We start from the raw sequence: 53,448 nt of genomic DNA on the forward strand, positions 1-53,448 counted from the left end.
CCAGGACACCATCATCACCGTAAGGTAGCGGCGCGGCAGCCGGAAGGACGCCGTCAACAGCGAGCCAAGAGCGGCGCCGACCCCCATCACGGCCAGCAGGAAGCCGAACATGCGGGAATCGCCGTCCAGCTGGTCCCGGACCACGAACGGCAGCAGCACCTCGATGGGCCCGATCAGGAACAGTACCGAGATGCACGCCCACAACAGGGTCCACAGCAGCCATGGGGTGCCGAGGGTGTAGATCACTCCCTCGCGAAGGTCGTGGAAGAAGGATTGCCTCGGCACCTCAACGCCGTCCGCTCCGGCGGCCGGGGCGGCCAGTGCGTGCTGGCCCAGGAAGTTCAGGACGATGAACGCCAGGAGGTGGCACGCCGCCACCGCCGTGACCGCGTGCGACGGCGAGAGGGCAGCCACCACCATGCCCGCCACGGCCGGACCGGCCGCCTGCTGGAGGACGGGGCGCATGGACCCTTCCATTCCGTTTGCTGCAAGCAGGTCCTGGGCGGGAAGGATGCGCGGCAGGATTGCGGAGTAGGCAGGAAAGAAGAACGCCGCGCCGACGCCAAGGACAAAGGACCCCGCTGCGATGTGCCACAGCTGCAGCAGGCCTGTCATGGCCAATCCGCTGACGGCCGCTATCACCGCGAGGTTGGCCCCCTCCACGGCGATGATCAGCCGGCGCTGGGGGATCCTGTCCGCGGCGATGCCGCCGGCCAGGACGAACGCCACCAGGCCCACGCTGCCGGCGGCGGCCACCAGGGACAGTTCCAGCGGACCGCCGCCCAAATGGATCACCTGGTAGACCATGGCCACGGCCCACATGCCGGAACCGAAAATTGAGATGGCAAGCGCTGCGATCAGGACCCTGTACTCGCGGTGGGCAAAGGGCCGCAGGGCCTTGGGGGTGGGCATAGGCTAAGTCTAGGCTTTGGGCTCACTCCGGAGGAGCCCGGGCACCGGCCCCGGATGGACGCGGGCAGGTACGCGGCCCCTCCCGCGGTGGCCTAATGTTAAGCAACCTTAGTATTAGGAATTCCGGTACAGGCGTACCGCCGAGACAAGCAGAGGTGACCATGGCCAGGCGCAGCAATCCCGCAGTACGGATAGCACAGGAAACCGCCCACAACGCGGTGTTCGACGCAGACGGGAAGCCCAAACCCGGGGTCCACAACATGCTCCTGAAAGCGGTGGAGATCCAGCGCCCGCTGGTGGTGGCCTACATCCGCCGGCTGCAGAAGAAACACCCCCGGGCCACGGCAGCCCAGCTGGCCGACATCCTGGAACGCGACTACCTCCGCGCGGTCACCGGCGGCGGTGCGCTGGTAGGTGCTACCGCCGTCGTGCCCGGCGTGGGCACCGTGGCATCCCTCGGACTGTCTGCCGCCGCGACGGTCGGGTTCCTGGAAGCAACAGCCCTCTACTCCACCTCGCTGGCGGAGCTGCACGGGATCCGGCTCACCAACCCGGAGAAGGCCAGCACCATGGTCATGGCCATCATGCTGGGCGAGGAAGGGACAGCCCTCATCGGGACGCTCAGCGGCCAGGCTGCCGGGAGGGAAATGAACGCCAACAACGCCTGGGGCAACGTCCTGTCCAAGTCGATGGTGCCGGGCTTCGGCAGCATCCGGAGCAGGATCCAGAAGGCCTTCCTCAAGAACCTCCTCAAGCGGCAAGGATCCGCCCTGTTCGGCCGGGCACTGCCGTTCGGGATCGGGGCCGTGGTGGGCGGAGCCGGTAACCTCGTGATGGGCCGTGCGGTGGTGGCCAACGCCAAGGAGGCGTTTGGACCCATGCCGGACACCATCCCCGGAGAGCTCACGGCTGCCGCGGCGGCCCAGGACACCCCGACGCTGGAAGGCAACACTCTTGGATCTCAACGCTGACCTTGGCGAATCATTCGGCTCCTGGCGGATGGGGGACGACCCCGCGATGTTCCGGCTGGTCACCAGCGCCAATGTGGCATGCGGCTTCCACGCCGGGGACCCCGTCACCATGCTGGACAGCTGCCGCGCCGCCTATGAACTCGATGTGACCGTCGGCGCCCATGTGGGGTACCGGGACCTGGCCGGCTTCGGCCGCCGCTCGCTGGACATGAGCTTCGACGAGCTCTTCGGCGACGTGCTGTACCAGTTGGGGGCGCTCGACGGCGTTGCCCACGCCGTGGGTGCCTCCGTGGACTACGTGAAGCCGCACGGCGCCCTGTACAACCGGCTGGTCCACGATGCCGAACAGGCTTCGGCCGTGGTGGCGGCAGTAAACGCCTACGATCCCGGCCTGCCCATCCTGGGGCTGCCGGACTCCGAGCTCCTGAAGCAGGCCAGGGACGCCGGGCACCCGGTGTTCGTCGAGGCCTTCGTGGACCGCGCCTACCGGGCGGACGGCACGCTGCTTCCGCGCTCGGAGGAGGGCGCCGTGCTGCACGATGTCGACGCGATTGTTGAGCGGGCCGTGCGGCTGGCTGCCAAGGGCGAGGTGGTGGCTGTGGACGGAACAGTGGTGCAGGTCGGGCCCGATTCCCTCTGCATCCACGGCGACACCCCGGGTGCCGTGGAGATGGCTGCTGCCGTCCGGGCAGGGCTGGAAGCCGCCGGCATTGACCTGGAGTCCTTCGCGTAGCAGTTTCCTGCCGGCCGGTGGTCAGCCGAAGATCAGGTGCGCCACCGTAAAGATCGCAAGCCCGGCCAGCGCACCCACCACGGTGCCGTTGATCCGGATGAACTGCAGGTCCTTGCCCACCTGGAGCTCAATCTTCTGCGACGTTTCCTCGGCATCCCAGCGGGCCACGGTGTCCGTGATGACCCCGGCAATATCCGACCGGTAGGTCCGCACCAGGTAGCCGGCTGCGTCGCCGATCCACGCGTTGACCTTGCCGGCCAGCTCGGGATCGCTGACCAGCCGGGAGCCGAAGTCCCGCACGGCCGCCTTGAACTTCACTGTCAGTTCGCTGTCGGGATCGTCCACTGCACCAAGCAGCGCGTTCTTGACGGTGCCCCACGTGCGGGAAGCCAGTTCACGCACCTCGGGATCGCCGAGGACCTGCGCCTTGATGTCCTCGGCGCGGGCGATCATCACAGGATCATGCTGCAGGTCCTGGGCAAGGTCGTTCAGGTATTTGTCGATGGACTGCCGGACCTGGTGGTTGGGGTCGGCCTGCACGGCCCGGACGAACTTGAGGATCTCCACATAGACCTTGTCGCCCACCAGGCCGTCCACAAACTGCGGCACCCAGGTGGGGGAGCGGTCGGACACAAGGTGGGTGACCGTTTCGTGGTTGTCATCCACCCAGTCGGCGGCGCGGTCCACCAGCAGGTCCACCAGCTTGTGGTGGTGCCCGTCGTGGAAAATCCGCTCGGCCATCTTGCCCACGGGGGGTCCCCACGGCGGAGTCAGGAGGTGCTTACGCACCATTCCCTCGATGACCGCCTGGACGTCGTCGTCATTCAGTACTTTGAACAGGCCGCGGATGACGGCGGCGCCTTCCTTGGCCACCCGCTCGGAACCGGCAGGCGTGGCAAGCCACTCACCCGCCCGGCGGGCGATATTGACGCTGGCAAGTTTGTCCTGGACCACCTGCTCCGAGAGGAAGTTGGTCTCAACGAACTCGCCCAGCGAGGCGCCGATCTGGTCCTTCCGGCGCGGAATGATGGCGGTATGCGGGATCTTGATGCCCATGGGGTACTTGAACAGTGCCGTGACAGCGAACCAGTCAGCCAGCGCGCCCACCATGCCGCCCTCGGCAGCCGCGCGGACGTACTGGAGCCACGGGTATTCCTTCTGCAGCGCGAACGCGAAGACGAAGATCACCGCCATCACCAGCAGCAGCCCCAGCGCCACCATCTTCATTTTCCGCAGCGCTGCCGCCTTTTCGGCGTCGCCCGCGCTCAGTTGGTGGCCGACGGCGGCCCGCGCCTCCGCCTGGCCCCTTGCGGGCAGCGGTGCGGACGGGGTGGGCCCGCCGGGTGCTTCGCGGGTAGTTGGCTCAGAGTTCACCTGCATGTGCCAAGCCTAGTCCCGCAGCACGGGGCCGGTCGGCTACCGTGTCTGCATGACTACTGACGAGTCAGCGCCGCAACGGCCGTTGGTCTTTGCCCACCGCGGCTCCAGCGCCGCGTTCGCCGAACACACCCGGGCCGCCTACCTGCAGGCCCTGGCCGACGGCGCCGACGGCGTGGAGTGCGACGTCCACCTCACGCGGGACCAGCACGTTGTCCTCCTGCATGACGCCAACCTGGACCGGACCTCGGACGGAACAGGGCCCGTAGCCGAGCGCACGCTGCGGGAGCTGCGGCACCTGGACGTGTCATCGTGGAAGGGCGTCCGCATCCCGGAGGCATACGGTGCCCGGTCAGAGCAGCTGCTGACCCTGCCGGAACTCCTGGCGATCCTCCGCGGTGCCGGCCGGCCGGTGAAACTGGCCATCGAGCTCAAGCACCCCAGCCCGTACCAGCTCAAGCTGGAGGACCGGGTCCTTGAGGTGCTGCGGAGCGAGGGGTGGGACCCTAAAAGTTCTGCCGTGGACAACGTGGCGGTGACCTTCATGAGTTTCAGCCCGGACTCCGTCCGGCACCTGCTCGAATCAGTTCCGCCTGAATACATCTGCCAGTTGGTGGACGACGTGGACATCCGGGCGATCCGAGGCGGACTGGGGTTCGGGATGATCACCGGCGGCGCAATTGCCAACCTGATGAGGGCAACCCAGGCCGAAGCCGAGCGGATCCTGGACAACGGCCAGGTGGGCCTCGCCGGGCCAGGCATCGACTATGTGCGCCGGCATCCCGCTGCCGTCCAGCGCTGGCTCGCCGGTGGCCGGCGCTTCCGCGTGTGGACCGTGGATTCCGAGCAGGACGTTGCACTGTGTGCGGGATTGGGGATCCAGGAGATCACCACCAATGTCCCGGCCCGGGTCCTGGGCCAGCTGCAGGTCGCCTCGCCGCAGGGAAGGTAGGGGCGCATGGGCGGGATCCCGGACGGCGTGCCCGCGCTGTTCCGCTGCCTTGAGCCGCTTTTCCGCCGGCAGGACGCCTCCGGCGGGCTCCGGCCTGCGCCCTGGTCCGGCCCCCGCCGCTGGTGGACCGGGCCCCTGGACGTTGAAGGCCTCAGCCTGGGTGCGGTGGGTGCTGCCGCGGCGGCCCTGAACCTCCTGGCGGGTGCGCCGGACAGGTTCGCCACCACATCAGCCCTGACAGCCGCAGCCTTCGACTCTTCCGGGCATCTGCGCATCTCCGGGCATCCCATCCAGGGGTTCGCCCCGCTGTCCGGCTTCCGGCGCACCCTTGACGGGTGGATCCGGCTCCACGCCAACTATCCGCATCACGCAGAGCGGCTGATGGAGGCGCTGGGTGCCACCACCGCCGGCGGTGTGGCCGCTGCGCTCCGCAGAATGGAGTCCCTGGAGGCCGAAGCGGCCATCCAGTCCAGCGGCGGGGTGGCGGCGGCCGTCAGGACCCGGGAGGCATGGCTTGGCTCCGCGATGGGCCGCTCGGCGGGCAGGGGTCCGTGGATTGACCTGACGCTTCCCGGCGGCAAGGCCAAAGGAACACGGCAGCCCGTGCTCCAGCCCCTTGACGATCCGCGCAGGCCGCTCCTGGGCGTCCGCGTGCTGGACCTGACCCGTGTCATTGCGGGCCCGGTGTCCACCCGCCTGCTGGGCGTGCTGGGGGCGGACGTGCTGCGGATCGACCCGCCGCAGCTTCCGGAAATCACCGGCCAGTTCGTGGACACCGGGTTCTGCAAGAGGAGCGCCGTGGCGGACCTCGCCCTTCCGGGGAACCTGCACCGCCTGCACCACCTGCTGCACACGGCCGACGTTGTGGTGGCAGGCTACCGCGCCGGCTCCCTCACCCGCTTCGGGCTGGAGCCGGAGGCCCTCCTGGACGCCAGGCCGGAACTTGTGGTGGCCACCCTTGACAGCTGGGGCAGGGAAGGGCCGTGGAGCGGCATGCGCGGGTTCGACAGCATTGTCCAGGCGGCCACCGGGATCGCGGACCTGTACGGGTTGGAGGATGGCGACGGCGGCTGGCGGCCGGGTGCGCTTCCCGTCCAGGCGCTGGACCACGCCACCGGGTACGGCCTGGCTGCCGGTGCCATCGCGCTGCTCGCGCACCGCCAGCAAACCGGCCTGGGCGGGTGGGCACGGATGTCCCTGGCCCGGACCGCCGGGGAGCTCCTGGGCCTGCCCGCCCCGCCCGGCCAAGCTGGCAGCCCGGCAAGCCAGCCTCCCACGCCTGACCTGCGGACACAGGCCAGCACGTACGGCGAGCTTCAGTACGCCAGGCCGCCGCTGCTGCTCGACGGACAACCCCTCGACTATGGCCGCCCTCCCGTACCCTATGGAAGCTCGGAGCTGGCGTGGGCCTGACGGTTACAGGAGCCCGCTGCGCCTGTGGTTGAGTGGAGCCATGCCTTTTCCCCGCTCCGGCCGGGCCGCCCAGACCCTCTCCGCTGCAGCCATGAGCGCCCTGCTCCTGGCCAGCGCCATGAAGCACTTCCGCGACCCCGCCTTCTACCGCCAGGTGGTCCCGGGCTACCTCTGCCGTGACGACGACGCCCCCCAAGGTGCCGCGCCTTCACGTCCGCTTGCCCTCCTCTCCCGGGAGGAATGGATAGCCCTGAGCGGGCTGGTGGAGCTGGCAGCCGCCGTCGGAATCCTTGTCCCGGCAACGCGGAAGGTGGCCGCCACCGGCACCGCCGTGATGTTCACCGCGTTCCTGGCCGGACACGTCGACGCGCTCCAGCGGGCGTACGGGCCCAAGGGGACCCGCGCCCAGCGGAAGGTGCATACCGTCCGCCTTCCGCTCCAGGCACCGCTGATTGCGTGGGCGTGGAGCCTGCGCCGGCCGGCCGGGGGAGCGCGTCCGTGAGCCTGCTGGCATCCCCGGCGATACGGATGGGAATCTCCATCAGCATCGCCACCGGTTTGTACGGTGTGTCCTTCGGGGCACTCTCAGTGACGTCCGGGCTCAACTTCTGGCAGACGATGGCACTGAGCCTGCTCCTGTTCAGCGGCGGCTCGCAGTTCGCGTTCATTGGCGTGGTGGGCGGCGGCGGGTCCGGCATCGCGGCCATGAGCGCTGCCACCCTGCTGGGCATGCGGAACGGGATCTACGGCATGCAGCTCAACGCGCTCCTGCACCCCACCGGCTGGCGCAGGTACGTCGCAGCCCAGCTCACCATTGACGAGTCCACGGCAACCAGCTCCGGCCAGACGGACCCTGCCGAACAGCGTCGGGGGTTCTGGGCGGCGGGCATCGGCATCTACGTGCTCTGGAACCTCTTCACCGCCATCGGAGCGCTCGCCGGAAGCGGCCTGGGCGATCCCAAGCAGTGGGGGCTTGACGGCGCAGCCGTGGCTGCGTTCCTGGGGCTGCTCTGGCCGCGGCTCAAGGGGCGCGAGCCGGTTGCCATCGCTGCCGTGTGCGCCGTGGCCACCGTCATCGCCGTGCCGTTCGTCCCCGCCGGCGTGCCGATCCTGGTGGCGGCCGTGGTGGCCGCGGTCATCGGATGGTTCAGCCATGGCCGGAGTGACGAAGGCCTCGAGCCGGACGTGGACCCCTTCCGGGAGCGCCACCACCACGGCGGACATGCCAGCCAGAGGATCACCGAATGAGTCTCTGGATCTGGCTGCTGATTGCCTGCGCCCTGGCCTACGCATGGAAGCTGGTCGGCTACTTCGTTCCGGCCCGGTTGCTGGAAGATCCGCGCATGTCACGGGTGGCGGGCACCATGACCATCGGACTGCTCGCCTCCCTGACGGTTGTGAACACCGTTGCCACAGGCCAGTCGCTCGCTGCTGATGCCAGGCTGGGGGCGCTGGTGGCTGCCGCGGCAGCCCTGGCCCTGCGCGCGCCGTTCCTGGTGGTGGTCCTCGCCGGCGCCGGGACGGCGGCGCTGCTGAGGGCCCTGGGCTGGAACTGACCGGCAGGAACTGACTGGCTGGAACTGACCGGCTGGAACTGACTGGCTGGAACTGACGGCGGCACCTGGAATGGGAACACGCACCCTCTTTTTGTGATGCCTGTCACACGAAGAGCCCTTTTCCGGTTGTACTATAAAAGCGGCTATGCAGTTGGCCTTGGAAATTCTCGCGAATGGCACCCATGGAAAATCAGCTGCATCCAGCCGGGGAAAGACCCGGACGTCTGCACCACAAACACATCAGGCGCCGCGCGGGACTGCCGGCCAAGCGCTTCTTCACCCGGTTTGCCGGCATGGCTGACGTCCCGGCCGAGGACCTGGAGTTCCTTTCGCAAAGTCTGGACGCAGCGTTTGACGTGGACACGGCGTCCAACATTCCGGCCCTGCGGGCCTTGGTGCGCCATGAGCTTCGCAGCAGGGGAGAACCGGGCGGCCAGTAGCAAACCGCATCCCGGAACGGATATGTGGTGGACTGGCACCAGGGCCGCAAACCCACTGCGGCGGCCACAAGGGAGGAACCGCGATGAACGATCGGTCACGTCCGGAGCAGCCGGGGAAGCCCCGGCAAGGGTACCTTGACCCCGGTGGTTCGGAATCCACCCGGGAACTGCGGGATACAGCCCGGCGCCGCCGCGATGCGGAGGAAAAGCTGCAGCAGCACCTCAACGAGGCCAAAGACCACGTCCCCAATGAGCGCCACGACCAATCGGAGCAGCATCAGCAGGAGCACCACGAGTCCGACGGCGACGCCGGACAGGGCTCGTCCCGCTAGTAGTGGTGGGCGGCGGCGCTGGGGGAAAAGGTGGGGCCGCGGGCGGGTGCAGAGGTCCGGCGATCCGGAACCTGGGGAGCCGAAACCTGGGGATTCAGGGTCTGCGGGCCAGGAGTGTTGCAGCCTGCCGGCTAGGCCACGCCGTGCGCTGCGCCATCCGGCGAACTGGCCCGCCTGCAGCTCTCTTCAACAGCCATCTCGTACCACGCTTCCGCCCCGAACTCGGGTTCAGGTGTGTCCAGGTTCTGGTACAGGGCGTCCAGCAGGTTTGCGAGTTCTTCCGCCGTCAGGGAGGGAAGGACTTCCTCGGGCCCGCGGGGATCGTTAAGGTACTTGTTCAGCTTTGAACTGTTCATCGTGCCACTGCCAGGATGCGCCGGAACTGAGGGGATTGCTTCATGGGTCACTCCATCCCTAAGTTGGGAGGCTGGCTGCGTAACCCCTCCTGAAGTGTATTGCACGTGCAGGACGCCCACAATGGTGCCATCCGCGCGCCAAACACAAACGCCGGGGCCAGTGGTCCCGAACCTCCGGCCGCGCTTCGTGCGCGCAGCTTTACGGCAGTGTCAGCCCAGGTGCGGGCCCGTTCCAGGTGTGGACGGGACCGGCACATGGGCAGGCAGGGGGCGGGCGGGCCGCACCGTCCGGATGGCGTCCTCAACCAGGGCCAGCGGGCGCCGCCAGGCGTCAGAGCCGGGCTCCATGGTGTCCACCACGCCGATCAGCATCGCAAGCAGCCGGAACATGTCCGTCATGGAGATGTCTGCCCGGAGGCTTCCCTGGCCCTGCCCGCGCACCAGCAGCACGCTGATGGAGTCCATGAGTGAGCCGGTAATGCCGGTCAGGAGCTCCCGCCGCCCCGCCACGGCGCCCAGCAGGTTGGCGTCAGCGCTGGCCGCGTCCATGAGTGCCTCCAGGACACGCAACAACCCGGCGGCCGCGTCGATGTCCGCCAGGGCACCGTCCACCACCGGATCCACAGTGAGGCGCAGCTGCCGGTTTAGGGCGGCCAGGACCAGTTCTTCCTTGTCCGCGAAATTGCGGAAGAGGGTGGCAGGGCCAACCCCTGCTGTTGCCGCGATGGTCTGCAGCGGCACTTCCGGTCCGAAGTCGCGGAAGCATTGCCGGGCCGCCGTGATGATTTTGTCCACGTTCCGTGCTGCGTCGGCACGGAGGGGCTTACGGGCGACTGCGAGGCTCATGCGAAAAGGTTAGCAACGGAGCTTTCGGCGATCACCGTTACTGCAGGGTAGGCGGTTATGTGACGCCCAGGGGCACCTTCCCGCCCTGCCGGCGCGGGCCCGCCGTGGCACACTGGCTTCATGTTGCTAGCGTTTTCTGTCGCCCCCTCGGGCGCCCCCAGCGAAGGTTCAAGGCCCACAGATGCGTCAGTGCACGACGCCGTTGCCGCCGCCGTCAAAATCGTCCGCGAGTCCGGCCTGCCCAACACGACGGACTCGATGTTCACCACCATCGAAGGTGAATGGGACGAGGTCTTTGACGTGGTCAAGCGGGCCACGGAAGCGGTGGGACGGTACGGCAGCCGCGTCTCCCTCGTGATCAAGGCTGACATCCGGCCGGGGTACACAGGGGAACTGACCGCGAAAGTGGACCGCCTGGAAGAAGCGCTCGCAGACGGTTCCTGACCCGCGCAGCCCTGGCCCGCCGTCGGCCGTTACCGGACCCCAACTCCGGGAGCCGCAGCTCTATGGACCCCAAGGCTGCCCCGTGCCAAACTGTGGCAATGTTCGAGCACCAGCCCCGGCCGGAGTGGATTGCGGCTGAAGAGTTCCTGTCCCGCGTCGTGGTCCATCCCGATCCGGCGCTGCAGCAGGCCATCAGTTCCGCCGCGGAGGCGGGGATGCCTGCCATCGAAGTGGCGCCCAATGCGGGCAAGCTCCTAAAGCTCCTGGTGCAGCTGACGGGAGCCCGGCGCGTGCTCGAAATTGGCACGCTCGCCGGCTTCAGCACCATCTGGATGGGCCGGGGCCTTCCCTCGGACGGCACCCTTGTCACCTGCGAATTCCTGCCCAAGCACGCGGAAGTTGCGTGGGCCAACATCGATGCCGCCGGCCTCGGGGAGAAAGTGGAGATCCGGCTGGGGCCCGCGCTGGAGACCCTGGCGGCACTTGAGGAGGAGGGCCGGGCGCCCTTCGACTTCATCTTCATTGACGCAGACAAGGAGAACAACAGCCGCTACCTGGACTGGGCCGTCCGGCTGGGGAGGCCCGGGGCTACTGTGGTGCTGGACAATGCCGTCTGGGAAGGAGCCATCCTTGATCCCGCAATGGATCCCGTCAACGCGCCGGGAATCATCGGTGCACTCGAGCTCCTGGGGAAGCATCCACGGCTGGACGCTACCGTCATCCAGACCGTCGGCTCAAAAGGCTGGGACGGTTTCGCGCTTGGACGTATCCGCTAGCGCCGGTGCCGGGAATCTTTCCTGCCCCACAAACTGCTAAGTATGCTTAGAACCAGAATCCGGCTGGCAGCTAGCCGGACCAACAGTTAGCAGTGGAGGAAAACGATGAAAGCCTCACCCACCCTTGCCGGCAACCTACAGACGGTGCTTACGGACCTCATCGAGCTGCACCTGCAGGGAAAACAGGCGCACTGGAACCTCGTGGGCACCAATTTCCGTGACCTGCACCTGCAGCTCGACGAGATCATTGCCGCCGCACGGCTCTTCGCTGACCAGGCCGCCGAGAGGATGCGGGCGCTGCATGCCCTTCCGGACGGCCGCAGCAGCACAGTCTCAGCCGGCACCCGGCTGGACGGGTTTCCCGAAGGCCTGACCTCCACGAAACAGACAGTAAAACTCATCACGGCCCGGCTTGAGCGGACAGTCCAGACCATGCGGGATGTCCACGATGAAGTGGATGAGGAAGACCCCACCAGCGCGGACCTGCTCCACGCCGCCATCGAGCGCCTGGAACAGCTGGCCTGGATGGTCAATGCCGAAACCATGGCACCCACCGCCTCCGTCACCGAGCCGGCCGGCGCATAGGCGCCGCCGTCACGATGCCGGAACTTTCCGAGGAACACAGCCAAAAATCCGCCGGGAACGCGGTGCCCGGCCCCAGCGCAGCGGTCCGGCTGTCCGCCGGCAGGGAAGGCCCAGACGGCCTGGATCCCCTGTTCCAGGCCGTCTCTGCCAGCGCCGGTGATGTACCGGCTTTACTTGAGCTGGCCCAGGAGGCCGGAAAACAGTGGCCGAAGCCCGGTGAAGGCAGTACCGGGCTTCTCTGGGAGCTCCTGGCCACTGTGGCCGCCATCGACGTTGCAGCTGCACGCGTCTTTGAGCCGCACCTGGACGCGTTGGCGATCCTGGCCCAGGCAGGGCATGATCCCGCCCGTGCCAGCGGGGCCTGGGGTGTTTTTGCGGCCGAAGGTCCAGGGATGCGGCTCTCGGCGGAACGGAACGGATCCGGGGTGGTTCTGACCGGCTCCAAGCCGTGGTGTTCCCTCGCCCCGCTGCTTGACCACGCGGTGGTCACGGCCCATACGGACGACGGCGGCCGCGCGGCTTTTGCAGTGGACCTGCGCCATGCGGGCGTCGCGTGCGAGGAGCCGGAGTGGGTGGCCAGGGGACTGCAGGAGATCCCAAGCGGGACTGTCCGGTTCAGAAGTGTCCCCGCCGAGCCGCTGCAGGGAACCAACTGGTACTTCAGCCGGCCTGGCTTTGCCTGGGGCGGCATGGGGGTGGCCGCCTGCTGGCTCGGGGGAGCCGTGGGCATCGCCCGCGACTACCGGGACTCCCTCAGCGCGGGACGTCTTTCCGGGCGGGAGCCGGACCAGGTTGCACTTGCCGCACTGGGCGAGCTGGACCGGACCCTGACCTCCGCGCTGGCCTGCCTCGCGGGAACAGCGGAAGGCATAGACCGGTCAGGACAGAGGCCGGCTCAACAGGTGTCCTCTCAGCAGGGGACCGCCGGGGAGCTCTCGCCGTGGAGCAATGCGCTGCGGGTACGCGGAACCTGTGCCGCCGCCGTCGAACGCGTTTTGTCCGTAGTGGGCAGCAACCGGGGGCCGGGACCGCTGGCCTTCGACCGGAAGTACGCAAAGCGGATGGCTGACCTGGCACTGTACGTCCGCCAGCACCACGGCATGCGTGACGACGCCCAGCTGGGCACCTTGACCTTGAAAGGTGACGCGCCGTGGTGACCTTCCTGCACACCGACGAGGGGACTGACGAGGCCGCCTGGTCTGCCCGGGGCCTTCCTGTCATTCCCGAGCTCCCGCTCGCTCCGGAGGAGCTTGCCGCAATGCGGTTCCTGGTCCTCGCCGCCCACCCGGACGACGAAACACTCGGAGCGGGCGGCCTGCTGGCACGGCTTCACGGCCTAGGTGCAGAGGTGGAGGTGCTGCTGTGCACGGCAGGCGAGGCCTCGCACCCCGGATCGGAAACCGTCTCCCGGGAAGAACTGACGGCCCGGCGCCTCGCTGAATTCGCGGCTGCCCTGGCATCCATGGGGCTCACGGACCGCTGGCGGTACCTTGGCCTGCCGGACAGCGGCCTGGCGGAGCGCACGGCGGACATCACCCGTGTGGTCAGGGAAGCCGCCGCAGGGCTCGCCGGCCCTGCAGGCCGGCTCGCCATTGTTGCGCCGTACCGCGCCGACGGGCACGCCGACCATGATGCCCTGGGATCAGTGGCCGCTGCTGTTGCCGCCGGGAACGGCTACGCCCTGCTGGAGTACCCCATCTGGTACTGGCACTGGGCCACGCCCGGGAACCCCGAGTGGCAGTCCTGGGTGAGGCTGCCGCTGGAGCCGGAGGAACAGTCCATCAAGGAACGGGCCATGCAGGAGCATGCCAGCCAGACCACGCCGCTTTCTCCGCATCCCGGTGACGAAGTCCTCCTGAGCGAGTCCTTCCTGCGGCACTTCTCCCGCCCCTTTGAAACCTTCGCCTGGACACCTCCGCAGGAGTTCATGCCCGGAAAACCAGGTGGCCCCGGAACCGTGCCGCACACCAGCAAGGAAGCCCAGGGAATTTTTGACGGCATCCACAACCGGGAACCCGATCCCTGGAAGTACGCCACCAGCTGGTACGAGCGCCGGAAACGGGCGCTGACGGTCGCAGCCTTGCCCTCCGAACAGTATTCCTCGGCGCTGGAGATCGGCTGCTCCATCGGCACGCTGACGGCCGAACTTGCCCCGCGGTGCGCGAACCTGCTGGCCGTGGACGCCAGCGGTGCGGCGCTGGCGCAGGCAGCAGAACGCCTTGCTCCTTTCCCGGGCGTATCAGCCAGGCAACTGACCATGCCCGCCGAGTGGCCTGGCGGGAGCTACGACCTGGTGGTGGTGTCCGAGGTTGGGTACTACCTCACCGCCAGTGAGCTCGAAGCCCTGATCGAAAGGATCAGGCATTCGATGCTCCCGGGCGGCACCCTGCTGCTGTGCCACTGGCGCCACCCCATTTCCGGCTGGGAGCTGGACGGCGAAACAGTCCACACCCGGGTGCGGGACGGGCTGAAGTGGCCCACTGCCGGCCTCTACCGGGAGCGCGACTTCCTGCTCGAAACCCTCACAGTGCCCATGGCGGCGGTGCCTGCGCCTTGACTGCCGTTGACCGGGTGGCCGTGGTGATTCCGGTGCACAACGAGGAGGACCACCTGGGCCGCGCCCTCGCCGGCGTTGAGGCCGCTGCATCCGCGCTCCGGCAGGTCCATCCCCACATTGACCTCCGGGTTCTGGTGGTCCTTGATTCCTGCACGGACGGGTCTGCCGCCATAGCCTCCGCGTACGCCGCCCGGAACAGCTGCTTCTCTGTCCTGGCGGTTGCCTTTCGCAGCGTGGGCAGGAGCAGGCGGGCGGGAATCTGGCAAATGCTCGGTGCGGCCGCAGATACAAGCCCTGGCGCCGTGGCCGGGTTATGGCTGGCCAATACCGACGCCGACTCGGTGGTTCCGGAGAACTGGCTTGTGGGGCAAATCAGGTTGGCTGCAGCGGGAGCCGACGCCGTGTTGGGGTCCGTGGACGTGGATCCTGCCGGGATGGCGCCGGAACTGCTCAGCCGCTGGCAGTCTATGCACTCCTTCGGGGAAGACCACCCGCACGTGTTCGGAGCGAACCTGGGTGTCCGCGGTTCGGCGTACCTTGCGGCGGGCGGGTTCCCGCGGCATCTCTCGCATGAGGACCGGGTGCTGGCAGGGCGGCTGCGGGAGCACGGGTTTGATGTCAGGGCCACCGACACCATCCGGGTGCGGACATCCGGCCGGACGCAGGCCCGTGCCCCAAAAGGCTTCGGCGCCTATCTGCGGACGCTGGGCAGGGACATTGCGCTGGCACCGGAGGCTTAACGCCAGCCCCGGACACCGTGGCTAAGCGGGAGCGTGGCTTAACGGGAAAGGGGGTTGCTGCGTTAACGCAGCAACCCCCTTTCAGCAGGACTACTCCTTACGGAAGGCGTCCTTGACCTTCTCGCCGGCCTGCTTCAAGTCAGCCTTGGCCTGGTCCATCTGGCCTTCGGTCCGCAGGCTTTCGTCATCAGTTGCCTTGCCGGTTGCTTCCTTGGCCTTGCCGGCCATTTTCTCGGCGGCGTTGTCGATCTTGTCGTCCAAACCCATGGCACTTCTCCCTTCGGCTTGTGGCCTGCGGCAATACGCGGGCCATGCTCCCATGCTAGCCAGCCAGCGGTTGCTTCAACAGATGGCTGGCTGCGGCAGGGGAGCGTTTGCAGGAGGGAAAGACCGGTGGGACAGCGTCAGACTAGGTCAGGAGCGCTTGCGACGATGTAGTCGGCTGCTGCCGGGCCGGTCATGGACAGGTTGTTGCTGTCCGGGTTGATGCCGTGGGTATCCAGCGCCGCCCACAGGGCTTCCGGCGGCTGCAGCGGGGCCTTATGGAGGAGGCACCAGCTGGTGTAAAGGCCATATAGCTCATCGCGACCGAGGCCCAGCCCCGGCTCCCTGTCCGCGACAACTGCCTCGGCAAGAAAATCTTCAAAATGTGTAGCAGGCATGTTCGCTCATTCGGGCTCGACCTTGACGCCGCCGTATCTGCTTCAGCGGCCCTGCCGGGCCCCGGAGGGCTCAACAGAGTAATCACGAAGGTATGGCAGGTCGGCTCGCTTTGTCCAGTTAGGCTGCCCAGCCTGGACAGGAAATTCACCCCGGACATGCAAAACACCTCGCGGGGACTTCGACGGCGGGTGAATCGCGCCAGCGGAGCCAGCTGTTTCAGCTGGATCGAGGGGGCCGACGGCGACTGGGGGGACTGGCCTCGGTCTCAGAAGAGGCCATCTCACCGCCGGCCCCGCCTGCTCCCGGGCACCTTGTTAAACCCGGGAAACCTCAACAGGACCTTCAAGACAATTTTCTCCCATCTTGAAGGTCCTGCCTAGTCCCCGCGGAAACGCGCTAGCGGGCGTCGTTGCCGCCCCGTTCTTCATTTCCGCCAAGGGCGCGGTCCCGTACCTTATCCCGTACCCGGTCCCGGTGCGGCTCCCGGGGCTCCTCGGAGTCGCCGCTCCCGTCCTGGCGACGGCCCTCGTCCGAAGAGTCATCCTGGCCGTTTTCGGCGCTGTACTTCTCACGGAGCTCCCGCCCGTGCCGGATGTCCTCTTCCTCCTGCTTCTGCAGCTTTTCGCTCTTCTTGGTGTCCCTCGGGGGCAGCTGGATGGTTTCCTCTGCCTTGATGCCCGCCTGGAGCTGCCGGCCGCGTTCCATCTCGGCGTCGAACTCCGCACCGAAGAGCAGGGACATGTTGAGGATCCAGAGCCACAGCAGCATCACGATCACGCCGCCCAGGGCCCCGTAGGTCTTGTTGTAGTTGCCGAAGTTACCTACATAGAAGCCGAAGCCCAGTGACGCAAGCAGGAAAACAAACAGCGCGATACCGGACCCCAGGCTCATCCACTTGAACTTGGGCTGCTTGACGTTGGGGGTGGCGTAGTAGAGGACGGCGATGATCACGATGATCAGCCCCACCATCACAGGCCATTTGGCGATGTCCCAGATGGTCAGGAATACGCCGCTGAGGCCAATCAGCCCGCCGACCGCTTCTGCCACCGGCCCGCTCAGGACCAGCATGCCGGCCAGGATGGCCACGATGACAACGGCAAGGAGGGTAACCACCAGCATGGTGCCCCGCAGCTTCACAAATGGCCGGCCCTCGTCCACCTCATAAATCCGGTTCATGGCACGGCCGAACGCCCCGACGTAACCCGACGCGGACCACAGGGCGGTGGCAAGGCCAAGAACCAGGGTGAATCCTGCCGCTGGGGCATTTGCCAGGTCCGCCACCACTCCGCCTACCGTGTCAACAGTCTCGGCCGGGACAAATCCGCTGACAATTTGCAGGAGCGCGTCTGTGGTTTTCTGCGGATCACCAAACAGCCCGACCAGGGACACAAGGGCCAGGATGGCCGGGAACAAGGACAACACCGCGTAGTAGGTCAGTGCGGCAGCCAGGTCCTGGCATTGGTCCTTGTTGAACTCCCGGAGGGTTTTGGTGGCGATGTACTTCCAGTTCGGCTTCACCAGGTCCTTGGGACTGTCCGGCTTCCTGGAATCATCGGGGGCCGGGGCCTGGCCTGCTTTGGCCGTGCTGCTCTCGGATGCATCATGAGTGGCCATGGGGTGTCCTCTCGGTAAGGGGCGAAAAACGGACAGGCCGGCTCCGCGGTTGGCGGGGCCGGCCTGTCGGGTAGTGCTGGTGCCTTGCTTGTGCCGCGGTGTGCTGGATGCCGCCTAGGTGTTCTTGACGTGGCCTGCGGCGTCGGTGGCGTGGTCTTTGACGTCGGTGGCTGCGTGTTGGCCTTCGGCTTTGACGTTCTGGGCGGCGTCGGTGGCGGTGGCCTTGACGTTTTCCATGGCTTCCTGGGCTGGTTCCTTGAGGTCCTGGACCATGTCCTTGGCCGCGTCGGTGACCTGGGTGGCCAGGGGCTGGGCTGCGGTTTTGAGCTGGTCCGCGGCTTCGCGTTCTTTTTGGCTGGCCGGGATCAGGGAGGAGATCAGCATGCCGGCGCCGAAGGCGATCAGGCCCGCGGCCAGGGGGTTGCCCTGGGTTTTGGCTTTGACCTGGTCCGGTGCGTTGGAGATCGCTGTTCCGGCGTCACTGAGCTTCGCGGCGGCGGTGTCCTTGGCCCCGTGCAGGGTGTCACCGGTGGAGTGCAGGGCGTTGCCGGTGTGCCCGGCTCCGCTGTGCATGGTGTCCTGGACACGGGTGGTGGTGTGGTCTGCTGCGCCCATGATTTTCTCCTTGACCCCGCTGACCGCGTCCTTCACTTTGTCGGTCTGGCGGTGGACGATGTTTGAGGGGGTGACTTTGTCCGCCACGGCGTCGACGTTGGTGCCCAGGCGTGCGCGGGTGGCTTCTATGTCTGAACGGATTGCGTCCGGGTTATCGCTCATCGGTTTACCTCACCTGGTTTTAGGGTTGGGGGTATTTCGGACAGGGTTTCGCCGGTCTGGGGCAGGCCCTTGATCTGTTTGAGTTCCTTGCGGCCGATCGAGGCCAGGACCGCGGCGATGATGCCCCAGATCACGGCGACGATCAGCGCGGCCCAGCCCAGCGGCATCAGGGCGCCCAGGGCGAACATCAGGCCCAGGGACAGGAAGAGCAGGACGAAGTGTCCTGCCACGCCTGCCCCGGCGAGCATGCCCGAGCCCTTGCCGGCCTTCGTGGCCGACTGCTTCAGCTCAGCCTTGGCCAGCTCGACTTCCTGGCGCATGAGCGTGGACAGGTCACGGGTCACATCCCCAAGCAGCTCACCGAGTGAGGCACTATCAGCCCTCTGGTGCGCCTCACTCGGAGCGGGTTCCGGAATAGAACTACTCATCACAGCCCGCCAGACTGGCCATCCCTGGAACGGTCCCGGGTGAGGGGATCGCCTGCCATGGGATCGTCGGCCAGGTCGCGGTCGCCCAGCGGATCACTGGCGATCCGGTTACCGGACCACGGTTCTTCCACCAGCTGCGGGCTGTCAAGGGGACTGGCGGGACGCGTGGGGTCGGCGTAGCTGCTCCCTGGCGCGCCGCCGTCGTACCCTGCCGTTGTGGTGGCCGGCCCGGGAAGCTGCACCGGGGGCGGAGGAACCGTGCCGCCTGCCGGCACATAGGACTCTGTGTACCGGTCGCCGTACGGCGTTCCGGAGTACAGGCCCGCGGTGCTTGTGGTGCCGCTGGCGGATGAAGATTCCGGTGCCCCGGCCGTGAGGCCGCGGGTGAGCCTGCCTGCCAGGACGCCTGCACCCGCTGCAAGCAGGAGGAAGGTGCCGGGATTGTTGCGGGCATACCGCTGTACTTCGCCGAGAAGGTCGCCAGGCTGCCTGTTCTCCAGCCAGGACGCCATTGAAGAGGTGCGCTCTGCAGCCTGCCGGACCAGGTCGCTGGCCATGCCCTGCTGGTCCGGGGCGGTGGCCATGCTGTGCAGCTGGCTGGAGATATTGCGCATGCCCTCGGCGGCCTTCTGCTGCTGCGTTCCGGCCTGGCTGGTCAGGCCCGACTTCGCCTGGTGCAGGAGATCCTGCGCGCTGGACTTCGCCTCGGACGCCACATGCGCGGCTTCTTCCTTGGCGGTCTGCGCAACGTTCTGGGCAGAGCCCTTCGCCGTGCGGGCAACGTCAGCTGCTTCTTCCTTCGCCGCATCCTTGCGGGACGTCCCGGAGCTGTCGCCGGGCTGGACCGCGCCGTATTGGGGAGTGGCGGCTGACGGGAATGTGGCGGCGGACCGCTCACCCGGAATTCCTGTAGAGGCCGGCGGAGCCGTCGTGGCGGGATCCTCGGGCCATTGGTTCTCTGTCATCTTCGCTCTCTCTTTCCAAGAAGGCCGGTTGTTGATCAAGAACCAGCAGTACTGGCCGTAAAATAATAAGCATGATTACTAATAAAAGGTAAGTACCCTTGCTAAGCGAGTTATAAACGGTTCCAGCAGAGTCAGCCGGAAAGGCGCAGGCCGGTCCGGTCACATCAAGTGGAAAGTGGTGGGTGGTATGGAAACAGCTCCATGGGTTTGGGTGGTAGTCGGCGTCATTGTGGTGGTGCTGGTTGTGCTGCTGTTGCTGGCGGGCGGACGGCGCAGGAAGGCTGTCCAGCAGAAGCGTGATGACGAACAGCGGGCCAAGGCAGCGGAAATCCGCCGCGAGGCCGAGATGAAGGATCTTGACGCCCGGGAGCGCGAAGCGAAAGCTACGCGTGCCAGGGCTGATGCGGAGCAGGCCCAGGTGGATGCGGCCAGGTTGCGCCAGCAGGCAGACCAGCAGGCCATGGAGGCCAAGGCGCTCCGCGACGATGTGAACGAACGGGCGCGGAAGGCGGACGAGCTGGACCCTGACGTCAACGGCGACCGCCGCGGCGAGGTCCACCCCGACCGCCGCGGCGAGGTCCACCCGGACCGCCGCGACCGCGGCAACCGCGAGCGCGCTGGCCACGAAGGTGTGGGAGGCGGCGCTGCTGAGGCAGGCCGCGGCACTGTTGGCCGTGATGATACCCGCGACCGTGGAGGTGTCGCCCAGGCTGGAGACCGCGGCGTTGCCGGCCACGACGGCGTTCGCGACGATTCCGGGCACACTGGCCTTCGCGACGATGCGGCGCACAATGGCGCCCCGGGAGATCCTGCGCACGACGGCGTCCGGGACGATGCGGCGCGGCGGGACCGTACGGCGCGTGGGGACATCGCCGATGAGGGGATCAACCCTGCAGACGGCAGCCGCCGTGACCGGAAGGATCCGCACTCGGGCATCTAGTCCACGGGCGGTGCCGGTTTCCTTGGCTTGAGCACGGGGGAGGGGGTTACTCCTTCCCCCGTTCCCATGCCCTGGAGGACGGCCCGGACGGCGTCGGTAGCTGGTATCGCCGGCTCCCAGCAGAGGATTCGGCGGGCCCGGCCAGTGTCCATGATGGGAGCGCCGGCTGCCATGTCCACCCATCCGGAGTCGGTGGGCTGGAGCCGCAGCCGCCACGTCAGGCCTACGATCCTGTGAAGCAGCCCCATGGGAATGGGCAGGATCCTCCTGGCGCCCACAATGCGGGCGATTTCCTGCGGCGTCAGGACCGGCTCTGCCGCAATATTGAAGGCCCCCGAAGCCCGCTGGTCGATAACGCGCCAGTAGGCATCCGCCACATCATCGGCGTGCACCGCCTGGAAAACCAGGCCGTCCGGGGCGGGAAGCAGCGGAATCCGGAGCTTCCCCGGCAGCAGCCGTGGAATGGCCGGCCCCAGGAAATACCGTCCAATCTCGCTTCCAGCATCGGACTGGAAAATCAGGCCTGGCCGGAGCCTTGCCACCGAGATTCCGGGTTCCGCCGCCATGAACGCGTCCAGGGCTTCTTCCTGCTCCGCCTTGTGCCGGCTGTAGTGGGAGCCCGCCATGCCGTGGACCGGCCATGATTCGTCACGTCTTTGATCTTTGGATGCCTTGCTGTAGGCGCCGACCGACGAGGCGCAGACTACCTGTTTCACTCCTGCCCTGGCCGCTGCCGCCAGCACGTTCCTGGTGCCGGTCACATTGGTGCGGTACAGCTGTTCCAGGTCCCGGTTGGGTTGGATCTGCCAGGCCAGGTGAACCACGGAATCCACGCCTTCCAAGGCGGCGTCAAGCAGAGGCCGGTCGCTCTCCAGGCCCACGTCCAGGGTGTGCCACTCAACGCCGGAATAGGGTTCCCGGCCCGTGTCAGGGCGGCGCCTGCTGATCCCCGTCAGCTTGAAGCTTCCGGGCTTTGCGGCCAGCTCGGCCTGCAACCTGCGGAGGAGTGCTGTTCCGGCATTTCCGCTGGCACCGGTGATGGCGATGTGCATGGCAAGGACTCCTTGGCTGGGCTTCCCGGTACGGCTGACACACCGAGCCTATATCCGGGCAGCATTGTTTTATAAGCAACCTTATGATTTCCTACTTCTAAGTCTTGCCGCAGGCTTTCGGACCCCTACCCGAGGGAACCAACGACAATGCCCGAAAACTTTCCCGCGCTTGCCGTGGATACGATGCCCGTCCACCAGACCCCGTCAGAAATACCGGGAAACAGCCCTTCCGGTACCAAAGCGGGACGGCTGCGCCAAACCTTCGAAAACGATCTGGTCCTGGGCTACCTGGACCTGGCCGAGGCCCTCGCCGCCCGGTTTGAAGCCCGCGGACGCGAACGCGCGGACCTGAACCAGGTTGCCTACCTTGGACTGGTGAAGGCCGCCCGCGGCTTCGACCAGTCCAAGGGCGAGAGCTTTCCCGCCTACGCAGCCCCCACCATCACAGGGGAGCTGAAGCGGTATCTTCGTGACCGCACATGGGTGGTCCGCCCCCCACGGCACATCCAGGACCTGCGCACCCGGATGTTCCGGACGGAACCGGAACTCACCCAGTCGCTGGGCAGGAGTCCCAGCGTTGCCGAGCTGGCCGGGGCCCTCGGTGAAGATCCTGCCGCCGTGCAGGAGGCCATCTCGGCCTCGAGCAGCATGCACCCCGACTCCCTGGATGCTGTCAGCCCGCACTCCGACGCGCCGTCCATTGGCGAGGTGCTGGCATGCCCCGAGACGCCGCTTGAACGCTTGGAAGAGCTGGCCTGCCTGCGTGATGCCATCCAGGACCTGGACCCTGCAGACCGGGAACTCCTGTACCGCCGCTACTTCTGCGAGGAAACCCAGGTGCAGCTGGGAAAGCGGCTGGGCATGTCCCAAATGCAGGTCTCGCGCCGGCTTGCCCGCGTGCTGGTGGCTCTCCAGCGCAGGCTGGAAGACAGTGCCATCCCGGGAGCGGGGGACGAGACGCAAGCGAACACTGCCCGGGGAAATGCAGGCCATGGGGCCCGCATGGCACCGATGCCCGGCGCGTCCTTGCATACCGCCCATGGACTGGGCAATCCTGCCACGTCCGGCAGGAGCGCTGCCCGCAGGGGCACTGCACGGGCGGGGACAAGGTAGCCGCCAGGCTCGCTGGAATCCTGGGTCGCCGCTCCCGGATCCAGTGCGCGTGCATCCCGCAGCCCGCACCCATGGCACGGGAAATCCGCCGCTCCCGAACCGGGCGAACCGACACCTCCACAAGACCGCAGGAAGACCGCCAACAGGCAGGGATAGGCCTATCTTGCCTGTTCAGCGCCGTGGACGAACAACCCACTGAAAGCCGGGAAAATCATTTAGCCCTGTTTAGGAGCAGCAGCAGAGGGGAACAGGGAACACATGGGAAGCACCGAAACATCCAGGCTCAGGGCTGTCCTGTTCGACCGGGACGGGACCCTGGTGGTCGATGTGCCGTACAACGGGGACCCGGACCTTGTCCGGCCGATGCCCGGCGCCAAAGCGGTCCTCGATGCCCTGCGCTCTGATGGAATCGCCACCGGCGTGGTCAGCAACCAGTCGGGCATCGCACGGGGCATGATCACTGCCGACGACGTCGCCAGGGTAAATGCCAGGGTTGAGGAACTGCTTGGCCCCTTTGACGTGTGGGAAGTCTGTCCCCATGCGGAGCAGGACGGCTGCCTGTGCCGAAAGCCCGCACCGGGGATGGTCCACAGCGCCTGCCGGAAGCTCGGTGTCACGGAGTCCGAGGCGGCACTGATCGGCGACATCGGCGCCGATGTCAGGGCTGCGGAGGCAGCGGGCGCTACCGGCGTCCTGGTCCCCACCCCTGTCACGCTTGCGGCGGAAGTGGCTGACGCCCCGCTGGTGGCGCAGGACCTGGCCGGCGCCGTGCGCCTGCTGCAGGAGCGGCGGTAATGGGCCGCGTCCTGGTGGCGCGCCTGGACAGCATGGGCGATGTCCTCCTGGCCGGGCCCGCTGTCCGGGCCGTGGCGAACGGCCGGACGCCGGACGGCAGCGGTGCCAACCACGTGGTGATGCTGTGCGGCAGGCAAGGCGAGGCTGCCGCGGGCCTGCTGCCCGGGGTAGCGGAGGTCTACAGCTGGGACAGCCCCTGGATCATGAATCCCGCACCGAAAATGACCGGCCCGCACGCTGACAGGCTCATCGAATACGTCCGGAACTCCAGGATTACCGAAGCCGTCATCCTGACCTCATTCCACCAGTCCCCGCTGCCGCTGGCACTGCTGCTCCGGTTGGCCGGCGTCGAACGGATCACCGGGGCGTCCACTGATTACGCCGGGTCCCTGCTGGATGTCCGGCTCAAGCCGGGGGAAGACTTCCCGGAAGACCAGCCCGAGGCGGAACGGGCGCTGGGCATCGCGGAGGCGGCAGGGTTCCGGCTGCCCGCGGGCGACGACGGCAAGCTCCGGGTGGCATCCATCCCCGACGTCCGCGACCTGGTGGGGCAGGAACCCTACGTGGTGGTGCACCCCGGCGCGGCCGTGCCCGCAAGGGCCTGGCCCCCGCTGCACCACGCGGCCGCCGTCGAACTCCTCCAGGGTGCGGGGCACCGGGTGGTGGTTACCGGCGGACCGAATGAAACCTCCCTCACCGCAACCGTTGCCGGACCCTCGGCACTGGACCTTGGCGGGCGCACTGACCTGCACACGATGGCTGGCGTCATGGCAGGAGCCGGTGCAGTCATCACCGGCAACACCGGTCCCGCGCACCTCGCGGCCGCTGTCGGCACTCCCGTTGCCTGCCTGTTTTCCCCCGTGGTCCCGGCCATCCGCTGGGCACCCTACGGGGTTCCGCTGGAACTCCTCGGGGACCAGAACGCTCCCTGCCGGATGACCCGCGCCCGCGTCTGCCCGGTTCCGGGACACCCCTGCCTGGACTCCGTTTCGCCCGAGGAAGTGGTGGCGGCAGTGGAACGCCTGATGGGCGGAGTGAGCTCCTTCAGGACCCACGTCAGCACCCGTAGAAAGGCCCGCAACAGATGAGAATCCTGCTCTGGCATGTCCACGGTTCCTGGACGGACGCCTTCGTGCGCGGACGTCATGAATACCTGCTCCCTCTCCTGCCCGCCGGTGGGCCCTGGGGCCTTGGCCGTGCCGGCAGGGACTGGCCCGCATCGGTGCGGGAGGTGGACCTGGCGGCGCTGGACGCGGACGCCGTCGACGCCGTCGTGCTGCAACGCCCGGAAGAAGTTGCTGAAGTCGAGCGCGTGCTGGGCCGCCGGCCCGGGATTGACCTGCCGGCGGTGTACGTGGAGCACAACACCCCGAAGGGCGATTTCCCCTTCACACGGCACCCGCTCGCGGACCAGTCAGCCATCCCCCTGGTGCACGTCACCCACTTCAACCGGCTCGCCTGGGACAACGGGTCTGCGGTTTCGGTGGTGATCGAGCATGGAATACCGGATCCCGGGCAGCTCTATACGGGCGAACTGGCGGAGCTGGGCGTGGTCATCAATGAACCTGTCCGCCGCGGGCGTGTGACGGGAACTGACCTGTTGCCGGCCTTCGCCTCCGTGGCGCCGCTGCAGGTCTTCGGCATGAAGACGGACGGCCTGGCTGCCGCCACAGGCATTGACTCCTCCCGGGTGACGTCCCGCGGCGACCTCAAGACCCAGGAACTGCACCGCGAACTGGCACGGTGCCGCGTCTACGTGCACCCGATGCGCTGGACCTCACTGGGCCTGTCCCTCCTGGAAGCCATGCACCTGGGGATGCCGGTGGTTGCCCTGGCAAGCACCGAAGCACCGCGGGCCGTGCCGCCGGAAGCGGGTGCCGTGTCCGCTGACATCGACGAGCTGGTCCGCTGTGCGCGGCGGCTGGTGGACAATCCGGAGGAAGCACGACGACGGGGAGCCGCCGCGCGTGAAGCGGCACTGGAACGGTACGGGCTGGGGAAGTTCCAGGACCGCTGGGATGAGCTGCTTGGGGACTTGGCCGGCCGGCCCAGGCGCATACAGACCGCCGGCAACACCGGCCTGGACGAGCGGATCCTTGTTCCGGCGCGAGAGAGGAAGACCCCATGAGAATCTCGATGATTTCAGAACACGCCAGTCCTTTGGCGGCCTTGGGCGGGGTGGACGCCGGCGGACAAAACGTGCACGTTGCGGCATTGTCGGAGGCCCTGGCCAAACGTGGCCACCACGTCACCGTCTACACCCGCAGGGACGCAACGGAGCTTCCGGCCAGGGTGCGGGTGGGACGGCGCCTGGACGTGGTCCATGTGGATGCAGGGCCGGCCCGCCACGTTCCGAAGGACGAGCTCCTGCCCTTCATGGGTGAGCTCGCCGACGGCGTGGCCAGGGATTGGAGTCAGCGGCCGCCGGACGTGGTGCACGGCCACTTCTGGATGTCAGGCCTGGCCGCCCTGGACGCGGCCCGGCGCCCCGAGTCCGGGTACCGGGTGCCTGTCATCCAGACCTTCCACGCGCTGGGGACCGTCAAGCGCAGGCACCAGGGCGCCGAGGACACCAGCCCGGGGGAACGCCGCTGGCTCGAACCGGGTGTGGGCAGGTCCGCGGACAGGATTATCGCCACCTGCTCGGACGAGGTTTTCGAGCTCAAGGCCATGGGCATCGACACCGGCAAGATTTCCATTGCCCCCTGCGGCGTGGACCTGGATTTCTTCTCGGCTGACGGTCCCATGGCGGCAAGGACGGCGAGGCACCGGATCCTCTCGGTGGGCCGCCTGGTGCCGCGCAAGGGGGTGGATCTGGTGATCCGGGCACTGCCTTACCTGCGCGAGGCAGGGTTCGACGGCGTCGAGCTGCTGATCGTGGGCGGCGGCGGGGATTCCGGGGTCCTTGACGCGGATCCGGAGGTGCGCCGCCTGCTGGGCCTTGCCGCCGAACTCGGGGTGGCGGATCAGGTGCGGCTGCAAGGACAGGTCTCCCGCAGCGAGATGCCCGGAATCTTCCGCAGCGCTGACGCCGTGGTGTGCGCCCCTTGGTACGAGCCCTTTGGCATTGTCCCGCTGGAAGCCATGGCCTGCGGCGTCCCAGTGGTGGCTGCCGCCGTCGGTGGTCTCCGCGACACAGTGGTGGACCACGGAACCGGGCTGCACGTGCCGCCCCGCGACCCGGAAGCCATCGCCTCCGCCCTGGCCATGCTGCTCGATAATCCTGCACTGCGGACGGAGCTTGGCAACGCGGGCAAGGTGCGCGCCCGCACCCGGTACTCCTGGGACCGGGTGGCCGCCGAAACCGAAAAGGCCTACCAGCTCGCTGTGGCAGGAGCTCCTGCCGGCGTTTCCCCGATGGAAGGAGCGGCGCTGTGACTCCGGAATGGTCCCTTCGTGACGCCGGGCTGGGTACCCTGGCCGCCCCTGCGGCCCTGCCGCCCGTCCTGCCCGGTTCCGGGTTTGTGGACCCGGCAACCGCAGATATCGTCCAGACCCACCTGGACAACGTAGTGCCGGCGCTGGATTCGCTGCGGCGCCAGTCCGGACGCCTGGCCGCCTGGGGAGTGGAGCTTGCGCAGCGCCTGCTGCGCGGGCAGCGCCTCCTGGCCGCAGGGAACGGCGGTTCAGCTGCGGAGGCACAGCATCTCACCGCCGAGCTGGTGGGCAGGTTCGACGGCGAGCGCGTCCCGTTCTCTGCCATCTCGCTGCACGCCGAGTCCTCGGCCGTCACAGCTATCGCCAACGACTATGGGTACGACGACGTCTTTGCGCGCCAGGTGCGTGCGCACGGCCGCTCCGGTGACGTGCTGATGCTGCTTTCCACCAGCGGGAAGAGCCCCAACCTGCTGCGCGCAGCGGAGGTGGCCGCCCGGCTCAACATCACCACTTGGGCGCTCACCGGCGCCGGCCCCAACCCCTTGTCCGAGGCCTGTGACGAGGCAGTGATGATCGATGCCCTTAACGCCAATGCGCAGGAGGGGCACCTGATCGCCCTGCATGCCATGTGCCGCGCGTTTGACCTGGAGGTGGGACGCCGCGGCGTTCCCGACGCCGGCCTGCCGGGGCGGGGAGGCCGGGCATGAGGATCGTCGTGGTGGGGGACGTGATGCTGGACGTGGACCTGTCCGGGGAAGCCACCCGGCTCAGCCCCGACGCGCCTGTTCCGGTGGTGGACGTCTCCGGGGTCAAACGGCGCGCAGGCGGTGCCGGCCTGGTGGCGCGGATGCTGGCGGAGGACGGCTGGCCCGTCACCCTGGTGACTGTCCTGGGCGATGACGACGCCGGCCGGCAGCTTGAAGCGCACCTCGCCGGGGTACGGCTTGTGTCCGGCCCCAGCGGCCATCCCTCTCCGGTCAAGACCCGGGTCAGGGCGGGATCGCACCCGGTGGTGCGCTTTGACCAAGGCTGCGGCAAGGCGCCTGTTCCGGAAGCCAGCCCGGCCATGCTCCGTGCGGTTGAGCAGGCAGGCGTGATCATCGTGGCCGACTACGGCAGGGGCCTGGCGGAGAATCCGCAGCTCAGGGACCTCCTGGCCCGGCTGGCTGACAGCGTGCCTATCATCTGGGACCCGCACCCTTCCGGGCCGGACCCGGTCCCGGGTGTGGCCGTGGTGACGCCCAACCTCGCCGAGGCCAGCAAGGCGGCGGGGGCCTACGCCAACCTCCAGGACGCTGGGACGCAGGACCCGGCAGCCCGGGCCGGCCGGATCCTGATGGAGCAGTGGCAGAGCCGCGCCGTCCTGGTCACCAAGGGCGAGCAGGGAGCAGTCCTGCTGCAACAGGGCAGCGACTCTGCCCAGGCAGTGCCGGCGCCACGGGTGGAAGCGGGTGATCCCTGCGGTGCAGGTGACAGGCTTGCGGCCAGCCTGGCAGTCCACCTCTTGGCAGGCCGCGAGCTTGGGGAGGCAGCCAGGCTGGCAGTCCATGACGCCGCGGATTTCCTGGCCAGCGGGGGAGTGTCCGCGCTGCCGGACCCGGCCGGCCCCACTGCAGCCGCCCCGAAGCCGCGGAACCAGGCAGCCGGCAGGCTCCGCACCAGCGAACCGCTGCTGCTGGCCCGCGCGGTGCGGGACAACGGCGGGACAGTCGTGGCCACAGGTGGCTGCTTCGACCTGCTGCACGCCGGCCACGTCCGGTCCCTCGCCGCTGCACGCGAACTGGGCGATTGCCTGATCGTCTGCCTCAACTCGGATGACTCTGTCCGCCGGCTCAAGGGGCCGGAGCGTCCCATCATCAGCCAGCAGGACAGGGCAGAACTGCTGCTGGCCATGGAGTGCGTGGACGCGGTGATGGTCTTCGATGAGGACACCCCGGAAGCGGCCCTGGAGCGCCTTCGCCCGGACATCTGGGTCAAGGGCGGGGACTACAAGGGTGCCCGCCTGCCGGAGGCCGACCTCGTGGAGAAATGGGGAGGCCGCTGCCTTACCGTCCCCTACCATCCTGCCCGTTCCACCACCGGGCTGGCCGATGCCCTTGCCAAGGTGAGCTGACCGCGGCCCTGCCGCACGTCTTTGTATTCCCACTGATTTGTATTCCCACTGAAAGGAACACCATGACTGCAGAAGTGAATGTGCCTGGAACCAACACCCCCGGCCGCGTGCTCGTCACGGGAGGTGCCTCCGGACTGGGGGCCGCCGTCGTTGACGCCGTCCTTAAGGCAGGCGGCACCCCGGTGGTGCTGGACCGCGACATCAGCAATGTCTCCGCTGTGAAGGCCTTCGAAGTGGACGTCGCGGACCGCGCGGCAGTGGAGGCTGCCGTCAAGGAAGCTGCCGAATCACTGGGCGGCCTGGAGGCCGTGGTCACCGCCGCGGGCATTGACCGCTGCGGGAAACTGGCGGACGTCGAAGCCACTGAATGGGAAAAGGTGATCGGGGTAAACCTCATGGGCACCGTCTCGGTGGTCCGGGCAGCCCTGCCCTACCTCAAGGCCAGCCACGGCCGGGTAGTGACTGTCGCTTCCACCCTGGGCAAGCGGGCCGTAGCCGATGCCACCGCCTACTGCGCCTCCAAGTTCGGCGTGGTGGGATTCAGCCACGCGCTCGCAGCGGAAACCGGCGGTGAAATCGGCGTGACCACCATGATCCCCGGCGGCATGAAGACCCGGTTCTTCGACGACCGCACGGAGCAGTACAAGCCGCAGGACGATTCCCGCCTGAACGATCCCGCCAACACGGCCCAGGCAATCCTCTTTGCCCTGTCACAGCCCACCGGATGCGAGGTCCGCGAAATGCTGATCTGCCACGAGGAAGAGGGCTCCTGGCCCTAAACAGCACAGGCCACCAGACCGGAAAACCGACGGGAGGAACACCATGCCCACCACTGCCACTGAAACACCCACAGACACCGAAGCCGCAGACCGCGCCGGGATCACCATCCGCAACCCTCGTAACGGTGAGGTCCTCTGGACCGTGCCCGAAGCCCAGCCCGATGCAGTGACCCGCGCCGTTGAGGTTGCCCGGAGGGCCGCGGCGGACTGGGCTTCCACGGCCCCGGCAGAGCGTGGAGCCGCACTCCGCAACGCCGCGCGGGCGCTCGATGCTTCCGCCGGCGAACTGGCCGGATTGAACGCCAGCGAAACGGGACGGCCGGTGGAAGAGTCGCTCGCGGGGATCGCGGCCGGGGTTTCCACCTTGGAGCAGTATGCCGAGCTTGGCCCTGTCCATCGCGGCCTCAGCCTGCGCGGCAATCAGCTGGCCTCGGACTACACGGTGGTGGAACCGCGCGGAGTCGCTGCGCTTCTTACCCCGTGGAACGATCCCGTGGCGGTGGCCTGCGGGCTGATCGGCGCGGCACTGGTTACCGGCAACACGGTGGTCCACAAGCCCAGCGAGCGCTGCCCGCGCCTGGGTGAGGCGTTGGGGGAGGTGCTGTCCGCGGCCTTCCCGGCCGGCGTGTTCCAGACGGTCACCGGCGGGGCGGGCGTGGGTGCACTCCTTGCCCAATCCGGGGCGGACGTCATCGCCCACGTCGGATCCAGTGCGGCCGGCGCCACTATTGCGCGGGCCGGCGCCATGACCGGAGCGCATGTCATCCGGGAGAACGGTGGCAATGATCCCCTGCTGGTGGACCGGGACGTCGATCCCGTCTGGGCAGCCGGGCAGGCCGCCATGGGCGCCTTCAGCAACAGCGGCCAGATCTGCGTGGCGGTTGAACGGATCTATGTCCATGAAGCCATCGCCGGGGAGTTTTGCGCTGCGCTTGAGGCGGAGGCAGCACTCCGGAACGGCAACGGCACGGTGGCCCCGCTGGTGGACGAGCGCATGCGCGATGCCGTCCACGCCCACGTCACGGACGCTCTGGAAAAGGGAGCACACGCGCTCGAGGGCGGTTCACTCCCGGACGGGCCGGGCGCGTTCTACCCCGCAACGGTCCTGACCGGATGCACGGACAGCATGGAAGTCATGACGGAGGAGACCTTCGGGCCGGTGGCCCCGGTCCAGGTGGTGAAAACGTTCGACGACGGCCTGCGGCTGGCATGCAGCGGCAAGTACGGCCTCGCCGCCACAGTGCTGTCCGGCAACATCGCCCACATCCAGCAGGCAGTGGCCGCCCTCCCGGTGGGCACCGTGAAAATCAACGAGGTGTTCGGCGGTGCCCCCGGCGGTGCTGCCCAGCCGCGTGGCATCAGCGGCGCCGGCTTCGGGTACGGCCCCGAACTGCTGGATGAGTTCAGCCGGGTCAAAGTGGTGCACATTGCGGCGCCGCCCGAAGCGGCCCCACAGAAGGACCGGCCATGAGCCCGACCTCAGATGCCGTGGACCTTTCGCAGCAGCGCGCCCTCGCGGAGTGGCTGCCGGGGCGTCTGGCCGCCGAACAGCCGGCCATCCTGGTGCTGGGCGACGTCATGCTGGACGGCTGGTGGAGCGGCAGCATTGAGCGGCTGTGCCGAGAGGCCCCCGCACCGGTGGTGGACGTGCAGAACCGCGAGTCTGTGCCGGGCGGGGCCGCGAACACCGCCATGAACCTGGCCGCCCTGGGGGCCCGGGTCTCCGTTGCGGGCATCATTGGAACCGACGACGCCGGCATGGACCTCCGCAACCAGCTGGTGGCGGCCGGGATCGACGTCACCTACCTGCTGGACCACCCGGACATGGTCACCACCACCAAGATCCGCATCAGCAGCGGCGGCCAGGTGATGCTCCGCATCGATGACTCAGCCAGGTCCGTGCCCGCCGAAGCGCTGGCCGAGCTTGCGGCGTCGGTGCGCTCCGCCGTCGAACACCAGCAGGCGGTGATGGTGTGCGACTACGGCACCGGCGTCCTGGCTGACCCTGTCCGCCGGGGCCTGGTGGACGCCCTTGCGGGCAGGGACCGCGGGGAGCCCGGCGTCCGGCCCCTGCTGGTGGTCGACTCCCACGATCCCCGCCCGTGGGCGCCGCTCCGCCCGGACCTGGTAACCCCCAACGCGCAGGAAACGGCGCGGATGCTGGACCTCCGGCTCCCGGAAGGACAGGAGAGGGTGGCGGAGGTAAGCCGGCACGCGGATGCGCTGCTGGAGGCAACGGGTGCGGGGGCCGTGGTGGTTACCCTGGACCGTGACGGCACCGTGCTGCTGAGGCCCGACGGCGTGACGCACCGGACGTGGGCACGCCCGGCTGCCGAAAAACAGGCATCGGGAGCCGGTGACACCTTCGTGGCCGCACTGACCCTGGCCAGATCGGCAGGCCTGCCCCTCACGGCAAGCCTGGACCTGGCGCAGGCAGCCGCCGACGTCGTGGTGCACCAGCCGGGCACATCGGTCTGCAGCACGGCTCAGCTCAGCCGCTACCTGAAGGCGTTCGCGGACACCGCGCTGGAGGCCGGCGAGCTCGAACGGCAGCTGGAGCTGCACCGCGCGCAGGACCAGCGCATCGTCCTGACCAACGGCTGCTTCGACGTCCTGCACAGCGGCCACACCCGCTACCTGAACCAGGCCAAGCAGCTGGGGGACATCCTGGTGGTGGCGCTCAACAGTGACGAATCCGTGCGGCGGCTCAAGGGCGCGGGACGCCCCATCAATGCGGTGGCGGACCGGGCCGCCGTGGTGGCGGCGCTGAGCTGCGTGGACTACGTGACGGTTTTTGATACGCCCACCGCGGCGCCGTTGATCCGGCAGCTGCGTCCCGAGGTCTACGCCAAGGGCGGGGACTACACCCCGGAGATGCTGGCCGAGACGCCGGCCGTGGAGGAATACGGCGGCCGCGTTGCCATCCTGGACTACGTGGCGGACCGTTCCACCACCGCCGTGGTGAACAAGATCCGCGACGGCGAGGGGGCCGTGCAGACCAACTAGGGTTGAGAGCTGGACTGGTTGGTTTTGAGTGAAGCGGGGCACGGGTAATGGCGAAACGCGGGAAGCCGGGAGGCCGCGGCAGCCGTCCCACGGCGGGTGTGGTGGAGGTTCCCAGGGGAACCCGGCCGGACGGCCCGGTGGAGGGCGTCTACTACATCGACACCGGAGACTGCGAGCTGATCGCCGACCAGGACAACTCCACCGGCTGGCTCCTGAAAATCAACGGCGTCATGAGCTCCCACATCGACCTCGCCGACCCGCTGTTCCTGGACTTTGAATACATGCGGTGGATGGCAGCGCTCATCGAGTCGCGCTGGCCGCCGTCGGGGGCGTCATCCGGACCCAAGCTTCGCGGCCTGCACCTTGGCGGTGGAGCCTGCTCGCTGGCGCGGTACTTCCACGCCGCCTACCCGGACGCGCGGCAGGTGGTGGTGGAGCTGGACGGCAAGCTGGCCGAGTACGTCCGCGGCTGGTTCGACCTGCCCAAGGCGCCCCTGCTGCGGCTCCGCGTGGGGGAGGCCCGCGACGTGACCGAGACCCTGACGGCGGACACCCGGGACTTCATCATCCGGGACGTGTTTGCCGGGGCTGTCACCCCGCGTCCCCTGACCACCGCGGAATTTACCCGGCACGTCAAGCGCGTCCTGGCGCCTGGCGGAGTCTACGTGGTGAACTCGGGTGACGCGCCGGACCTCAAGAACGCCCGGGAGGATGCCGCCACCATTGCGGCGTCCTTCAAACACACCGTGATCATCGCAGACCCCGCCATGCTCAAGGGCCGCCGCTACGGAAACATGGTGATGGCAGGCAGCGATACCCCGTTCGGTGACGACCCCAAGCTCCACCGGCGGCTCCTGGGTGGTGCAGTCCCTGCACACCTGTGGGACGACGCCCAGGTCCGGGCATTCGCGGCAGGGGCACCTGTGCGGCACGACCCGCCCGCAACTCCATCGATTGCTCCGTAACTGCCGTTTCCACCCCCGAAAACGACAGTTACGGAGCAGCCGGCGAGGTTTTTCCACGGCCCAGCAGCCATTCCCGGTGTTCGGCCATCTGTTCGCGCAGTGCCTGCACCACCGCGGCCACGGCCGGGCGCCGCAGCGAATCCGGCCGGAGCACCATCCAGTAGGGCAGCAGTTCTGCGATCTCGGCCGGCAGCAGGCGGACCAGGTCAGGGTGGAGGTCGCCCATGAAGCAGGGCAGGAAACCAATCCCAGCGCCGGCGCGCGTTGCCTCCACGTGGACAAAAACATTGGTGGAGGTGAGGCCGTCCCGCATGGCCGGCACCAGCCGGCGGGGCGCGTCCAGGTCATCCACCTGCAGCATCGAATCCACGAAATAAACCAGCGGGTGGTCATTGAGCTCTGCCACCGTGGCCGGCGTACCGTGCTCGGCCAGGTATGCGCGCGAGGCGTACATCCCCAGCATGTATTCACCCAGCCGCATGGCCTCGGCCCGGTGCACCTGCGGTTCGCCCACCACCACCTCGATGTCCAGGCCGGACCTCTGCTGCAGCGCCCGCCGTGTCATGGTCACCACCTCAACGCTCAGCCCGGGATGGTCGCGCCGCAGCCTCGCCACCGCGGGTGCGGCGATATAGGCGCTGAAGCCATCGGTTGCGGTCATGCGTACGACGCCGGTAATCGGGTCAGGTGCCCGTCCGGCGGGCCCCAGGGCGCCCACCACCGCTTCGACCTGCTCAGCGGCCTGGACCGCCTGCGCTCCGAGGACGGTCAGCTCCCATCCTCCGGGGGCACGGGCCAGGACCCTTCCGCCGAGTGCCTTCTCCAGGGAAGCGATCCGGCGGGAAACGGTGGTGTGGTTCAGGCCCAGTGCCTGCGCGGCGGCCGTGAACCTGGCGGTGCGGGACACCGCAAGGAGTACCAGCAGGTCATCCGGATTGACGTTCATATCTGCAATTCTGCACACAGCACGTGCTGCATTGGCTATTGAAGGCGCATGTCCGTGCAGTAAGACTCAGTGGAGCCATTAGTGCTGGAGGTCACAGCACGTGTCGCCGTGGACACGGAGGAGAAACCCATGAGCGCTGAACAGCGCCCGGCAGATAGCACTGCCGGACCTGCCCCGTTAGACGCTGCGCTGCGTGACCGGCCGGAAATTCTGTTAGAAAGCCCGAGGGGACTGCCATGGAAAACACTTTGAACGGCCGCAAGGCACTGATTACCGGGGGAGCGGGCGGGATCGGCGCTGCCAGCGCGCGGGCCCTCGCCGCCCGGGGTGCCAAGGTGGTGATCGCGGACGTCGACGCCGCCGCGGCGGAAGCACTTGCGGATGAAGTGGGAGGCACCACCTGGGCCGTTGACCTGCTGGACGTGGACTCGCTCGCAACCCTGAGTCTTGACTGCGACATCCTGGTGAACAATGCCGGGATCCAGCGCATCAGTCCCATCGAGGACTTCGAGCCGGCCGATTTCCGTCGCCTGGTTACCCTGATGCTGGAGGCGCCGTTCCTGTTGATCCGGGCGGCGCTGCCGCACATGTATGCGAACAATTTCGGCCGGATCATCAATCTCTCCTCGGTGCACGGGATCCGGGCTTCTCCCTTCAAGAGCGCCTACGTCTCCGCCAAGCACGGCCTGGAGGGGCTGAGCAAGGTGACGGCGCTTGAGGGCGGGGAGCACGGCGTTACCTCCAACTGCATCAACCCCGGATATGTGCGCACCCCGCTGGTGGAGTCGCAGATCGCGGACCAGGCCAAGGTGCACGGGATCCCGGAGTCGGAGGTCCTGGCCAAAGTCATGCTGACCGAGTCTGCCGTCAAAAGGTTGGTGGAGCCGGAAGAAGTGGCCTCACTGGTTGCCTGGCTCGCGTCGGACCACGCGGGCATGGTGACAGGCGCCAGCTACACCATGGATGGCGGCTGGTCGGCACGCTAGCCGCCTGGCACAGGAGTTTTCGTCCAGATATGCCCGCTTCCGCGGGCGTCCACCCCTGCATATCTGGACAAAAACTCAATCCAGCTGCTTGATTTGCCGGTGGTCGTAGAAGAACACGCCGTGGGCGGTATCCACCCCCACGGATGTTCCCTGCTGGAAAACCACCACTCCCTCTCGGCGGCCCTTGAACGGGTCATCCGCCACCACGGCGTCACCGATGTTGTAGGGTGACCGCGGGGCGAAGGGCTTCAGCATGCGGTTCCATGTTTGGGCTGCAACGCTGGTCAAGCTGATGGGCCGGCCCATGCTCGACGGGTCCCGGACAACGGCTTTGGCCATATGTACCAACTCCTCGGAAGCGGCGCAGGCCGCCCACTTATGGTGCAGGTTAACCGGAACGCTCCCAGCAGAGGGCGGCCCTCCCATTCCGGCTGGCACCTTATGTCAAAGCTAGGCGCTATTCACACCAGTCACACCAGTAACAGGTACTCGCTTTTGGCAAGGCCGGTACTTGCCTGTGACAGTGAGACTCAACGCTGGCCGTTGACGATGTCCTCCGCGTTCTCGAAGGCCCACGCAACCAGCGGAACCAGGAGGGCGCTCAGCCCGTACCCGCGCTCGGTGAGGCTGTAATCCACCCGGGGCGGAATCACCGCCTGCGCGTCCCGGCGCACCAGGCCGTCCCGCTCCAGGGTCTTGAGGGTCTGTGCCAGCATCTTTTCGCTGATGCCCTCGGCCCGGCGCCGCAGGTCGCTCCACCGCTGCTCGCCCTCGGAAAGCGCAAGCAGGATCAGCACTCCCCATTTACTGGTGACGTGGTCCAGCACGGTCCGGCTGGGGCACCCGGCCGGGAAGACGCCGTCGGCAAGGTCGACCGGAAGCGGTGCTGCCTGGGGAGGACGGTCAGAGGCACTAACTTTCATGTTAGTACCTTACCTAAAAGTGCGTACTCTCTTTGGGGAAGTAATGAAAAGTCCTGGTGGTTGTGCTTCATGACAGACACCCTACGGAAGGAATTTTCATGAGCATCGTCATCACCGGAGCAACCGGCCAGCTGGGCCGCCACGTCGTCGAGGCCCTGCTGGAGCGCAGCGTCCCGGCCGGGGAGATTGTGGCCGCGGGGCGTTCAGTGGAAAAGCTGGCCGGCTTTGCCGCGCGCGGCGTTCAGGTCAAGGCAATGGACTATGCGGATGCGTCCTCCGTGGCCTCGGCACTGAAAGGCGCCCGGAAAGTGCTGCTCATCTCCGGCAGCGAGGTTGGCCAGCGCGTGGAGCAGCACCGCACCGTGATCGAAGCCGCGAAGGCCGAAGGCGTGGAGCTGTTGGCCTACACCAGCATCGCCAACGCCGACAGCACGGGGATGAAGCTGGCGGCCGAGCACCAGGCCACCGAGGCCATCCTGCGGGACTCAGGGGTTCCCTTCGTTCTGCTGCGGAACGGCTGGTACCTGGAGAACTACACCGACCAGCTGCCGGGAACCCTGGCGCAGGGTGCCCTGGCCGGGAGCGCCGGCGACGGCAAGGTCAGCGGCGCCGCGCGTGCGGACTACGCCCACGCCGCCGCTGCAGTGCTCGTGGCTGGGGGCCAGGCGGGCAAGGTGTATGAACTGGGCGGTGACGAACCCTTCAGCATGGCGGACCTCGCAGCCCAAATCAGCGCGGCCACCGGAAAAACCATCACCTACAACGACCTGCCTGCAGATGACTACGCAAACCTGCTGGCCGGGGTGGGGGTCCCGGAGGCCTTCGCGGAGATCCTGGCCGACTCGGACCTGGGCATCGCCCGCGGGGACCTGCTGGTAAGCAGCGGAGACCTGCGCAGGCTGCTTGGACGGCCTGCCACCTCGCTGGCTGAGGCTGTGCAGGCGGCCGCTGCCGCCGTATAGCGGCGGAGCTTCTGCGTTTGGCACTGGGCGGAGGCCTCCGGCCGGCAGCCGGCAACTGCTGCCGGCCGGAGGCGCAGGGGAACCGCAGAATCCGCCGCGGGTTCTGATGACCATGGGCGGCGGTGGGGCCGGCGCACAAAAGGTGGTCCCGCCGTCGGCCGCCCCCTTGACGCGGTGCTGGCTTTTCCCTAGGTTGGGGGCCTGCTGCCAGCGCGCCGGACGGTGCGGGACAGGCTGCCGGGGAATGCGTTCCGGTACCTGCGGCGGCCCAAAGGAGATCAAGCATGAAAGCTATCGTGCAGGACGTCTATGGGACCGCGGACGTACTTGAGCTGCGGGATATTGCCCGGCCTGCAGCGGGCAAGGGGGAGGTCCTGGTCAGCGTGCGGGCCGCCGGGGTGGAGCAGGGCGTGTGGCACCTGATGACCGGGCTGCCCTACTTGATCCGGCTTTTTGGCTTTGGCCTGAAGAAGCCCAAAGTGCCCGTGCGGGGCCGGGAAGTGGCCGGCGTTGTGGAGGCGGTTGGAGCCGGCGTGACCCGCCTCAAGGCTGGGGACGAGGTCTTTGGCACGTCGGAGGGGTCCTTTGCCGAGTACGTGTGTGCCAGGGAGGGCAGGCTTGCCGCGAAACCCCGGAACCTCTCATTCGAAGAAGCGGCAGTGGCGCCCATCTCCGGCGTCACGGCCCTGCAGGCGGTAAGGGACGCCGGGCATGTTACGGTCGGCCAGAAGGTGCTGGTCATTGGGGCCGGCGGGGGAGTGGGGTCCTTCGCGGTGCAAATAGCCAAGGCCTTTGGTGCGGACGTGACGGGGGTGTGCAGCACGGGCAAAGTTGAACTGGTCCGGTCCCTCGGCGCTGACGCAGTGGTGGATTACACGCGGGAGGACTTTGCTGCTGGCGGGGTGCGGTACGACGTCATCCTGGACACCGCCGGCAACCGTCCGCTCTCCGTCCTCAAACGTGCGCTCGGCCCGCGGGGCACGCTGGTGCTCGTCGGAGGCGAGCGCGGTGGAAAGCTGACCGGTGGCTTCGAAAGGTCACTCGCGGCACCCTTGTTCTCGCTTTTCTCCCGGCAGGAATTCAAGGGCCTGGTGTCGAAGGAGACGCACCTTGACCTTGAAGCCCTGGCATCCCTCGTTGAAGCCGGGAGCGTTAAGCCAGTTGTGGACAAGGTCTTCACGCTTGCGGAAGCACCGGCCGCCATCACCTATCTCCGGGAGGGCCGCAGCCTCGGGAAAGTAGTGGTCAGGATCTGATCCTGGCTTTTGCCCTGCAGCAGCAGGGTTTGTTGTTTATCCATGGCGGGGACTCCACCTAAGCGTTCACAGTCGCCGCCCCTGCGGTGTCTGGCATCCCAGACACCAGGCATGGTCTGATGGCACACAGGGGCCCTTTCAGCGCGCAAGGTTAAGTACGGGATACCGGACAGGGCTGCGAGGCCGCGCAAGAAGCGATGGAGGAAACATGCTGTTGGACACTGAGGCCGGTCCTGGAACCAGCGGCGCACCACAGGCGGCATCGAAGGCGACGTCCAAAGTCCCCGCTGCCGAGAACACCCTGCGCATCCTCAAACTGCTGGCGTCGCGGCGTGGCCCGATGGCGGCGTCGCAAATCGCCTCCACCCTGGGCCTGCCGCGTTCCAGCGTCTACCACCTGCTGGGCGTCATGGAAGCAAACGGGTTTGTCCTCCACCTCCATGAGGAGCAGCGGTACGGGCTGGGCATCAGCGCGTTCGAGCTCAGCTCCGCCTACTCCCGGCAGGAACCGCTGTCCCGCCTGGGCCGGCCGTTGCTTGCCTCCCTCGTGGATGCGCTGGGCGAGAGCGCGCACCTTGCCGTGCTGCATGGGCGGGACGTCCTCTACATCGTGGAAGAGCGGGCCAAGAACCGGCCGTCCCTGGTGACCGAGGTCGGCGTCCGGCTACCCAGCCACCTCACCGCGAGCGGCCGCGCCATCCTCGCAGCCCTTCCCAAGTCCCAGGTCCGCGCGCTCTATCCGAACGCTGCTGCCTTCACCGCCCGGCACGAGGTGGAAGGGGCAATCATGAAGTACTCGGCGCTGTCCTCCCACCTGGACCAGGTGAGGCAGCGCGGCTACGCCACCGAACACGGCGAGGTCACGCCGGGCTTTGGCTCGATCGCCGCCGCCGTGACGGACCACCTGGGATGGCCGACGGCGGCCGTCGCCGTCACGTTCCTCGAGGACAAGGTGCCGGCAGGGCAGTGGCCGGCGCTTGCTGCGCGCGTGCAGAAGGCCGCCGATGAGCTCTCGGTCCGGCTCCACGGCCGGCCCGCCAAGTAGTCCCGTCCCCACCCGGATTGCGCCATCACCGGGAGCTCGCAAACCTTCGCCTTTGGGACGGTCGGGGACGGGGCAAGGGCGGCAGGGGAGCGTCCGGTATCCCGGACAGCACCCGCGTGCACGCCCTGTTTCTGCCGCTGCGGACAGGCTTTAGTAGATACAGAACTTCCAGTACACCCCTACCTGAAGGAGCCCCCATGGCACCCGCCGATTTCACCACCGGTGCCCGCCCGGTCAAAGCAGCCCGCGGCACCGAGCTCACCGCCAAGTCCTGGCAGACCGAGGCGCCGCTGCGCATGCTGATGAACAACCTGGACCCCGAGGTCGCGGAGCGCCCGGATGACCTGGTGGTCTATGGCGGCACGGGCCGCGCCGTTCGCTCCTGGGCTGCTTTTGACGCGATCACCCGGACGCTGGAAACCATGGAAAAGGACGAGACCCTCCTGGTGCAGTCCGGCAAGCCGGTGGGCGTGTTCCGCACCAACGAGTGGGCGCCGCGGGTGCTGCTGGCCAACTCCAACCTGGTGGGCGACTGGGCCACCTGGCCCGAGTTCCGCCGGCTCGAGGCCGAGGGCCTGATGATGTACGGCCAGATGACCGCCGGGTCCTGGATCTACATCGGCACCCAGGGCATCCTGCAGGGCACCTTCGAGACCTTCGCCGCGATCGCCCGCAAGCTCACCGGGGACGAGAACGGCACCCTCGCCGGCACCCTGACCCTCACCGGCGGCTGCGGCGGCATGGGCGGCGCCCAGCCGCTCGCCGTCACCCTGAACGACGGCGCGTGCCTGATTGTCGACGTCGACGAGACCCGCCTGCGCCGCCGCGCCGGCAAGCGCTACCTGGACGAGGTGGAAACGGACTTAGACGCCGCCCTCGCCAAGGTCCTCAAGGCCAAGGAGGAGCGGCGCGGCTGGTCCGTGGGCTATGTGGGCAACGCAGCCGAGGTGTTCCCCGAGATCCTGCGCCGCCACCGGGCCGGCGAACTGACGGTGGACATCGTCACGGACCAGACCTCCGCGCACGATCCGCTGTCCTACCTGCCCGAGGGCATCTCGGTGGAGGAATGGCACCGCGAAGCCGAGGCAGACCCGGAAGGCTTCACCAAGAAGGCCCAGGCGTCCATGGCCCGGCACGTTCAGGCCATGGTGGAATTCCAGGACGCCGGGGCAGAGGTCTTCGACTACGGCAACTCCATCCGCGACGAGGCACGCAAGGGCGGCTACACCCGGGCCTTCGCGTTCCCCGGCTTCGTCCCGGCCTACATCCGCCCCCTGTTCTGCGAGGGACTGGGCCCGTTCCGCTGGGTGGCCCTCTCCGGAGACCCCGAGGACATCCGCGTCACCGACGCGGCCATCAAGGAACTGTTCCCGGAGAACAAGCACCTGCACCGCTGGATTGACGCCGCCCAGGAGCGGGTGGAGTTCGAAGGCCTCCCGGCCCGGATCTGCTGGCTGGGCTACGGCGAACGCGCCAAGGCCGGGCTGCTGTTCAACCAGCTCGTCAAGGAAGGCAAGGTCAAGGCGCCCATCGTGATCGGCCGCGACCACCTGGACTCCGGCTCCGTCGCCTCCCCGTACCGCGAAACCGAGGCCATGGCCGACGGCTCCGACGCAATCGCCGACTGGCCCATGCTGAACGCCCTGCTGAACACCGCCTCCGGTGCCACCTGGGTGTCGCTGCACCACGGCGGAGGCGTGGGCATCGGCCGCTCCATCCACGCCGGCCAGGTCTCCGTCGCCGACGGCACCGACCTCGCCGCCGAGAAACTCGAGCGCCTCCTGACCAACGACCCCGGCATGGGCGTCATCCGGCACGCCGACGCCGGCTACGGCCGCGCCCTCGAGGTCGCCAAAGAGCGCGGCGTCCGCATTCCCATGAACGAGTCTTCAGGGACCAACTAGTCCATCGGTTGCTCCGTACCTGTCGTTTAGAGCCTCGAAAACGACAGTTACGGAGCAGTCGATCCCCACACACCACAAAAAGTAGGAATCATGACATTGACAACCCACGAACCGCTGACCGTCACCCTCGGCACCAGCGGGGTCACGCCCGAGGATGTTGTCGCCGTCGCGCGCCACAACGCGAAGGTGGCCATCTCCGCTGAAGCCCTGCAAACCGTTGCCAAGGTCCGGGCCCATATTGACGATCTCGCCGCCAGCGACGTCCCGGCATACGGAATCTCCACCGGCTTCGGCGCCCTTGCTAACCGCCACATTCCCAACGAGCTGCGCACCCAGCTGCAAAAGAGCCTGATCCGCAGCCACGCCGCCGGCATGGGGCCGGCCGTGGAACGCGAAGTGGTGCGCGGCATCATGTTCCTCCGCGCCAAGACCCTGGCCTCCGGCCGCACCGGCGTCCGCCCCGTGGTCCTGCAGACCATGGTGGACGTCCTCAACGCCGGCATCACGCCGGTGGTCCGCGAGTTCGGGTCGCTGGGCTGCTCCGGCGACCTTGCGCCCCTGTCGCACTGCGCCCTGGTGCTGATGGGTGAAGGCGAGGCGGAAGGGCCCGACGGCGCCAGGTACGGCGGGCGGGGAGAACGGCCTGTTGCTGAACTGCTTGCAGCGCACGGCATCGAGCCGGTCACCCTTGCGGAGAAGGAAGGCCTGGCCCTGGTCAACGGCACAGAGGGGATGCTGGGCATGCTGCTCATGGCCATCGCAGACCTTCGGCAACTGCTGACGACGGCGGACATCACCGCGGCGATGAGCGTCGAGGCGCTGCTGGGCACCGACCAGGTGTTCCTCCCGGAGCTGCACGCCGCACTGCGCCCCCATCCGGGGCAGGCCGCCAGCGCTGACAACATGCTGCGCGTACTCTCCGGTTCGCCGATCGTGGCCTCCCACAAAGTAGGCGATTCCCGCGTGCAGGACGCCTATTCGCTCCGCTGCGCCCCGCAGGTCACCGGTGCGGTCAGGGACACGCTGGACCACGCGGACCTGGTGGCGTCCCGCGAACTGGCAGCGGCTATCGACAACCCGGTGGTGCTGCCCGACGGCCGGGTCAGCTCGAACGGCAACTTCCACGGCGCCCCTGTGGCGTACGTCCTGGACTTCCTGGCCATCGCCGTCGCGGACCTCAGCTCCATTGCTGAGCGGCGGACGGACAGGATGCTGGACCCGGCGCGGTCCCACGGACTTCCCGCATTCCTCGCAGCGGACCCCGGCGTCGATTCCGGGCTCATGATCGCCCAGTACACCCAGGCCGGGCTGGTCTCGGACAACAAGCGGCTCGCGGTCCCCGCATCGGTGGACTCCATCCCGAGTTCGGCCATGCAGGAAGACCACGTCTCCATGGGCTGGCACGCTGCCCGCAAGCTCCGCAAGGCCGTGGAGAACCTGCGGCGCGTCCTGGCGATCGAGCTGGTGACGTCTGCGCGGGCCCTGGACATCCGCAGCCAGCTCTCCGGCGGTGTGCTGACTCCGGGGCTGGCGGGCGCCGCCGTCGTCCGTGCACTGCGGACCGTGGTGGACGGGCCCGGGACGGACCGCTTCCTGTCCCCGGAGCTTGAAGCCGCGGACAGGCTGGTGGCAGCAGGGGAGGTCCGCCGCGCAGTCGAATCAGCGGTGGGCCCCTTGGCTTGACCGGCGAAGAATCTTCAGCGCATCAGCACAAAGCGTCCGCCTGGTGAAATTTCCAGCGACACAGACATCAGGCGGACCCGGAGTGTAGTAGAACTGAAGGTGTAGTGAAAGTCACATCAAAGAGGCTGTGGCGCGGAACATATACAAAGGGGTAGAAGTTCACATGAAAGCACGTGGGGCAGTCCTGTCGAGGCGCAATGCCCATTCCGCCGTTATTTCCGACTGGAGGGGACTCCAGGCCGGGGAACGCGTCGAGATCATCAAGCAGGCGCATGTGGTGGCCACCGGGGAGGTGGAAGAAGTGTCGCAGAGCGGAAACGTTCTGTGGCTCGTGCCGGCTGGTCCGTCCGAAAAGCAGCTCTTTTTGAAGTCCGACGGCGTGCAGGTCCGCCGCGGCTGACAGCCCCGGTAACCGCATAGACAAAAGTCCCCGCCGCTGCAGATGCAGCGGCGGGGACTTTTGTCTATGCGAGGAGAGGCGTCCTACGCAAACTGTCAGGCGGCGATGGCCTCGTAGGTCTCGCCGAAGGGGACCGATTCATCCAGCGCCACGGTGTAGCGGCCGGGGTGCAGCCTGGTCACCAGGATGCCGCAGGACGCGTCCTGGGCGGCAACCTCAATAAGTTCCGCAACTGCCTCTTCCAGGCCCGTGTGGACGTCGCCCGCCGTGGAGAACTCCAGGTCGATCGACCGGAGCGCCGGAGCGTCGGCGGGGGAGGAATCGGCGCTAACGCGTTCCATGGTTGCTGTAGTCATGTCCAAACTTTCTGTGTTCCATGCCTGAGGGCATCCCAATCATACCCGCTGCCCCGTGTAAATGTCAGATGTCTGCCCTTTGGAGTGTCGACGAGCTCTTCCCAGGCGGCAGGAGAAGCGGGCCTTCCAGTCACAATGGGGCGCGTTGGCGGCAGGCCGGCGCATCAGCAACCATGGGTTTGAACGTGCAACGTCAGCTCGAAGGAGGACCGGATGAAAATCATGCGCCTGGGTGAAATCGGCAGGGAACAGCCGGCCGTTATGGTGCCGTCCGCAGGCGGGCCCGGCCGGTACTACAGCCTGCTGCCGCTGACCCAGGACGTGGACGGAGCGTTCCTGGCCTCCGGAGGAACGGGCAAGGTCCGCCACGCGCTGGAAGCCGGGCTGCTGCCGGAACTGCAAGGAGCCGAGACGCTCCGGATCGGGCCTCCGCTTGCCAGGCCCGGCTCGGTGGTGGGTATCGGGATGAACTACGCCGCGCATGCTGCCGAGTCAGGTTCCCCGCCCCCGGAGGTCCCGGTGGTGTTCCTCAAGCCGAGCAATACTGTTGCGGGGCCGTTCGATCCTGCACCCGTTCCGCCCAACTCCAGCAGGTACGACTGGGAGGTGGAGCTGGGAATCGTCATCGGCAGGGAAGCCAGCTACCTGGAATCCGTAAGGGAGGCGGAGGACTGCATCGCCGGTTATGTCACCGCCAACGACCTCTCCGAGCGTGAGTACCAGCTCCCCGGAACGGCCGGCCAGTGGACCAAGGGCAAGTCCCTCCCCGGCTCCACGCCGCTGGGCCCGTGGCTGGTTCCGGCAGACGAGATCGACGGCGGGAACCTGCGGTTGCGGAGCTGGGTCAACGGGGAGCCGCGCCAGGACTCCAAAACCTCAGAGCTCATCTTCGATGCCGCCACGCTTGTCCACCACTGCAGCCAGTACATGCGCCTGGAGCCAGGGGACGTTGTCCTGACCGGAACGCCGGAAGGCGTGGCGCTCAGCGGCCGCTTCCCCTACCTCCAGCCGGGTGACGTGGTGGAGGTAGAGGTCGTGGGGCTGGGGCGCCAACGCCTTGAGCTGTTCCGCGCTGGAGAGTCCGGCAGTTAGCCAGCCTTCACGGCGAGGACCGGGCAGTCGGCTTCCAGCAGGATCCGCTGGGATACGCTGCCCATGATGAGCTTGCCCACCGGAGTCCGGCGGCGCAGGCCGATCACAATCAGTTCCGCGTTGTTTTCCTCCGCGGCATCCAGCACCTCCGCTGCGGCATCGTGTCCACGGACCGGCTGCTTGATCACGTGGTCGATGCCCTGGGTGGCCAGCCGGTCCTCGATGCTCTGGATCTCCGGCTCCTGGGCGTAGCGGTTGTCCACCAGGGCGTCACCCTTGGAGGAGTTGATCACCAGGAGTCTGGTGTTGCTCTTCCGGGCTTCGTGGATGGCCTGGGTCAGGGCTGCTTCGCCCTCGGGGGTAGGGACGTATCCCACAACGATCGTCATGACTGTTCCTTAGGTAGTGGTGTCTGGTGGTCGAAGGGCGGGCGCCGTGGCTTAGTCGCTGCCGCCGCCGCCGTCGCCCCCGTCGCCGCCGCTGTGGCTCCCGCCGTCGGCCCGGTGGCTGCCGTGGCTCACGGTTCCGCCGGCTTCGCGCGGCGCGGAGGTGGCCTCGGGGGCCGAGCGCAGGGATCCGTCCGAGCTTGCAGGCGCGTCGGCAGGTGCAGTTTGGACGGGCCGGTTGCGCCGGACCAGCTTGAAGAGCAGCGGCCATACCAGGATCAGCGCCACGATGATGTAAACAACGACGGCGATCGGCTCGCTCCAGAGCCCTGCCGGGTCACCGGCGCTGAGCTGCAGGCTCTTGCGCAGCTGGCCTTCGATCCGGGGCCCCAGGATGACGCCAAGGATCAGGGGCAGCACGGGCAGCCCGAACCGGCGCATCATGAATCCCAGTGCGCCCAGCGCCAGCAGGAGAACAAGGTCGAAGGCCTGCAGGTTAACCGAGTAGGCGCCCAGGGTGGCGAAGAACAGGATGCCGGCGTACAGGTACGGCCGGGGCAGCTGCAGGAGCTTGGCCCACAGGGGAGCCAGCGGCAGGTTGATCAGCAGGAGCAGCAGGTTGCCGATGAACAGGCTTGCGATCAGCGCCCAGACCAGGGGTCCCTGGCTGGAAAACAGCTGCGGGCCCGGCTGGATGCCGTAGGAGGTGAAGGCTGCCAGCATGACGGCGGCAGTGGCGTTGGTGGGAAGGCCCAGCGCCAGCATGGGGGTCAGGGTTCCGGCGGCGGCTGCGTTGTTGGCAGCTTCCGGACCGGCGACGCCCTCGATAGCGCCCTTGCCGAACTCCTCGGGGTGCTTACTGAGCCGCTTCTCTGTCACATAGGACAGGAAGGTGGGGATTTCCGCGCCGCCGGCGGGAAGGGCGCCGAAAGGGAACCCGAAGGCGGTGCCGCGAAGCCAGGGCTTCCAGGAACGGCTCCAGTCCTTTTTGCCCATCCAGGGCCTGCCGACCGGGATGACGTGCAGGGGGGTGCGGCGCAGGTGCGCGGCAACCCACAGGGCTTCGCCCACTGCGAAGATGGCCACTGCCACCACAACGATGTCCAGGCCGTCCGCGAGCAGCGGCTGGCCGAAGGTCAGGCGGCGCTGGCCGGTGACGGAGTCGATGCCCACCAGGCCGATGGCCAGGCCCAGGGCCAGCGAGGAGAAGCCGCGGAGCCGGGATGAACCCAGTACGGCTGTGACGGCCAGCAGGGCCAGGACCATGATGGCGAAGTAGCTGGGAGCGCCCAGGCTGACGGCGAATTCCACCACGATGGGGGCGCAGACGGCCAGGAGCGCGGTGCCGATGGTGCCGGCGATGAACGAGCCGATGGCCGCCGTCGCAAGGGCCTGTGCGGCCCGCCCCGCTTTGGCCATTTTGTTGCCTTCGATCGCCGTCACCACCGAGGACGATTCACCGGGTGTGTTGAGCAGGATCGAGGTGGTGGAGCCGCCGTACATGCCGCCGTAGTAGATGCCGGCGAACATGATGAAGGCGCTGGTGGGTTCCAGGGCGTAGGTGACCGGCAGGAGCAGGGCCACGGTCATGGCCGGGCCGAGGCCGGGCAGGACGCCGACGGCGGTGCCCAGGATGACGCCGATGACGGCGTAGAGGAAGTTCATGGGGGTGAGGGCGGTGGCGAAACCGTCCATCAGTGAGGACCAGACGTCCATCAGAGGATTCCTTCCAGGAGTCCGGCGGGCAGTGCGATGCCCAGCCCGAGGTAGAAGCCGTAGAAGGTCAGCAGGGACAGGGCCACGGAGATGAGCCCGTCACGGATGTAGCGGCGGCTGCCCAGTGCCAGGACGCTGCCCCAGAACAGGACGGTGCCGGAGATGACCCAGCCGGCCCAGTCGATGAGCAGGATGTTCAGGATAAAAGCGCCCGCGAGGGGCAGGATGGTCTTCCAGTCGGCAGGGTGGGTGAGGTCGACGTCCTCGCCGCCCTCCGCTTCGCCCTGGCCGCCCCGGATCACGTTGATGGCCAGCAGCACTGCGCAGGCAACCAGCAAACCGGCCACGATGAACGGGACCGTTTTGGGACCAACCGGGTCCGACTGGGAGTACGGGGTTACCAGGCCGTTGGCGTCCAGGAAGACAAGGACGCCAACCGCGCCGAGCAGGAGGGCAACCCCCAGCTCGGCGCGGCCTTTAAGGCCTGTGGTCAGGGAGCTCACGCCAACCCAAGCTTGGTCAGGACGTCCGCCACCCGCTTGTCCTGCTCGGTGAGGAACGTCTCGAACTCATCGCCAGTGATGAAGGCGTCGGTCCAGCTGTGGGTCTTCAGCGCTTCCTTCCAGCCTTCGGTTGCGTGCATCTCCTCAAGGGCGGCGATCAGGGAAGCCTTGTCCTCGTCGCTGATGCCCGGAGGGGCCACGATGCCGCGCCAGTTGGTGAACACCAGGTCGATGTTGGATTCCTTCAGCGTGGGGGCGTCCACACCCTCCAGGCGCTCCGCGCCGCTGGTTGCCAGCACGCGCACTTCGCCGGATTCGATCTGCTGCAGGTACTCGCCGGCACCGGAAGCGGCAAAGCCAAGCTTGTTGCCGAGGATCGCGGGCAGGAGGTCTCCGCCGCCGTCGTAGGAAACGAAGTTCACCTTGGTGGCGTCAATGCCCACAGCGCCGGCCAGCTGCATGGGCAGGAGGTGGTCCGGGCCGCCCGGCGAGGAGCCGCCTCCTACGGAGATGGAAGCCGGGTCGGCCTTCCAGGCCGCCACAAGGTCGTCGATGGTCTTGTAGGGGGAATCCTTGCTGACCATGATCGCGCCCGGCTCTTCGATCAGACGAGCCAGCGGGGTGGTCTCGGTCAGCTTGGACTCGGACTTGTTGGTGTAGCTGGCTCCAACGACGCCCAGCCCCATCAGCATGGTGAGGTCGCCGTTGCCCTTTTCGTTGACCACGCGGGCCAGGCCCACGGTGCCGCCAGCACCGGCGAGGTTGAAGACCTCGGTGTTGGTGGAAATCTTCTCGTCGTCGAGGACCTTCGCTGCGGCGCGTGCGGTGGTGTCGTAGCCGCCGCCCGGGGTGTTGGGGACCATGATCTGCAGTCCGGTGATGGGTCCGGCGGCGGCGCCGGAGCTTTCCGAACCGGTGGAGCTCTTCCCGGTGGCACCGCAGCCGGTGGCCATCAGGGCGATGCCGGCGGCGACGGCGGCAACTCGCAATGCGCGGATCTGGCGCATGGTGTTCCTCTTCTCAGTAATGCAATTCTCTACAGGATGATCAGCGGACCTGATCTGTCCTTCGATGCTAGGCCCGGCCGTGACGGCGATCACTCTTGTGTACGCAGAGAAAGTTAAGTTCATTGCGTTCACGTTTCCGGCTCCCCACCACGCCCCGGTTCACATCGCCTTTCGCCCCGGTGTGCATCGCGCTTTAGGCTGGAAGCCGGCTACGGAATGTGGGGATTGACATGGCGGAGCGAGGCGGGCGTTACGGAACCGCGCCGGCAGCATGGATGGGCATGGCGGTGGTCCTGCTGGCGCTGGTGCCGGCAGCCATGCGGGTTGCAGAGGGACGGGCCGGCTGGCTGGAGGCGCTGTTCATCCTGGCCGGCGCCGGATTCATCACATTCCATGCAACCCGGCTGGTGCTGCTGCACCGCGCGGGCGGGAATCCGGGAGCAGGCTCGAGCGCAGCCCGCGGGAGTGGCGGGAAAGAGGACGACGGCGGTCTCCGCTGACTGTCCCGCAGGCTGCGGTATAGTTCCGGTACGCCGGGAGGGGGCGGGCAGCGCACTTCCCTGTGCCTGCGCCCAGGCACCCGAACCACCACTAAAGGAATCCACGCAGTGACGCGACGAAGAGGAATGTCCCTCGCCGGGCAGTACCTTGTGCTCCAGTTGCTGATCGTCCTGGCAGTGCTCGTGGCCGTGGTTGCCATCTCCCTGGCCCAGTCCGCTGCCGCCTTTGAGCGCACCGAGGGCAGGAGGGCGCTCTCCGCCGCCGAAGCGCTCGGCAACAACCCGACCGTACGGGCTTTGCTGCCCGAGGCGCAGCCTCGGGTGGGGTCCGCCTTGCCGGCGGTGGCCGAGTCCGTCCGAACCGTCTCGGGATCGTCGCACGTCACCCTGGCGAAGCTGGACGGGACGGTGGTTGCCGCTTCCGATCCGGGACTGCTGGGCCAGCCCCTGGAACTCGGAGCCAGCAGGGTGATGGAGGGCAGGGCGTGGACCGGCGTGCTGGACAAGAGCGGAACTGCCGTCCTGTCCGCCCATGTTCCCGTCCTTGACGATTCGGGAAAGATGATCGGCATCGCATCGATCAGCCGCAACTACCCGTCCACCCTTGAACGGCTGGGCGACGCCGTCCCCAACCTCCTGACCTACCTCGGCGTGGCCAGCGTCCTGGGCGTGGCGGGCTCCCTGCTGTTGTCGCGGCGGGTCAAACGCCAGACCCTGGGGATGGAACCGAGCGAGATCACCGGGCTGGTGGAAAACCGCGAGGCCATGCTGCACGGACTGAAGGAAGGCGTGGTGGCGCTGGATCCGCACGAGCGCGTCACGGTTGCGAACGACAGTGCCCGGGAACTGCTGGGCCTGCCGCCGGACTGCGTGGGCAGGAAACTTGCTTCCCTTCCGGTGGACCCGGCCCTCAAGGTGGTCCTTACCCGCGACCAGCCGGATCCGGACCAGCTGGTGCTGGTGGGGGAGCGGCTGGTGGTGCTCAACCGTGTTCCCATCCGCTCCCGCGGCCGCAACATCGGCTCGGTGACAACCCTGAGGGACCGGACAGAGTTGTCCTCCCTGGAGCGTGAGCTGGGTGCCACCCGGACCGCGACGGACACGCTGCGCGCGCAGGCCCACGAGTTCGCCAACCAGCTGCACGTGATTTCCGGCCTGATCCAGATCGGCGAGTACGATTCCGTGGTGCAGTTCGTCAACGGCGCTACGGTGGACCGGACCAGGCTGAACGATGAAGTGACCAGCCGGATCCAGGACCCCGCGCTCGCCGCCCTGTTGATTGCCAAGTCCAGCCTCGCCACCGAGCGCGGCGTGGCACTGCAGCTTGACCCGCAGTCTGCACTGGGACCGGTCAGCGATGAGTTGTCCCGGGACCTCGCCACCGTTGTGGGGAACCTGGTGGACAACGCGTTCGACGCCGTCACGGGGCTTCCGGAGGCAGCCGTCAGGGTGCTGGTGGAGGACGGCAGGGACCATGTCACCGTCACGGTCCGGGACTCCGGTCCCGGCGTTCCGGACGAGGCCGTCGAGGACATCTTCCGCCAGGGGTTCTCCACGAAGGAAGCCGGCCCGTCGGAGAGCCGCGGCTTCGGGCTGGCGCTCTCCCGGGTGGTCTGCCGGCGCTCCGGCGGGGACCTCACCGTGGCCAACAGCAACGGAGCAGTCTTCACCGCACGATTCAAAAGAGGTGCAACGCAGCCATGATCAAGGTGCTGATCGTCGACGACGACTTCATGGTGGCCAAGGTCCACGCCGGGTTCATCCAGCGGACACCCGGCTTCGCCGTGGTGGGCGTGGCCCACACCGGTGCCCAGGCGGTGATCGAGACGGAACGGCTGAAGCCGGACCTGGTGCTGCTGGACATCCACCTTCCGGACATCAACGGGCTGGACCTGATGCACCGGCTGCGGGACGTTGCCCCGGAGCTGGACGTGCTGGTGATCAGTGCGGCCCGCGAGGTGGAGACCGTGCGCAAGGCCCTCCGCGGCGGAATTGTGCACTACCTGATCAAGCCGTTTTCCCAGTCGGACCTGCAGGAGCGCCTGGAGCATTACCGCAGTGCGTACCAGGGGCTGGATTCAGCCAAGGATGTGGCTGAGCAGTCGGACGTCAACCGGGTGTTCGGCCTGGACCGGACCGAGCGGCCGCTTCCCAAGGGCTGCAGCATCGAGACCCTGAAGCTCGTGGAGGCCACCCTGAACGCCGCGGCGGGGGATCTCTCTGCGGCCGAGGTGGCCGAACAGCTGGGAACGTCCCGGGTCAGCGCCCGGCGCTACCTGGAGTACCTGCACGATGAAGGGACCCTGGACGTGAGGCTCAAGTACGGGGTGGGGCGTCCCGAGCGGCGCTACGTCCTCAAGGGCCTTTAGCCGGCCTTCAGTGCTCGCCGCCGGAGGTGGGGCCCGGGAGGAACTCCGAGGGCAGTTCCGCCACCGGAATGATCACCATGTCCTGCACCTTCCAGTCCATGGCCACGCAGTCCTTGCGTGCTGCCTCCAGCTGTTCCAGCGACGGCACGGCACCCCCGGCCGGAACCACGAAGGACTCAATGTGGAAAACATGTCCTTCATCGCGGATCCGCGACCTCGCGTCGGCTGCCCAGTCCAGGCTGCGGAGGTAGGCGTCCACCTGCCGGCCCAGCGGATGCGGTTCGCCGTCGTCGTAGGTCATGGCCCGCTTGTCCATGAGTGCGGAGACGGCGGCGCGGGTGTTCTTGAATCCGTCGTGGAGGATGCTGGCAGAAATCAGCAGTGCCGCGGCATAGTCCGCCCACCACAGCCCAAGGCCGATTCCGCCGACGCCAGCCACCGCCGCAACGGCGGTCATCCAGTCCGCCTTGTTCATGTCCGCGTCCGCGTACAGCACTTTGTCGTGCAGTTTCTCGGCAAGTTTCATCTTGGCCCTGCCCAGGAACACCGGCGGGGCAGCGGTGAGTAACATAACGGCCATCATGAGCCAGCCCAGCCAGATGGTGCTGCCGAAAAGCTCGATGCCCCCAATGGTGGGATGCTCGGCCTTCAGCAGGCCGAGCCCGGACTCCACCAGGAGGTAGCCGCCCATGACCGTCAGGGCAACAGCCGCCACCAGGTGCGCCACCCCCGTTGACCGGTGGTAGCCGTAGGGGTGGTCCTCCGACGGCGGCTTCCGGATGATGCGGGCTGCAATGAGGAAGGAGATGGGCGGCAAAAAGGAGAGGAGGTCCTCGATCCAGGCCGCCTTCATGGCCTGCGAGTTGCCCAGCACCAGGAACACCAGGGTGGTGGTCACCGCCAGGAAACCCATGGTGGCCCACTCGAGCCTGGCGGCCTTGCGCAGCGCATCCCGCTGCTCCGCCGGAAGTTCGGTGTGCCCGAACCGCACGGTGCCGCCGCTTCGAAGGTCTGTCATTGCTCTGCCTTCACTTCCATCAGGTACTTGTCCAGTTCAAGCAGGAAGGCGTTCTCGCCGAGCGGTACCAGCATGACGTGCTTGTGGAGGCTTCCACGCCCGTCCCGGGATTCCGCGTAGGGCCGGGTCGTTCCGGCGTGGGTCACCCAGGGTGTTTTGTCGTCCAGGCCGCCGATCACCAGATCCAGCCCGCCATGCTTGAGTTCATCGGCCAGGACCTGTTCTGTTCCTGCCACCCACTCGACCTCCGCCCCAAGCCGGGCTGCGAAGTCCTTCACCAGTTCCGCTTCCGTGCCCTGGACGTCGTTGCTGCTGAGCCCGCCGCTGCCCGAAGCGTTAATCCGCACCCAGTCGCCGTTCATGCTGGCGCCCACGCGGAGGGTTCCGCCCCGCACATTCTCCAGGGTCCCCTCAGGGTCGGCCGGGAAGCTGGATCCGCAGCCGGACAGGACCATCAGGACGGCCAGCAGCAGGCCTGCCATCATTCCTCGGCGCCGCATTGGGCCCACTCCTTTCCGTCGGTAATGGTCCAATAATAGACAGCATACTTACTTTTTTGGGAGCCGTGCCGTGCGTTGGATCAGCGCAGCAGGGTGTCCAGCAGCCGCGCCGCCACCCGGGCGGTCCGGCCGTCGACGTCAAGGGCGGGGTTCAGCTCTGCAATGTCCAGGTGCAGCAGCTTCCCGCTCCAGGCCACCTGCCGGCACACCGCGGCGATAACCGGAAGAGGTACGCCGTACGCCGCCGGCGCACTGACGCCCGGGGCCACGCCGGCCGGCAGCACGTCAAGGTCGATGGTCAGGTAGAGCACATCAATC

The 53,448-nt window shown here is 67.5% G+C and carries 60 protein-coding genes (2 of these 60 cut by a window edge); 38 read left to right on the plus strand and 22 right to left on the minus strand.

Annotated elements, in window-relative coordinates; all coding sequences use genetic code 11:
• A protein-coding gene (locus tag ABRP28_RS18010; RefSeq protein WP_350001045.1) for an MFS transporter crosses the window boundary here: on the minus strand, positions 1–912 show its 5' portion. It extends 387 nt beyond the left edge of the window; 912 of the gene's 1,299 nt are visible here — the first part of the coding sequence; its start codon is at positions 910–912; the stop codon falls past the left edge of the window.
• 161 nt (positions 913–1,073) lie between these two features.
• On the opposite strand from ABRP28_RS18010, the gene ABRP28_RS18015 reads away from it, so the two are divergent.
• Both ABRP28_RS18015 and ABRP28_RS18020 read left to right on the plus strand, forming a co-directional pair.
• Complete coding sequence (locus tag ABRP28_RS18015) at positions 1,074–1,883, plus strand: hypothetical protein (RefSeq protein WP_350001043.1); 810 nt, start codon at positions 1,074–1,076, stop codon at positions 1,881–1,883.
• Complete coding sequence (locus ABRP28_RS18020) at positions 1,867–2,616, plus strand: 5-oxoprolinase subunit PxpA (RefSeq protein WP_350001042.1); 750 nt, start codon at positions 1,867–1,869, stop codon at positions 2,614–2,616. The genes ABRP28_RS18015 and ABRP28_RS18020 overlap by 17 nt, the downstream gene beginning before the upstream one ends.
• 21 nt (positions 2,617–2,637) lie before the next feature.
• On the opposite strand, the gene ABRP28_RS18025 is transcribed toward ABRP28_RS18020, so the two are convergent.
• Positions 2,638–3,996: a DUF445 domain-containing protein gene (locus ABRP28_RS18025; protein WP_350001041.1), complete on the minus strand. Its 1,359-nt coding sequence runs from the start codon at positions 3,994–3,996 to the stop codon at positions 2,638–2,640.
• Positions 3,997–4,045: 49 nt separating this feature from the next.
• Here ABRP28_RS18025 and ABRP28_RS18030 point away from each other — a divergent pair, with 49 nt between their 5' ends.
• The 7 genes from ABRP28_RS18030 to ABRP28_RS18060 all read left to right on the plus strand — a co-directional run bounded on the left by ABRP28_RS18030 (position 4,046) and on the right by ABRP28_RS18060 (position 8,686).
• Complete coding sequence (locus ABRP28_RS18030; protein ID WP_350001039.1) at positions 4,046–4,945, plus strand: glycerophosphodiester phosphodiesterase family protein; 900 nt, start codon at positions 4,046–4,048, stop codon at positions 4,943–4,945.
• 6 nt (positions 4,946–4,951) lie between these two features.
• Positions 4,952–6,358, plus strand: coding sequence for a CoA transferase (locus ABRP28_RS18035; RefSeq protein WP_350001037.1), 1,407 nt, complete (start codon positions 4,952–4,954; stop codon positions 6,356–6,358).
• A gap of 40 nt (positions 6,359–6,398) precedes the next feature.
• Positions 6,399–6,860 carry a hypothetical protein gene (locus ABRP28_RS18040; protein WP_350001035.1) on the plus strand — a complete coding sequence of 154 codons (462 nt, stop codon included), beginning with the start codon at positions 6,399–6,401 and terminating at the stop codon, positions 6,858–6,860.
• Positions 6,857–7,606, plus strand: coding sequence for an AzlC family ABC transporter permease (locus ABRP28_RS18045; protein ID WP_350001033.1), 750 nt, complete (start codon positions 6,857–6,859; stop codon positions 7,604–7,606). Before ABRP28_RS18040 ends, ABRP28_RS18045 begins: the two co-directional genes overlap by 4 nt.
• Complete coding sequence (locus tag ABRP28_RS18050; RefSeq protein ID WP_350001032.1) at positions 7,603–7,914, plus strand: AzlD domain-containing protein; 312 nt, start codon at positions 7,603–7,605, stop codon at positions 7,912–7,914. The genes ABRP28_RS18045 and ABRP28_RS18050 overlap by 4 nt, the downstream gene beginning before the upstream one ends.
• A 182-nt stretch (positions 7,915–8,096) precedes the next feature.
• On the plus strand, positions 8,097–8,354 hold the full coding sequence (locus ABRP28_RS18055) for a hypothetical protein (RefSeq protein ID WP_350001030.1): 258 nt from the start codon (positions 8,097–8,099) through the stop codon (positions 8,352–8,354).
• 83 nt (positions 8,355–8,437) lie between these two features.
• On the plus strand, positions 8,438–8,686 hold the full coding sequence (locus tag ABRP28_RS18060) for a hypothetical protein (RefSeq protein WP_350001028.1): 249 nt from the start codon (positions 8,438–8,440) through the stop codon (positions 8,684–8,686).
• A gap of 131 nt (positions 8,687–8,817) precedes the next feature.
• On the opposite strand, the gene ABRP28_RS18065 is transcribed toward ABRP28_RS18060, so the two are convergent.
• Both ABRP28_RS18065 and ABRP28_RS18070 read right to left on the minus strand, forming a co-directional pair.
• Positions 8,818–9,042, minus strand: a complete 225-nt coding sequence (locus tag ABRP28_RS18065; protein WP_350001027.1) for a hypothetical protein — start codon at positions 9,040–9,042, stop codon at positions 8,818–8,820.
• Positions 9,043–9,252: 210 nt separating this feature from the next.
• Complete coding sequence (locus tag ABRP28_RS18070; protein WP_350001025.1) at positions 9,253–9,888, minus strand: helix-turn-helix domain-containing protein; 636 nt, start codon at positions 9,886–9,888, stop codon at positions 9,253–9,255.
• Between the two features lie 120 nt (positions 9,889–10,008).
• On the opposite strand from ABRP28_RS18070, the gene ABRP28_RS18075 reads away from it, so the two are divergent.
• From ABRP28_RS18075 to ABRP28_RS18100, 6 genes are all read left to right on the plus strand, one after another.
• On the plus strand, positions 10,009–10,332 hold the full coding sequence (locus tag ABRP28_RS18075; RefSeq protein WP_174182222.1) for a thiamine-binding protein: 324 nt from the start codon (positions 10,009–10,011) through the stop codon (positions 10,330–10,332).
• Positions 10,333–10,430: 98 nt separating this feature from the next.
• Positions 10,431–11,108, plus strand: coding sequence for an O-methyltransferase (locus ABRP28_RS18080; RefSeq protein ID WP_350001023.1), 678 nt, complete (start codon positions 10,431–10,433; stop codon positions 11,106–11,108).
• Positions 11,109–11,213: 105 nt separating this feature from the next.
• Entirely contained in the window at positions 11,214–11,693 is a 480-nt protein-coding gene (locus tag ABRP28_RS18085) for a DNA starvation/stationary phase protection protein (RefSeq protein ID WP_350001022.1), read from the plus strand.
• Between the two features lie 14 nt (positions 11,694–11,707).
• A complete protein-coding gene (locus ABRP28_RS18090) occupies positions 11,708–12,850 on the plus strand; it encodes an acyl-CoA dehydrogenase family protein (protein ID WP_350001020.1) in 1,143 nt (380 codons plus the stop codon).
• A complete protein-coding gene (locus tag ABRP28_RS18095; RefSeq protein WP_350001018.1) occupies positions 12,844–14,250 on the plus strand; it encodes a bifunctional PIG-L family deacetylase/class I SAM-dependent methyltransferase in 1,407 nt (468 codons plus the stop codon). Before ABRP28_RS18090 ends, ABRP28_RS18095 begins: the two co-directional genes overlap by 7 nt.
• Positions 14,247–14,990 carry a glycosyltransferase gene (locus ABRP28_RS18100; protein ID WP_350001017.1) on the plus strand — a complete coding sequence of 248 codons (744 nt, stop codon included), beginning with the start codon at positions 14,247–14,249 and terminating at the stop codon, positions 14,988–14,990. Before ABRP28_RS18095 ends, ABRP28_RS18100 begins: the two co-directional genes overlap by 4 nt.
• A 90-nt stretch (positions 14,991–15,080) precedes the next feature.
• Here the strand turns inward: ABRP28_RS18100 and ABRP28_RS18105 are convergent, their stop codons facing one another.
• From ABRP28_RS18105 to ABRP28_RS18130, 6 genes are all read right to left on the minus strand, one after another.
• The gene (locus tag ABRP28_RS18105; RefSeq protein WP_231457440.1) at positions 15,081–15,257 is read right to left on the minus strand and encodes a CsbD family protein; all 177 of its coding nucleotides are present in this window, start codon (positions 15,255–15,257) and stop codon (positions 15,081–15,083) included.
• Between the two features lie 137 nt (positions 15,258–15,394).
• On the minus strand, positions 15,395–15,652 hold the full coding sequence (locus ABRP28_RS18110) for a hypothetical protein (protein ID WP_231457438.1): 258 nt from the start codon (positions 15,650–15,652) through the stop codon (positions 15,395–15,397).
• A gap of 397 nt (positions 15,653–16,049) precedes the next feature.
• Positions 16,050–17,267, minus strand: a complete 1,218-nt coding sequence (locus tag ABRP28_RS18115) for a YhjD/YihY/BrkB family envelope integrity protein (RefSeq protein WP_350001014.1) — start codon at positions 17,265–17,267, stop codon at positions 16,050–16,052.
• A 114-nt stretch (positions 17,268–17,381) separates the two neighbouring features.
• On the minus strand, positions 17,382–18,044 hold the full coding sequence (locus ABRP28_RS18120; RefSeq protein ID WP_350001012.1) for a DUF3618 domain-containing protein: 663 nt from the start codon (positions 18,042–18,044) through the stop codon (positions 17,382–17,384).
• Positions 18,041–18,472 (minus strand): phage holin family protein, encoded by a 432-nt coding sequence (locus ABRP28_RS18125; protein ID WP_350001010.1) that lies wholly within the window; start codon positions 18,470–18,472, stop codon positions 18,041–18,043. Before ABRP28_RS18125 ends, ABRP28_RS18120 begins: the two co-directional genes overlap by 4 nt.
• Complete coding sequence (locus ABRP28_RS18130) at positions 18,472–19,437, minus strand: hypothetical protein (RefSeq protein WP_350001009.1); 966 nt, start codon at positions 19,435–19,437, stop codon at positions 18,472–18,474. Before ABRP28_RS18130 ends, ABRP28_RS18125 begins: the two co-directional genes overlap by 1 nt.
• Before the next feature lie 187 nt (positions 19,438–19,624).
• Between ABRP28_RS18130 and ABRP28_RS18135 the strand changes: the two genes are divergently transcribed.
• Positions 19,625–20,377 carry a hypothetical protein gene (locus ABRP28_RS18135; RefSeq protein ID WP_350001007.1) on the plus strand — a complete coding sequence of 251 codons (753 nt, stop codon included), beginning with the start codon at positions 19,625–19,627 and terminating at the stop codon, positions 20,375–20,377.
• Here the strand turns inward: ABRP28_RS18135 and ABRP28_RS18140 are convergent.
• Complete coding sequence (locus ABRP28_RS18140) at positions 20,374–21,429, minus strand: NAD-dependent epimerase/dehydratase family protein (RefSeq protein ID WP_350001005.1); 1,056 nt, start codon at positions 21,427–21,429, stop codon at positions 20,374–20,376. The genes ABRP28_RS18135 and ABRP28_RS18140 overlap by 4 nt on opposite strands.
• A 147-nt stretch (positions 21,430–21,576) precedes the next feature.
• Here ABRP28_RS18140 and ABRP28_RS18145 point away from each other — a divergent pair, with 147 nt between their 5' ends.
• The 11 genes from ABRP28_RS18145 (at position 21,577) to ABRP28_RS18195 (ending at position 33,578) form a co-directional block, all read left to right on the plus strand.
• On the plus strand, positions 21,577–22,542 hold the full coding sequence (locus ABRP28_RS18145; RefSeq protein WP_350001003.1) for a sigma-70 family RNA polymerase sigma factor: 966 nt from the start codon (positions 21,577–21,579) through the stop codon (positions 22,540–22,542).
• 258 nt (positions 22,543–22,800) lie between these two features.
• Entirely contained in the window at positions 22,801–23,337 is a 537-nt protein-coding gene (locus ABRP28_RS18150) for an HAD-IIIA family hydrolase (RefSeq protein WP_350001001.1), read from the plus strand.
• On the plus strand, positions 23,337–24,425 hold the full coding sequence (locus tag ABRP28_RS18155) for a glycosyltransferase family 9 protein (protein WP_350000999.1): 1,089 nt from the start codon (positions 23,337–23,339) through the stop codon (positions 24,423–24,425). Before ABRP28_RS18150 ends, ABRP28_RS18155 begins: the two co-directional genes overlap by 1 nt.
• The gene (locus ABRP28_RS18160; RefSeq protein WP_350000997.1) at positions 24,422–25,465 is read left to right on the plus strand and encodes a glycosyltransferase family 4 protein; all 1,044 of its coding nucleotides are present in this window, start codon (positions 24,422–24,424) and stop codon (positions 25,463–25,465) included. The genes ABRP28_RS18155 and ABRP28_RS18160 overlap by 4 nt, the downstream gene beginning before the upstream one ends.
• On the plus strand, positions 25,462–26,715 hold the full coding sequence (locus ABRP28_RS18165) for a glycosyltransferase (RefSeq protein WP_350000996.1): 1,254 nt from the start codon (positions 25,462–25,464) through the stop codon (positions 26,713–26,715). The genes ABRP28_RS18160 and ABRP28_RS18165 overlap by 4 nt, the downstream gene beginning before the upstream one ends.
• Positions 26,712–27,422: an SIS domain-containing protein gene (locus ABRP28_RS18170; RefSeq protein WP_350000995.1), complete on the plus strand. Its 711-nt coding sequence runs from the start codon at positions 26,712–26,714 to the stop codon at positions 27,420–27,422. The genes ABRP28_RS18165 and ABRP28_RS18170 overlap by 4 nt, the downstream gene beginning before the upstream one ends.
• Positions 27,419–28,828: a PfkB family carbohydrate kinase gene (locus ABRP28_RS18175; RefSeq protein WP_350000993.1), complete on the plus strand. Its 1,410-nt coding sequence runs from the start codon at positions 27,419–27,421 to the stop codon at positions 28,826–28,828. Before ABRP28_RS18170 ends, ABRP28_RS18175 begins: the two co-directional genes overlap by 4 nt.
• Positions 28,829–28,890: 62 nt before the next feature.
• Complete coding sequence (locus ABRP28_RS18180) at positions 28,891–29,607, plus strand: SDR family oxidoreductase (protein ID WP_350000991.1); 717 nt, start codon at positions 28,891–28,893, stop codon at positions 29,605–29,607.
• A gap of 43 nt (positions 29,608–29,650) precedes the next feature.
• Positions 29,651–31,078, plus strand: a complete 1,428-nt coding sequence (locus tag ABRP28_RS18185) for an aldehyde dehydrogenase (RefSeq protein ID WP_350000989.1) — start codon at positions 29,651–29,653, stop codon at positions 31,076–31,078.
• Positions 31,075–32,613 carry a D-glycero-beta-D-manno-heptose 1-phosphate adenylyltransferase gene (rfaE2, locus tag ABRP28_RS18190; protein ID WP_350000988.1) on the plus strand — a complete coding sequence of 513 codons (1,539 nt, stop codon included), beginning with the start codon at positions 31,075–31,077 and terminating at the stop codon, positions 32,611–32,613. Before ABRP28_RS18185 ends, rfaE2 begins: the two co-directional genes overlap by 4 nt.
• Before the next feature lie 47 nt (positions 32,614–32,660).
• Entirely contained in the window at positions 32,661–33,578 is a 918-nt protein-coding gene (locus ABRP28_RS18195; protein ID WP_350000986.1) for a fused MFS/spermidine synthase, read from the plus strand.
• Between the two features lie 28 nt (positions 33,579–33,606).
• On the opposite strand, the gene ABRP28_RS18200 is transcribed toward ABRP28_RS18195, so the two are convergent.
• Positions 33,607–34,524, minus strand: coding sequence for a LysR family transcriptional regulator (locus tag ABRP28_RS18200; protein ID WP_350000985.1), 918 nt, complete (start codon positions 34,522–34,524; stop codon positions 33,607–33,609).
• 236 nt (positions 34,525–34,760) lie between these two features.
• Here ABRP28_RS18200 and ABRP28_RS18205 point away from each other — a divergent pair, with 236 nt between their 5' ends.
• Positions 34,761–35,510, plus strand: a complete 750-nt coding sequence (locus ABRP28_RS18205; RefSeq protein ID WP_350000984.1) for a 3-hydroxybutyrate dehydrogenase — start codon at positions 34,761–34,763, stop codon at positions 35,508–35,510.
• Between the two features lie 75 nt (positions 35,511–35,585).
• Here the strand turns inward: ABRP28_RS18205 and ABRP28_RS18210 are convergent, their stop codons facing one another.
• Together ABRP28_RS18210 and ABRP28_RS18215 are read right to left on the minus strand one after the other, a co-directional pair.
• Positions 35,586–35,849: a hypothetical protein gene (locus ABRP28_RS18210; RefSeq protein ID WP_350000981.1), complete on the minus strand. Its 264-nt coding sequence runs from the start codon at positions 35,847–35,849 to the stop codon at positions 35,586–35,588.
• Positions 35,850–36,040: 191 nt separating this feature from the next.
• Positions 36,041–36,433, minus strand: a complete 393-nt coding sequence (locus ABRP28_RS18215) for a helix-turn-helix domain-containing protein (RefSeq protein WP_350000980.1) — start codon at positions 36,431–36,433, stop codon at positions 36,041–36,043.
• Positions 36,434–36,531: 98 nt separating this feature from the next.
• Between ABRP28_RS18215 and ABRP28_RS18220 the strand changes: the two genes are divergently transcribed.
• From ABRP28_RS18220 to ABRP28_RS18245, 6 genes are all read left to right on the plus strand, one after another.
• Complete coding sequence (locus tag ABRP28_RS18220; protein WP_350000978.1) at positions 36,532–37,395, plus strand: SDR family oxidoreductase; 864 nt, start codon at positions 36,532–36,534, stop codon at positions 37,393–37,395.
• 284 nt (positions 37,396–37,679) lie between these two features.
• Positions 37,680–38,651, plus strand: coding sequence for an NAD(P)-dependent alcohol dehydrogenase (locus ABRP28_RS18225; RefSeq protein ID WP_350000976.1), 972 nt, complete (start codon positions 37,680–37,682; stop codon positions 38,649–38,651).
• A 208-nt stretch (positions 38,652–38,859) separates the two neighbouring features.
• On the plus strand, positions 38,860–39,696 hold the full coding sequence (locus tag ABRP28_RS18230) for an IclR family transcriptional regulator (protein ID WP_350000974.1): 837 nt from the start codon (positions 38,860–38,862) through the stop codon (positions 39,694–39,696).
• Positions 39,697–39,893: 197 nt separating this feature from the next.
• Positions 39,894–41,600, plus strand: a complete 1,707-nt coding sequence (locus tag ABRP28_RS18235; RefSeq protein ID WP_350000973.1) for a urocanate hydratase — start codon at positions 39,894–39,896, stop codon at positions 41,598–41,600.
• Between the two features lie 90 nt (positions 41,601–41,690).
• Complete coding sequence (gene hutH, locus ABRP28_RS18240; protein WP_350000971.1) at positions 41,691–43,283, plus strand: histidine ammonia-lyase; 1,593 nt, start codon at positions 41,691–41,693, stop codon at positions 43,281–43,283.
• 163 nt (positions 43,284–43,446) lie between these two features.
• On the plus strand, positions 43,447–43,683 hold the full coding sequence (locus tag ABRP28_RS18245) for a hypothetical protein (RefSeq protein ID WP_231456195.1): 237 nt from the start codon (positions 43,447–43,449) through the stop codon (positions 43,681–43,683).
• 95 nt (positions 43,684–43,778) lie between these two features.
• Here the strand turns inward: ABRP28_RS18245 and ABRP28_RS18250 are convergent, their stop codons facing one another.
• The gene (locus tag ABRP28_RS18250; RefSeq protein WP_350000967.1) at positions 43,779–44,039 is read right to left on the minus strand and encodes a hypothetical protein; all 261 of its coding nucleotides are present in this window, start codon (positions 44,037–44,039) and stop codon (positions 43,779–43,781) included.
• 213 nt (positions 44,040–44,252) lie between these two features.
• Here ABRP28_RS18250 and ABRP28_RS18255 point away from each other — a divergent pair, with 213 nt between their 5' ends.
• Positions 44,253–45,131: a fumarylacetoacetate hydrolase family protein gene (locus ABRP28_RS18255; RefSeq protein WP_350000966.1), complete on the plus strand. Its 879-nt coding sequence runs from the start codon at positions 44,253–44,255 to the stop codon at positions 45,129–45,131.
• On the opposite strand, the gene ABRP28_RS18260 is transcribed toward ABRP28_RS18255, so the two are convergent.
• From ABRP28_RS18260 to ABRP28_RS18275, 4 genes are read right to left on the minus strand one after another with little or no spacing between them, the layout of a single operon-like run.
• Complete coding sequence (locus ABRP28_RS18260) at positions 45,128–45,520, minus strand: universal stress protein (RefSeq protein ID WP_231456192.1); 393 nt, start codon at positions 45,518–45,520, stop codon at positions 45,128–45,130. The genes ABRP28_RS18255 and ABRP28_RS18260 overlap by 4 nt on opposite strands.
• Before the next feature lie 51 nt (positions 45,521–45,571).
• Entirely contained in the window at positions 45,572–47,233 is a 1,662-nt protein-coding gene (locus ABRP28_RS18265; RefSeq protein WP_350000964.1) for a tripartite tricarboxylate transporter permease, read from the minus strand.
• Positions 47,233–47,736: a tripartite tricarboxylate transporter TctB family protein gene (locus ABRP28_RS18270; protein ID WP_350000963.1), complete on the minus strand. Its 504-nt coding sequence runs from the start codon at positions 47,734–47,736 to the stop codon at positions 47,233–47,235. Before ABRP28_RS18270 ends, ABRP28_RS18265 begins: the two co-directional genes overlap by 1 nt.
• Complete coding sequence (locus ABRP28_RS18275; RefSeq protein ID WP_350000961.1) at positions 47,733–48,743, minus strand: tripartite tricarboxylate transporter substrate-binding protein; 1,011 nt, start codon at positions 48,741–48,743, stop codon at positions 47,733–47,735. The genes ABRP28_RS18270 and ABRP28_RS18275 overlap by 4 nt, the downstream gene beginning before the upstream one ends.
• A 230-nt stretch (positions 48,744–48,973) precedes the next feature.
• Here ABRP28_RS18275 and ABRP28_RS18280 point away from each other — a divergent pair, with 230 nt between their 5' ends.
• From ABRP28_RS18280 to ABRP28_RS18290, 3 genes are all read left to right on the plus strand, one after another.
• A complete protein-coding gene (locus tag ABRP28_RS18280; RefSeq protein WP_350000959.1) occupies positions 48,974–49,243 on the plus strand; it encodes a hypothetical protein in 270 nt (89 codons plus the stop codon).
• A gap of 126 nt (positions 49,244–49,369) precedes the next feature.
• Positions 49,370–50,947, plus strand: a complete 1,578-nt coding sequence (locus ABRP28_RS18285; protein ID WP_350001578.1) for a sensor histidine kinase — start codon at positions 49,370–49,372, stop codon at positions 50,945–50,947.
• On the plus strand, positions 50,944–51,612 hold the full coding sequence (locus ABRP28_RS18290) for a response regulator (protein WP_231456187.1): 669 nt from the start codon (positions 50,944–50,946) through the stop codon (positions 51,610–51,612). Before ABRP28_RS18285 ends, ABRP28_RS18290 begins: the two co-directional genes overlap by 4 nt.
• A gap of 7 nt (positions 51,613–51,619) precedes the next feature.
• On the opposite strand, the gene ABRP28_RS18295 is transcribed toward ABRP28_RS18290, so the two are convergent.
• From ABRP28_RS18295 to hutG, 3 genes are all read right to left on the minus strand, one after another.
• A complete protein-coding gene (locus tag ABRP28_RS18295) occupies positions 51,620–52,630 on the minus strand; it encodes a cation transporter (protein ID WP_350000957.1) in 1,011 nt (336 codons plus the stop codon).
• Positions 52,627–53,130 (minus strand): transporter substrate-binding domain-containing protein, encoded by a 504-nt coding sequence (locus ABRP28_RS18300; protein ID WP_350000955.1) that lies wholly within the window; start codon positions 53,128–53,130, stop codon positions 52,627–52,629. Before ABRP28_RS18300 ends, ABRP28_RS18295 begins: the two co-directional genes overlap by 4 nt.
• A gap of 80 nt (positions 53,131–53,210) precedes the next feature.
• On the minus strand, positions 53,211–53,448 hold the 3' portion of the coding sequence (hutG, locus tag ABRP28_RS18305) for a formimidoylglutamase (protein WP_350000953.1). It continues 746 nt past the right edge of the window; only the last 238 of its 984 coding nucleotides appear in the window; its start codon lies off the right edge, out of view; its stop codon occupies positions 53,211–53,213.

The sequence above is a fragment of the Pseudarthrobacter sp. WHRI 8279 genome (genome assembly GCF_040224115.2).
In the GTDB taxonomy this organism is placed as follows: Bacteria; Actinomycetota; Actinomycetes; order Actinomycetales; family Micrococcaceae; genus Arthrobacter.

What these genes read in the sequence shown, in the direction of transcription:
- ABRP28_RS18070 (WP_350001025.1), bottom strand. Translation starts at nt 9,888, where the DNA reads ATGAGCCTCGCAGTCGCCCGTAAGCCCCTCCGTGCCGACGCAGCACGG.
- ABRP28_RS18215 (WP_350000980.1), bottom strand. Translation starts at nt 36,433, where the DNA reads ATGAAAGTTAGTGCCTCTGACCGTCCTCCCCAGGCAGCACCGCTTCCG.
- ABRP28_RS18060 (WP_350001028.1), top strand. Translation starts at nt 8,438, where the DNA reads ATGAACGATCGGTCACGTCCGGAGCAGCCGGGGAAGCCCCGGCAAGGG.
- hutH (WP_350000971.1), top strand. Translation starts at nt 41,691, where the DNA reads ATGACATTGACAACCCACGAACCGCTGACCGTCACCCTCGGCACCAGC.
- ABRP28_RS18210 (WP_350000981.1), bottom strand. Translation starts at nt 35,849, where the DNA reads ATGGCCAAAGCCGTTGTCCGGGACCCGTCGAGCATGGGCCGGCCCATC.
- ABRP28_RS18250 (WP_350000967.1), bottom strand. Translation starts at nt 44,039, where the DNA reads ATGACTACAGCAACCATGGAACGCGTTAGCGCCGATTCCTCCCCCGCC.
- ABRP28_RS18080 (WP_350001023.1), top strand. Translation starts at nt 10,431, where the DNA reads ATGTTCGAGCACCAGCCCCGGCCGGAGTGGATTGCGGCTGAAGAGTTC.
- ABRP28_RS18135 (WP_350001007.1), top strand. Translation starts at nt 19,625, where the DNA reads ATGGAAACAGCTCCATGGGTTTGGGTGGTAGTCGGCGTCATTGTGGTG.
- ABRP28_RS18030 (WP_350001039.1), top strand. Translation starts at nt 4,046, where the DNA reads ATGACTACTGACGAGTCAGCGCCGCAACGGCCGTTGGTCTTTGCCCAC.
- ABRP28_RS18205 (WP_350000984.1), top strand. Translation starts at nt 34,761, where the DNA reads ATGGAAAACACTTTGAACGGCCGCAAGGCACTGATTACCGGGGGAGCG.
- ABRP28_RS18280 (WP_350000959.1), top strand. Translation starts at nt 48,974, where the DNA reads ATGGCGGAGCGAGGCGGGCGTTACGGAACCGCGCCGGCAGCATGGATG.
- ABRP28_RS18245 (WP_231456195.1), top strand. Translation starts at nt 43,447, where the DNA reads ATGAAAGCACGTGGGGCAGTCCTGTCGAGGCGCAATGCCCATTCCGCC.
- ABRP28_RS18015 (WP_350001043.1), top strand. Translation starts at nt 1,074, where the DNA reads ATGGCCAGGCGCAGCAATCCCGCAGTACGGATAGCACAGGAAACCGCC.
- ABRP28_RS18025 (WP_350001041.1), bottom strand. Translation starts at nt 3,996, where the DNA reads ATGCAGGTGAACTCTGAGCCAACTACCCGCGAAGCACCCGGCGGGCCC.
- ABRP28_RS18255 (WP_350000966.1), top strand. Translation starts at nt 44,253, where the DNA reads ATGAAAATCATGCGCCTGGGTGAAATCGGCAGGGAACAGCCGGCCGTT.
- ABRP28_RS18145 (WP_350001003.1), top strand. Translation starts at nt 21,577, where the DNA reads ATGCCCGAAAACTTTCCCGCGCTTGCCGTGGATACGATGCCCGTCCAC.
- ABRP28_RS18175 (WP_350000993.1), top strand. Translation starts at nt 27,419, where the DNA reads ATGAGGATCGTCGTGGTGGGGGACGTGATGCTGGACGTGGACCTGTCC.
- ABRP28_RS18105 (WP_231457440.1), bottom strand. Translation starts at nt 15,257, where the DNA reads ATGGGTTTGGACGACAAGATCGACAACGCCGCCGAGAAAATGGCCGGC.
- ABRP28_RS18295 (WP_350000957.1), bottom strand. Translation starts at nt 52,630, where the DNA reads ATGACAGACCTTCGAAGCGGCGGCACCGTGCGGTTCGGGCACACCGAA.
- ABRP28_RS18155 (WP_350000999.1), top strand. Translation starts at nt 23,337, where the DNA reads ATGGGCCGCGTCCTGGTGGCGCGCCTGGACAGCATGGGCGATGTCCTC.
- ABRP28_RS18265 (WP_350000964.1), bottom strand. Translation starts at nt 47,233, where the DNA reads ATGGACGTCTGGTCCTCACTGATGGACGGTTTCGCCACCGCCCTCACC.
- ABRP28_RS18290 (WP_231456187.1), top strand. Translation starts at nt 50,944, where the DNA reads ATGATCAAGGTGCTGATCGTCGACGACGACTTCATGGTGGCCAAGGTC.
- ABRP28_RS18180 (WP_350000991.1), top strand. Translation starts at nt 28,891, where the DNA reads ATGACTGCAGAAGTGAATGTGCCTGGAACCAACACCCCCGGCCGCGTG.
- ABRP28_RS18115 (WP_350001014.1), bottom strand. Translation starts at nt 17,267, where the DNA reads ATGGCCACTCATGATGCATCCGAGAGCAGCACGGCCAAAGCAGGCCAG.
- ABRP28_RS18120 (WP_350001012.1), bottom strand. Translation starts at nt 18,044, where the DNA reads ATGAGCGATAACCCGGACGCAATCCGTTCAGACATAGAAGCCACCCGC.
- ABRP28_RS18140 (WP_350001005.1), bottom strand. Translation starts at nt 21,429, where the DNA reads ATGCACATCGCCATCACCGGTGCCAGCGGAAATGCCGGAACAGCACTC.
- ABRP28_RS18150 (WP_350001001.1), top strand. Translation starts at nt 22,801, where the DNA reads ATGGGAAGCACCGAAACATCCAGGCTCAGGGCTGTCCTGTTCGACCGG.
- ABRP28_RS18055 (WP_350001030.1), top strand. Translation starts at nt 8,097, where the DNA reads ATGGAAAATCAGCTGCATCCAGCCGGGGAAAGACCCGGACGTCTGCAC.
- ABRP28_RS18160 (WP_350000997.1), top strand. Translation starts at nt 24,422, where the DNA reads ATGAGAATCCTGCTCTGGCATGTCCACGGTTCCTGGACGGACGCCTTC.
- ABRP28_RS18065 (WP_350001027.1), bottom strand. Translation starts at nt 9,042, where the DNA reads ATGAACAGTTCAAAGCTGAACAAGTACCTTAACGATCCCCGCGGGCCC.
- ABRP28_RS18165 (WP_350000996.1), top strand. Translation starts at nt 25,462, where the DNA reads ATGAGAATCTCGATGATTTCAGAACACGCCAGTCCTTTGGCGGCCTTG.
- ABRP28_RS18300 (WP_350000955.1), bottom strand. Translation starts at nt 53,130, where the DNA reads ATGCGGCGCCGAGGAATGATGGCAGGCCTGCTGCTGGCCGTCCTGATG.
- ABRP28_RS18075 (WP_174182222.1), top strand. Translation starts at nt 10,009, where the DNA reads ATGTTGCTAGCGTTTTCTGTCGCCCCCTCGGGCGCCCCCAGCGAAGGT.
- ABRP28_RS18225 (WP_350000976.1), top strand. Translation starts at nt 37,680, where the DNA reads ATGAAAGCTATCGTGCAGGACGTCTATGGGACCGCGGACGTACTTGAG.
- ABRP28_RS18195 (WP_350000986.1), top strand. Translation starts at nt 32,661, where the DNA reads ATGGCGAAACGCGGGAAGCCGGGAGGCCGCGGCAGCCGTCCCACGGCG.
- rfaE2 (WP_350000988.1), top strand. Translation starts at nt 31,075, where the DNA reads ATGAGCCCGACCTCAGATGCCGTGGACCTTTCGCAGCAGCGCGCCCTC.
- ABRP28_RS18085 (WP_350001022.1), top strand. Translation starts at nt 11,214, where the DNA reads ATGAAAGCCTCACCCACCCTTGCCGGCAACCTACAGACGGTGCTTACG.
- ABRP28_RS18230 (WP_350000974.1), top strand. Translation starts at nt 38,860, where the DNA reads ATGCTGTTGGACACTGAGGCCGGTCCTGGAACCAGCGGCGCACCACAG.
- ABRP28_RS18220 (WP_350000978.1), top strand. Translation starts at nt 36,532, where the DNA reads ATGAGCATCGTCATCACCGGAGCAACCGGCCAGCTGGGCCGCCACGTC.
- ABRP28_RS18185 (WP_350000989.1), top strand. Translation starts at nt 29,651, where the DNA reads ATGCCCACCACTGCCACTGAAACACCCACAGACACCGAAGCCGCAGAC.
- ABRP28_RS18040 (WP_350001035.1), top strand. Translation starts at nt 6,399, where the DNA reads ATGCCTTTTCCCCGCTCCGGCCGGGCCGCCCAGACCCTCTCCGCTGCA.
- ABRP28_RS18285 (WP_350001578.1), top strand. Translation starts at nt 49,370, where the DNA reads ATGTCCCTCGCCGGGCAGTACCTTGTGCTCCAGTTGCTGATCGTCCTG.
- ABRP28_RS18235 (WP_350000973.1), top strand. Translation starts at nt 39,894, where the DNA reads ATGGCACCCGCCGATTTCACCACCGGTGCCCGCCCGGTCAAAGCAGCC.
- ABRP28_RS18260 (WP_231456192.1), bottom strand. Translation starts at nt 45,520, where the DNA reads ATGACGATCGTTGTGGGATACGTCCCTACCCCCGAGGGCGAAGCAGCC.
- ABRP28_RS18090 (WP_350001020.1), top strand. Translation starts at nt 11,708, where the DNA reads ATGCCGGAACTTTCCGAGGAACACAGCCAAAAATCCGCCGGGAACGCG.
- ABRP28_RS18275 (WP_350000961.1), bottom strand. Translation starts at nt 48,743, where the DNA reads ATGCGCCAGATCCGCGCATTGCGAGTTGCCGCCGTCGCCGCCGGCATC.
- ABRP28_RS18050 (WP_350001032.1), top strand. Translation starts at nt 7,603, where the DNA reads ATGAGTCTCTGGATCTGGCTGCTGATTGCCTGCGCCCTGGCCTACGCA.
- ABRP28_RS18200 (WP_350000985.1), bottom strand. Translation starts at nt 34,524, where the DNA reads ATGAACGTCAATCCGGATGACCTGCTGGTACTCCTTGCGGTGTCCCGC.
- ABRP28_RS18125 (WP_350001010.1), bottom strand. Translation starts at nt 18,472, where the DNA reads ATGAGTAGTTCTATTCCGGAACCCGCTCCGAGTGAGGCGCACCAGAGG.
- ABRP28_RS18130 (WP_350001009.1), bottom strand. Translation starts at nt 19,437, where the DNA reads ATGACAGAGAACCAATGGCCCGAGGATCCCGCCACGACGGCTCCGCCG.
- ABRP28_RS18110 (WP_231457438.1), bottom strand. Translation starts at nt 15,652, where the DNA reads ATGCCTGCTACACATTTTGAAGATTTTCTTGCCGAGGCAGTTGTCGCG.
- ABRP28_RS18035 (WP_350001037.1), top strand. Translation starts at nt 4,952, where the DNA reads ATGGGCGGGATCCCGGACGGCGTGCCCGCGCTGTTCCGCTGCCTTGAG.